This is a genomic window from Sporosarcina sp. E16_3, from assembly GCF_017347125.1.
Lineage (GTDB): Bacteria > Bacillota > Bacilli > Bacillales_A > Planococcaceae > Sporosarcina.
The window spans coordinates 1-57,671 of record NZ_JADPRX010000011.1; the positions used below are offsets into that span (position 1 = coordinate 1).

At 40.8% G+C, this 57,671-nt stretch carries 53 protein-coding genes, 3 riboswitches and 1 other annotated feature (1 of these 57 running past the window's edge); of the genes, 12 read left to right on the forward strand and 41 right to left on the reverse strand.

Annotated elements, in window-relative coordinates; all coding sequences use genetic code 11:
* The 11 genes from I2483_RS08640 to I2483_RS08690 all read right to left on the reverse strand — a co-directional run.
* Positions 1-167, reverse strand: a 167-nt coding sequence (locus I2483_RS08640) for a helix-turn-helix domain-containing protein (RefSeq protein ID WP_255550368.1), incomplete at its 3' end; no start/stop codon positions are given.
* Positions 168-422: 255 nt separating this feature from the next.
* Entirely contained in the window at positions 423-2,138 is a 1,716-nt protein-coding gene (gene ureC / locus I2483_RS08645; protein ID WP_207175338.1) for an urease subunit alpha, read from the reverse strand.
* Positions 2,135-2,503, reverse strand: coding sequence for an urease subunit beta (locus tag I2483_RS08650; protein ID WP_186672025.1), 369 nt, complete (start codon positions 2,501-2,503; stop codon positions 2,135-2,137). The genes ureC and I2483_RS08650 overlap by 4 nt, the downstream gene beginning before the upstream one ends.
* Positions 2,504-2,518: 15 nt before the next feature.
* Complete coding sequence (ureA, locus tag I2483_RS08655; RefSeq protein ID WP_207151922.1) at positions 2,519-2,821, reverse strand: urease subunit gamma; 303 nt, start codon at positions 2,819-2,821, stop codon at positions 2,519-2,521.
* Positions 2,822-3,272: 451 nt separating this feature from the next.
* A complete protein-coding gene (locus I2483_RS08660; protein WP_207175340.1) occupies positions 3,273-4,196 on the reverse strand; it encodes a S66 peptidase family protein in 924 nt (307 codons plus the stop codon).
* 200 nt (positions 4,197-4,396) lie between these two features.
* A complete protein-coding gene (gene opp4A / locus I2483_RS08665; RefSeq protein WP_207175342.1) occupies positions 4,397-6,250 on the reverse strand; it encodes an oligopeptide ABC transporter substrate-binding protein in 1,854 nt (617 codons plus the stop codon).
* An 18-nt stretch (positions 6,251-6,268) separates the two neighbouring features.
* Complete coding sequence (locus I2483_RS08670; protein WP_207175453.1) at positions 6,269-7,171, reverse strand: ABC transporter permease; 903 nt, start codon at positions 7,169-7,171, stop codon at positions 6,269-6,271.
* Between the two features lie 35 nt (positions 7,172-7,206).
* Positions 7,207-8,169, reverse strand: coding sequence for an oligopeptide ABC transporter permease (opp4B, locus tag I2483_RS08675; protein WP_186672012.1), 963 nt, complete (start codon positions 8,167-8,169; stop codon positions 7,207-7,209).
* Positions 8,170-8,174: 5 nt separating this feature from the next.
* The gene (locus I2483_RS08680; RefSeq protein ID WP_186672009.1) at positions 8,175-9,107 is read right to left on the reverse strand and encodes an ABC transporter ATP-binding protein; all 933 of its coding nucleotides are present in this window, start codon (positions 9,105-9,107) and stop codon (positions 8,175-8,177) included.
* Positions 9,094-10,110: an ABC transporter ATP-binding protein gene (locus tag I2483_RS08685; RefSeq protein WP_207175344.1), complete on the reverse strand. Its 1,017-nt coding sequence runs from the start codon at positions 10,108-10,110 to the stop codon at positions 9,094-9,096. Before I2483_RS08685 ends, I2483_RS08680 begins: the two co-directional genes overlap by 14 nt.
* A gap of 447 nt (positions 10,111-10,557) precedes the next feature.
* A complete protein-coding gene (locus I2483_RS08690; RefSeq protein ID WP_186672005.1) occupies positions 10,558-11,532 on the reverse strand; it encodes a DUF4003 family protein in 975 nt (324 codons plus the stop codon).
* Positions 11,533-11,649: 117 nt separating this feature from the next.
* Here I2483_RS08690 and I2483_RS08695 point away from each other — a divergent pair, with 117 nt between their 5' ends.
* Positions 11,650-12,480 (forward strand): AAC(3) family N-acetyltransferase, encoded by an 831-nt coding sequence (locus I2483_RS08695; RefSeq protein ID WP_207175346.1) that lies wholly within the window; start codon positions 11,650-11,652, stop codon positions 12,478-12,480.
* An 838-nt stretch (positions 12,481-13,318) separates the two neighbouring features.
* Here I2483_RS08695 and trpA read toward each other — a convergent pair.
* From trpA to I2483_RS08725, 6 genes are read right to left on the reverse strand one after another with little or no spacing between them, the layout of a single operon-like run.
* Positions 13,319-14,107, reverse strand: coding sequence for a tryptophan synthase subunit alpha (gene trpA, locus I2483_RS08700; RefSeq protein WP_207175347.1), 789 nt, complete (start codon positions 14,105-14,107; stop codon positions 13,319-13,321).
* A complete protein-coding gene (gene trpB / locus I2483_RS08705; protein ID WP_207175349.1) occupies positions 14,100-15,314 on the reverse strand; it encodes a tryptophan synthase subunit beta in 1,215 nt (404 codons plus the stop codon). The genes trpA and trpB overlap by 8 nt, the downstream gene beginning before the upstream one ends.
* Positions 15,315-15,317: 3 nt before the next feature.
* Positions 15,318-15,932, reverse strand: coding sequence for a phosphoribosylanthranilate isomerase (locus tag I2483_RS08710; RefSeq protein ID WP_207175350.1), 615 nt, complete (start codon positions 15,930-15,932; stop codon positions 15,318-15,320).
* Positions 15,929-16,717 (reverse strand): indole-3-glycerol phosphate synthase TrpC, encoded by a 789-nt coding sequence (trpC, locus tag I2483_RS08715; RefSeq protein ID WP_207175352.1) that lies wholly within the window; start codon positions 16,715-16,717, stop codon positions 15,929-15,931. Before trpC ends, I2483_RS08710 begins: the two co-directional genes overlap by 4 nt.
* Positions 16,714-17,745 carry an anthranilate phosphoribosyltransferase gene (gene trpD, locus I2483_RS08720; protein WP_207175354.1) on the reverse strand — a complete coding sequence of 344 codons (1,032 nt, stop codon included), beginning with the start codon at positions 17,743-17,745 and terminating at the stop codon, positions 16,714-16,716. The genes trpC and trpD overlap by 4 nt, the downstream gene beginning before the upstream one ends.
* A 55-nt stretch (positions 17,746-17,800) precedes the next feature.
* The gene (locus I2483_RS08725; protein WP_207175356.1) at positions 17,801-19,174 is read right to left on the reverse strand and encodes an anthranilate synthase component I family protein; all 1,374 of its coding nucleotides are present in this window, start codon (positions 19,172-19,174) and stop codon (positions 17,801-17,803) included.
* A 68-nt stretch (positions 19,175-19,242) separates the two neighbouring features.
* Positions 19,243-19,469: a binding site (T-box leader), on the reverse strand.
* Between the two features lie 326 nt (positions 19,470-19,795).
* Between I2483_RS08725 and rluF the strand changes: the two genes are divergently transcribed.
* Complete coding sequence (rluF, locus tag I2483_RS08730; RefSeq protein ID WP_207175357.1) at positions 19,796-20,500, forward strand: 23S rRNA pseudouridine(2604) synthase RluF; 705 nt, start codon at positions 19,796-19,798, stop codon at positions 20,498-20,500.
* A 227-nt stretch (positions 20,501-20,727) separates the two neighbouring features.
* On the opposite strand, the gene dacB is transcribed toward rluF, so the two are convergent.
* The 7 genes from dacB to I2483_RS08765 all read right to left on the reverse strand — a co-directional run bounded on the left by dacB (position 20,728) and on the right by I2483_RS08765 (position 29,360).
* The gene (gene dacB / locus I2483_RS08735) at positions 20,728-22,275 is read right to left on the reverse strand and encodes a D-alanyl-D-alanine carboxypeptidase/D-alanyl-D-alanine endopeptidase (protein ID WP_207175360.1); all 1,548 of its coding nucleotides are present in this window, start codon (positions 22,273-22,275) and stop codon (positions 20,728-20,730) included.
* Between the two features lie 283 nt (positions 22,276-22,558).
* Positions 22,559-23,686: a DHHW family protein gene (locus I2483_RS08740; RefSeq protein ID WP_207175363.1), complete on the reverse strand. Its 1,128-nt coding sequence runs from the start codon at positions 23,684-23,686 to the stop codon at positions 22,559-22,561.
* A gap of 11 nt (positions 23,687-23,697) precedes the next feature.
* On the reverse strand, positions 23,698-25,107 hold the full coding sequence (locus I2483_RS08745) for an MBOAT family protein (RefSeq protein ID WP_207175365.1): 1,410 nt from the start codon (positions 25,105-25,107) through the stop codon (positions 23,698-23,700).
* A gap of 56 nt (positions 25,108-25,163) precedes the next feature.
* Positions 25,164-25,733, reverse strand: a complete 570-nt coding sequence (locus I2483_RS08750; protein WP_207175367.1) for a DUF4358 domain-containing protein — start codon at positions 25,731-25,733, stop codon at positions 25,164-25,166.
* A gap of 466 nt (positions 25,734-26,199) precedes the next feature.
* The gene (locus I2483_RS08755; protein ID WP_207175369.1) at positions 26,200-26,817 is read right to left on the reverse strand and encodes an NAD(P)-dependent oxidoreductase; all 618 of its coding nucleotides are present in this window, start codon (positions 26,815-26,817) and stop codon (positions 26,200-26,202) included.
* Positions 26,818-27,072: 255 nt separating this feature from the next.
* Positions 27,073-28,590: an acetyl-CoA hydrolase/transferase family protein gene (locus I2483_RS08760; protein WP_207175370.1), complete on the reverse strand. Its 1,518-nt coding sequence runs from the start codon at positions 28,588-28,590 to the stop codon at positions 27,073-27,075.
* A 125-nt stretch (positions 28,591-28,715) separates the two neighbouring features.
* On the reverse strand, positions 28,716-29,360 hold the full coding sequence (locus tag I2483_RS08765; protein WP_207175372.1) for a LytTR family DNA-binding domain-containing protein: 645 nt from the start codon (positions 29,358-29,360) through the stop codon (positions 28,716-28,718).
* 234 nt (positions 29,361-29,594) lie between these two features.
* Here I2483_RS08765 and I2483_RS08770 point away from each other — a divergent pair, with 234 nt between their 5' ends.
* Entirely contained in the window at positions 29,595-30,227 is a 633-nt protein-coding gene (locus I2483_RS08770; protein ID WP_207175374.1) for a CBS domain-containing protein, read from the forward strand.
* A gap of 108 nt (positions 30,228-30,335) precedes the next feature.
* On the opposite strand, the gene I2483_RS08775 is transcribed toward I2483_RS08770, so the two are convergent.
* A complete protein-coding gene (locus tag I2483_RS08775) occupies positions 30,336-31,598 on the reverse strand; it encodes an MFS transporter (RefSeq protein WP_207175376.1) in 1,263 nt (420 codons plus the stop codon).
* Positions 31,599-31,659: 61 nt separating this feature from the next.
* Complete coding sequence (locus I2483_RS08780) at positions 31,660-32,550, reverse strand: class I SAM-dependent methyltransferase (RefSeq protein ID WP_346267715.1); 891 nt, start codon at positions 32,548-32,550, stop codon at positions 31,660-31,662.
* Between the two features lie 231 nt (positions 32,551-32,781).
* Positions 32,782-32,973: riboswitch (cobalamin riboswitch) on the forward strand.
* Positions 32,974-33,238: 265 nt separating this feature from the next.
* Here I2483_RS08780 and I2483_RS08785 point away from each other — a divergent pair.
* Positions 33,239-33,466, forward strand: coding sequence for a hypothetical protein (locus tag I2483_RS08785; protein ID WP_207175379.1), 228 nt, complete (start codon positions 33,239-33,241; stop codon positions 33,464-33,466).
* A gap of 63 nt (positions 33,467-33,529) precedes the next feature.
* Here I2483_RS08785 and I2483_RS08790 read toward each other — a convergent pair whose 3' ends face one another.
* Positions 33,530-33,706, reverse strand: coding sequence for a hypothetical protein (locus I2483_RS08790; RefSeq protein WP_186671960.1), 177 nt, complete (start codon positions 33,704-33,706; stop codon positions 33,530-33,532).
* Between the two features lie 120 nt (positions 33,707-33,826).
* Between I2483_RS08790 and I2483_RS08795 the strand changes: the two genes are divergently transcribed.
* From I2483_RS08795 to I2483_RS08820, 6 genes are all read left to right on the forward strand, one after another.
* A complete protein-coding gene (locus I2483_RS08795; protein WP_207175382.1) occupies positions 33,827-35,767 on the forward strand; it encodes a GTP-binding protein in 1,941 nt (646 codons plus the stop codon).
* A 132-nt stretch (positions 35,768-35,899) separates the two neighbouring features.
* Positions 35,900-36,019, forward strand: a riboswitch (SAM riboswitch).
* A gap of 101 nt (positions 36,020-36,120) precedes the next feature.
* Complete coding sequence (locus tag I2483_RS08800; protein ID WP_207175454.1) at positions 36,121-37,221, forward strand: iron-containing alcohol dehydrogenase; 1,101 nt, start codon at positions 36,121-36,123, stop codon at positions 37,219-37,221.
* Positions 37,222-37,258: 37 nt separating this feature from the next.
* The gene (locus I2483_RS08805; protein WP_207175384.1) at positions 37,259-38,077 is read left to right on the forward strand and encodes a MetQ/NlpA family ABC transporter substrate-binding protein; all 819 of its coding nucleotides are present in this window, start codon (positions 37,259-37,261) and stop codon (positions 38,075-38,077) included.
* Between the two features lie 120 nt (positions 38,078-38,197).
* Positions 38,198-39,217, forward strand: coding sequence for a methionine ABC transporter ATP-binding protein (locus I2483_RS08810; protein WP_207175386.1), 1,020 nt, complete (start codon positions 38,198-38,200; stop codon positions 39,215-39,217).
* Positions 39,214-39,876, forward strand: a complete 663-nt coding sequence (locus I2483_RS08815; protein WP_481886330.1) for a methionine ABC transporter permease — start codon at positions 39,214-39,216, stop codon at positions 39,874-39,876. The genes I2483_RS08810 and I2483_RS08815 overlap by 4 nt, the downstream gene beginning before the upstream one ends.
* Before the next feature lie 65 nt (positions 39,877-39,941).
* Positions 39,942-41,084, forward strand: a complete 1,143-nt coding sequence (locus I2483_RS08820; protein WP_481886331.1) for an alpha-hydroxy-acid oxidizing protein — start codon at positions 39,942-39,944, stop codon at positions 41,082-41,084.
* Between the two features lie 95 nt (positions 41,085-41,179).
* Here the strand turns inward: I2483_RS08820 and I2483_RS08825 are convergent, their stop codons facing one another.
* Positions 41,180-41,788: a class I SAM-dependent methyltransferase gene (locus I2483_RS08825; protein WP_207175390.1), complete on the reverse strand. Its 609-nt coding sequence runs from the start codon at positions 41,786-41,788 to the stop codon at positions 41,180-41,182.
* A gap of 250 nt (positions 41,789-42,038) precedes the next feature.
* Here I2483_RS08825 and I2483_RS08830 point away from each other — a divergent pair, with 250 nt between their 5' ends.
* Positions 42,039-43,343, forward strand: a complete 1,305-nt coding sequence (locus tag I2483_RS08830) for a uracil/xanthine transporter (RefSeq protein ID WP_255550366.1) — start codon at positions 42,039-42,041, stop codon at positions 43,341-43,343.
* Between the two features lie 101 nt (positions 43,344-43,444).
* Here I2483_RS08830 and I2483_RS08835 read toward each other — a convergent pair whose 3' ends face one another.
* The 4 genes from I2483_RS08835 to I2483_RS08850 all read right to left on the reverse strand — a co-directional run bounded on the left by I2483_RS08835 (position 43,445) and on the right by I2483_RS08850 (position 47,193).
* Entirely contained in the window at positions 43,445-44,179 is a 735-nt protein-coding gene (locus I2483_RS08835) for an amino acid ABC transporter ATP-binding protein (RefSeq protein WP_207175391.1), read from the reverse strand.
* An 18-nt stretch (positions 44,180-44,197) separates the two neighbouring features.
* Positions 44,198-44,950, reverse strand: coding sequence for an amino acid ABC transporter permease (locus I2483_RS08840; protein WP_186671941.1), 753 nt, complete (start codon positions 44,948-44,950; stop codon positions 44,198-44,200).
* A 64-nt stretch (positions 44,951-45,014) separates the two neighbouring features.
* Positions 45,015-45,854, reverse strand: coding sequence for a transporter substrate-binding domain-containing protein (locus tag I2483_RS08845; protein ID WP_207175393.1), 840 nt, complete (start codon positions 45,852-45,854; stop codon positions 45,015-45,017).
* A 131-nt stretch (positions 45,855-45,985) separates the two neighbouring features.
* A riboswitch (Lysine riboswitch) is annotated at positions 45,986-46,168 on the reverse strand.
* Positions 46,169-46,302: 134 nt separating this feature from the next.
* Positions 46,303-47,193 carry a LysR family transcriptional regulator gene (locus I2483_RS08850; RefSeq protein ID WP_207175394.1) on the reverse strand — a complete coding sequence of 297 codons (891 nt, stop codon included), beginning with the start codon at positions 47,191-47,193 and terminating at the stop codon, positions 46,303-46,305.
* 123 nt (positions 47,194-47,316) lie between these two features.
* On the opposite strand from I2483_RS08850, the gene I2483_RS08855 reads away from it, so the two are divergent.
* Positions 47,317-48,507: a coenzyme F420-0:L-glutamate ligase gene (locus I2483_RS08855; RefSeq protein ID WP_207175396.1), complete on the forward strand. Its 1,191-nt coding sequence runs from the start codon at positions 47,317-47,319 to the stop codon at positions 48,505-48,507.
* A 60-nt stretch (positions 48,508-48,567) separates the two neighbouring features.
* On the opposite strand, the gene I2483_RS08860 is transcribed toward I2483_RS08855, so the two are convergent.
* The 9 genes from I2483_RS08860 to I2483_RS08900 form a co-directional block, all read right to left on the reverse strand.
* Positions 48,568-48,909: a zinc ribbon domain-containing protein YjdM gene (locus I2483_RS08860; RefSeq protein WP_207175398.1), complete on the reverse strand. Its 342-nt coding sequence runs from the start codon at positions 48,907-48,909 to the stop codon at positions 48,568-48,570.
* Between the two features lie 893 nt (positions 48,910-49,802).
* Positions 49,803-50,183, reverse strand: coding sequence for a VOC family protein (locus I2483_RS08865; RefSeq protein ID WP_207175399.1), 381 nt, complete (start codon positions 50,181-50,183; stop codon positions 49,803-49,805).
* Between the two features lie 154 nt (positions 50,184-50,337).
* Positions 50,338-51,840, reverse strand: coding sequence for a malate:quinone oxidoreductase (locus I2483_RS08870; protein WP_207175400.1), 1,503 nt, complete (start codon positions 51,838-51,840; stop codon positions 50,338-50,340).
* A 339-nt stretch (positions 51,841-52,179) separates the two neighbouring features.
* Complete coding sequence (locus I2483_RS08875) at positions 52,180-54,240, reverse strand: GAF domain-containing sensor histidine kinase (RefSeq protein ID WP_207175405.1); 2,061 nt, start codon at positions 54,238-54,240, stop codon at positions 52,180-52,182.
* Positions 54,241-54,346: 106 nt separating this feature from the next.
* Positions 54,347-54,826: a 23S rRNA (pseudouridine(1915)-N(3))-methyltransferase RlmH gene (gene rlmH / locus I2483_RS08880; protein ID WP_207175407.1), complete on the reverse strand. Its 480-nt coding sequence runs from the start codon at positions 54,824-54,826 to the stop codon at positions 54,347-54,349.
* A 79-nt stretch (positions 54,827-54,905) separates the two neighbouring features.
* A complete protein-coding gene (locus tag I2483_RS08885; protein ID WP_207175409.1) occupies positions 54,906-55,070 on the reverse strand; it encodes a CxxH/CxxC protein in 165 nt (54 codons plus the stop codon).
* 167 nt (positions 55,071-55,237) lie between these two features.
* Positions 55,238-56,485 carry a S1C family serine protease gene (locus I2483_RS08890; RefSeq protein ID WP_207175411.1) on the reverse strand — a complete coding sequence of 416 codons (1,248 nt, stop codon included), beginning with the start codon at positions 56,483-56,485 and terminating at the stop codon, positions 55,238-55,240.
* 306 nt (positions 56,486-56,791) lie between these two features.
* On the reverse strand, positions 56,792-57,580 hold the full coding sequence (locus I2483_RS08895; RefSeq protein WP_207175413.1) for an MBL fold metallo-hydrolase: 789 nt from the start codon (positions 57,578-57,580) through the stop codon (positions 56,792-56,794).
* Positions 57,581-57,592: 12 nt separating this feature from the next.
* Positions 57,593-57,671, reverse strand: the 3' end of a protein-coding gene (locus I2483_RS08900; RefSeq protein ID WP_207175415.1) for a two-component system regulatory protein YycI. The gene runs 734 nt beyond the window's last position; the window shows 79 of its 813 coding nt (coding positions 735-813); the start codon falls outside the window, past its right edge; its stop codon occupies positions 57,593-57,595.

Here is a 57,671-nt window from a genome sequence, read left to right on the forward strand (position 1 = left end):
AAGTCAAAGCCGGACAAATGCTTGTTTGTTTCTTTATAGTGGTTTTGTGCGGTCTCAAGATAAAGATTGTAGACATACCGGCAAACGCCGATTGTTTGATTGGCTTTTTGTTGTTGGGAAGTGGTGAGAAGAACTTCAGTTTTATATGCCTTTTTCAAAACAAGCATCCCCTTTTATGTTCTTTCAATGACAGTTCCAACTCCATCAACAATCTTTACCCTATTTAACACACAGTTAACCGTTGAAAAACTTCTGAGCTAATAGATCTTTGAATATACTTTTATACAATTTTCAGTACTCTTGATAACAGTAGTCAGCTCCTTTATCAGCATGTTCAAATAGGATGGGGTCGAAATCGCCGTAAATTTTCTTTTCAGCAATTTCGACCTTCCCTCTTGATCACATTCGGTAATTTTCAGTAATTAAAATAAGAAATAACGTTGTGCCATCGGGAGAACGCTAACCGGTTCACACGTAGCAAGTACGCCGTCAATTTTCACCTCATATGTTTCAGGATTGACGTCAATTTCTGGTGTCTCACTGTTATGTTTCATATCTGCTTTGCCAATGTTACGACAATTTTTAACAGTACCAATCATTTTCTTAAGGCCCAGTTTTTCAGGAAGGCCTTCTTCTACTGCAATTTTCGGAAGGAATGTCATTGCCGCGTGTTGAGGTGCTTGACCGTGAAAACCGTACATACGGCGTCCCATCATCGGTTGCGGCGTCGGGATAGACGCGTTTGGATCGCCAGTCATTGCGTAGACAGCAATTCCACCTTTAATAACGACTTCAGCTTTCACGCCGAAAAATGCAGGTTCCCAAAGGATAATATCCGCTAGTTTCCCTTCTTCAAGTGAACCAACTTCATGGCTGATTCCGTGTGCAATCGCCGGGTTAATATTTAATTTTGAAATGTAACGTTTTACACGGAAGTTATCGTTGTCTTTTCCTTCATCTTGGGGAAGTGGGCCGCGTTGCATCTTCATTTTATTTGCCGTTTGGAACGTACGCATTGTCACTTCACCAACACGCCCCATCGCTTGTGAATCGGATGACATTATACTTAGAATTCCTAGATCCTGCATAATATCTTCGGCCGCAATTGTTTCAGGACGGATACGTGAATCTGCGAACGCCACGTCTTCAGGTACATCGTGTTTCAAATGGTGACATACCATAAGCATGTCCAAATGTTCGTCAATTGTATTTGTTGTAAATGGTTTTGTCGGATTCGTCGATGCAGGCAAGATATTTGGATATGCAGCCAATTTCAGTTGGTCTGGCGCATGTCCGCCGCCCGCTCCTTCTGTATGGAAAATATGGATGACACGACCATCAATCGCCTCAATTGTATTTTCAACAAAACCTGCTTCATTGAGCGTATCGGAGTGAAGTGCGACTTGGATATCGAATTCATCTGCAACGATAAGACTCTGATTCAGAGCATCTGGAGTAGCACCCCAGTCTTCGTGTATTTTCATACCGATTGCACCCGCACGGACTTGTTCAATAATTGGTTCCGTCGTAGATGCGCTCCCTTTTCCAAGTAACCCAACGTTGATTGGTAAGTCTTCAACCGCTTGTAACATACGGTGAAGATGCCACTCGCCAGCCGTCAAACTCGTCGCTTTTGAACCCGCGGCCGGACCTGTTCCACCACCGATGAATGTAGTCGTACCAGCGTTAAGTGCAGTTTCAACTTGCTGTGGACTAATGAAGTGAATATGCGTGTCGACAGCACCTGCTGTTGCGATGAGTCCTTCACCTGCATAGACTTCCGTTCCTACACCGATAATCATATCCTGATCTACACCATCCATGGTAAGCGGATTTCCTGCTTTTCCGACTCCTATAATACGGCCATCTTTAATACCAATATCTGCTTTTACAATACCTGTATGGTCAATAATCATAACGTTTGTGATAACCGTATCGAGAACACCTTCTTCACGAATGTTTTTACCGTTTTGGCCCATCGACACACGAAGCGATTTTCCTCCGCCGAAAACACCTTCATCACCATATGATGTATAGTCTTTTTCAATTTCAATCCAAAGATCGGTATCAGCAAGACGTACTTTATCGCCTACTGTCGGACCAAACATTTTCGCATATTGTTCATGTGTTACTTTCATTTATCCTCAGCTCCTTTAAAACCGGCTTCAGCTGCTTTATCCATAATTTCGTCCTTATGGTGCGTCGAACCTTCCGTCAAATTATTCAGCCCGAACACATGACGTTTTCCACCGAATTCAACCAATTCGACTTCCTTCTCTTCGCCTGGTTCAAAGCGTACAGCCGTGCCAGATGGGATATTCAAATGCATGCCAACTGCCTGTTCACGGTCGAATTCAAGATATTTATTAACTTCGATAAAATGGAAATGAGATCCAACTTGTATCGGACGGTCACCAGTATTTGCAACACGTACTGTTTTCACCGGGCGTCCAGCATTTATTTCAATCATGCCTTCAGCTGTTCTAATTTCTCCTGGAATCATTGTTAAAGCCTCCTATTATTGAATTGGACGGTGGACCGTCACAAGTTTTGTTCCATCTGGGAATGTACATTCTATCTGCACGTCACTGATCATATCGCCGACGCCTTCCATTACATCCTCAACCGTAAGCACTTGTTTTCCTTCGCTCATCAGTTGCGCAACAGTCTTGCCATCACGCGCCCCTTCCATAATATAGTGACAAATTAGTGCAATAGATTCCGGATAATTTAACTTAACTCCGCGTTCTTTACGTTTAATTGCTAGTTCTCCTGCAACGTGCAATAGCAACTTTTCCTGTTCAACCGGTGATAATTTCAATACAAAGCACCTCTTTTTTTAGTTAATAAAAAAACCAAACCTCGTACGATTCAGAAAATTAATTGAATTAGCGTTCTCATTACTTTTTTTGACTTAGTTTGCATGAATATGCCATTTCGGACTACTGTCCAGTGGATTGGTGCCCGACTAGATCGAGCTTTTGCGGAATGTGTCGAAGAATGTCGATGACTAAACAATTATAATGCGTTATGGATTATTTTACAACTTAACGACTTAAAATAGGCATAGGTAAATGGAATTACTTTTTCACAACTCTAACATAAGTTTTACTTTTAACTATCAAAAAAACACTTGTATCTTCAATTTCATCGTTTTCTGCGCTCTCATATATGTTACCCAAAAGTATTGTCGCTCAAACACAAAATGCCGCCTAGATTCAGCGGCATATCTCCAAATGATTAGTTTGCGTAAATCGCTTTCATACCTCGTTTCACTCCACGCCAGGTAATATCGTTAGTGTCTTGTTATCCGCATCGAGCTTTGCGCCGACGCCAAGTGGTATAGCAAAGTGTGGCTGACAATGACCAATTTGGAATCCTTTCACCACTGGCACCCCAAGATTACCCATGTAGTGGTCGAATACTTCGTCTATCGTGAGTGTTTCTTTTCGTTTTTTCGGTTCCGCATCCGAGTAGTTACCGATAACAATTCCTGCTGCCTCTTTCAGCTTACCAGCCATGCGCAATTGATTGAGAAGACCATCGACTCTGTATGGTTCTTCACCTACATCTTCTATAAAGAGAAGCTTCCCCTTCGTGTCCACTTCGAACTTGGTACCAATTCCACTAGCAAGTAGCGACAGATTCCCACCAACAAGTTCACCTTGCGCAACACCAGCTGTGATCGTTTCAAGTGGTGAAATGGCTTCTGTGTAATGAAGTTCCATTGGCTCAAATAACTGTTGGAACATTTTAGCGGACAATTCATGGAATGTGTCTTTCCCAACACATGATGCTAGCATCGGGCCATGGAACGTGACAAGATTGGAATACAGGCCCATCGCCGTATGCAGGTACGTGATATCACTGAAACCCCAAAAGACCTTCGGATTCTCTTTCATAAGCTGCAAATCGATTTTATCCGTAAAACGAGCCGAACCGTATCCTCCGCCTGCGCAGATGATTCCTTTAATCGTAGGATCTGCAAACATATCATGTAAGTCTTGAAGTCGTTCATCGTCCGTTCCCGCGAGATAACCATGGACGTTCTTAACATGCTTTCCAAACTTCCATTTCAATCCTAGCTGTTCAAGAAACGCAAGTGAGCGCTCTAAGTTCTCTTGATTCGGCGGGCTTGAAGGTGCGATGATACCAATTGTGTCCCCTTGTTGGAGGCGTTGTGGCCTTATTTTCATATAAATAACTTCCTTTCATTAAGAAGCTGATACGCCTATTTTTAATATTCTTAATAAGTTTATCATATTCCGCTATTCAATCATGCTTTCTCGTTCATAGATGTATTTATAGGATTCTTACGGCACTTCTTAACAATTAAAAAAGCTTGCAGAAGAAAAATGACTCTTTTCCTCTACAAGCTTCTACTATAAATCTTAACTTACTTTTTCGCAGACATAGGCTTATCTTGTGTTACTGCGATATCACTTAAATAAACACCTGTTCCATCACCAATTGCATAGTTTTGTACACGGTTGTTAACTGGTACCAATACCGAACGATACAATGTTGGGAATACAGGAACTTCATCTGTCATCAGTTGTTGCCACTCGTTGTATATTTCTTTACGCTTCTCAACGTCGAATGCTTCTTCAGAGATACCTTCAGCTAACAGGCGCTCATTGTCTGCATTTTCCCAACGAGCGAAGTTGTATAATACGTTTTTAGCGTATAATCCACTAGGATCAACGTCGATACCTACACCCCAAGCAGCTGCATAAATATCAATGTCGGGATTGTCATTTCCTTTTTGTCCAACGCCTTCATAAAAAGTATTAAACTCTTGTAAGCGACCATCTAATAGTTCTACTTTCAAGCCAACAGCTTCCCATGCTTGAATATAGTATTGTGCCAAAGGTTCAGCGATGTCATCGCCGGACATAGCAGCATAATTGATAACCAATGGTTTTCCTTCTTTGTCTTCACGGATACCATCACCATCAACGTCTTTAAATCCAGCTTCTTCAAGCAACTGTTTTGCTACTTCAGGGTCATAAGGTGTACCAGGATTTGTTGCATCATGATATTCCGGGTGTGATGGTGGAATCAATGTTGTTGCAGACCAACGTAGGCCATGATAGAACTTCTCACCTACCGTATTATTATCAACCGCATGCCACATAGCTTTACGCAAATTGACATCTGCCATCTTCGCATTTGGATTTGGTTTTACTACTTTCTTTTCGCTATCCCAAGTTCCAAGTTTAAAGCCAACATACGAATATGCACGATCTACAGCACCTAAGAATTCAACGTTTGACATATTAGCGTTATCTGGGAACTGATTTACTGGGAAAGCACTTACTGTGTCCACGTCACCTTTTTCAAGTGATTGAACAACGACGTTTGGATTGATTACTTTTAAAGTAACTGTGTCCAGCTTTGGTGCCCCGCGCCAGTAATCTTCGTTTTTAGTGTACGTTACTGACTCACCAGGTACGATTGTGTCAACTTTAAATGGACCAAAACCAATTGGTTTCTGACGTACTTCTGGAGAAGATGAGATATCTTTAACAGGCATATCGCCAAAGATATGCTTAGCAAGTGGGTATGTCCAGATTCCACCTGTGATAAGTGATGGTGTTGCTTCAAGATAAGTGATTTTCAATACTTTATCACTTACTACTTCAATACCAGAAATTGATTTTGATTTACCTGCTTGGAAATCTTCCATACCTACAATGTTAAGAACATCTCCAGCACGCGGACCATCATAGTCAGCATGGCCAAGGACTTCATGTGCAAATAACCAGTCTTCAGCTGTAACTGGCGTACCGTCGTGCCAGTTTACATTGTCACGAATCGTGAACGTGAATGTTCTTCCATCTTCAGATGCTTCATATGTTGCAGCACCGTCATTTGTATAGACAAAACTTGAATCCCATGTCAACAAGCCTTCGTCGAACCAACTAAGAACATCAGCATCAGGCGCGCCTGAATAGAAGTTAAAGTTCAACGTTCCTTCAAAAGCAGTATCTGAAACAAGTCCATATGTGAATGAACCTCCTTCGATTGCTTCACCTTCATTAGTTTTAATATTACTAAAGTCATCGATCGAATAAAGGCCGTCATCTACGACTTCCTCTTCCTTGACCTCTTCTTTCTTGTCCTCTTCTTTCTTAGTTCCAGTATCTGCTGGTTTCGCTTCTTCCGCCTTATTACAAGCCGCTAACGCAAGTACTAGAACAAGCATCAATGCGAATAAAGCTTTACTTACACTTTTCTTTCCTACCATATAAATCTCTCCCCCTTCTTATCCTCTTCTTTGTCTTGCATCAGTCGCACGTTTTAACGCTTGACCGACATTATTTATACTCAACATCAGCACTAGTATTAGTAGTGATGCAGGTAACCAGATCCACCATCGATACTCCAAAGTTTGTGGGTTTCTTGCATAACTGACAAGTGTCCCGAGGCTTGGCGTACTTTCTGGAAAACCAAAGCCTAAAAAGGATAGCCCAGATTCCAAACCAATGTTTGCAGCTAAGCTCAATGTCATCGAAACGATAATGATTGAACTTAAATTCGGTAACACCTGTGTAAACATTATTTTTATATTCGGTGAGCCCAGCGTTTTTGAAGCTTGCACATAATCTAGTTCTCTTTCTTGCAACGCTTTCGATCGGATTAATCGTGCTTTTCCCATCCATAAAAAAGCCGTCATGATTAAGGAGAATGTCAAAATGGTATATTTAGGTGAAACTGATACAAACACAATGACAATCATCAGGAATGGTAAAATCATGAAAAAGTCAACAATCCGCATGACTATATTATCAATCTTTCCGCCATAATAGCCCGAAATCAAGCCAACCGTAATTCCAATGACACCCGTCATTACTGTTACAAGAATCCCAATTGAAAGTGAATTCCGCGTCCCGATAATCAGTTGTCCAAAAACATCTCGTCCACCATAATCTGTACCTAACCAAAATTCTTTAGACGGGGCTTTGTGGATAGAAAACAAGTCCACTGTCACAATTTCTTTCTGATCTAAAAACAGGGAAACACCGTATACAAATACCATAATGAGTGTAAGAAAAACTAATGATATAAAAGCTAGTTTATCTCGAACAAGTTCACGCCAGATAATAATCCAGCCGGATGGACTTCTGTCAGCATCCTGCGTACTGTCGGGTAAATGGACATTTTTCATTTCCAACCTTAACCACCTCAAAGTCTATCGAGTTCTTATTTTATACGAATACGTGGGTCAACAATACTTAATATAATATCTGAAATCAATGCACCTAAGATCGAAGCAATCCCAAATATTAGAACAACTGATGTCACCACACTAAAATCACGTAGTGAAATCGATTCTATAAACAACTGACCCATTCCTGGGTACCCAAAGATGTTTTCAATAAAAATGGTTCCTCCGATTAATCCCGTAATTTCATAACCGAAAAATGCGGCAATCGGCAACAATGAATTCCTTAAAATATGGCGGTTGTAGACCCTTGACTCAGATGCACCTTTCGCCCGTGCTGTCACTACAAATTCCTTCTGTTTTGTATCAATAATCTCACTTCGCAAATACTGAACGGTCGAAACCGTTGCGATAAGGGCCATTGATAATGAAGGGAGCAACAAATGATTTATTTTACTGAGTACATATTCGAACGAACCTGGACTTAGCCCTGGCGTTACACTACCACTGGTAGGGAACCAACCAAAATGAAAACCAAAGATCCAAAGCATAACAAGAGCAAAGATAAATAATGGAGCCGCGAACCCTACGTACGTGTAACCTGTTATTAATCGGTCAGCCCATGAATCGTTATACCGTCCACTTGTAATGCCTAGGGGAATCGCGATTAAATAAGTCAAGATTAACGTAACTAGTGACAGCCAAAACGTATTAACTAGTCGTTGAGAAATTAATTCGGTGACCGGCATCTTAAAGCGGAAGGATTGTCCAAAATCGCCCTGAGCCACCCCTTTAATCCAATCCATGTATTGAATATGCCAAGGATTATCCAAGCCTAGTTTCTTTCTCATTGCCTCTATCGTAGCTGGATCAATACTCGGATCGATCAAACCACTTAACGCATCACCAGGCATCATTTTTGCCATGATAAATATTAAAAGACTTAGTAATGCAATTTGCGGAATCATTATTCCAATTCGACGTACAGTGAATTTCCACATACCATTCACCCTTTCCCAGGCAAAGCCACTAAATGTGTGTCCGATACAGGCTGTAATTTATAGGCCAAGCCCAAGTCATCGAAATAATCGCTGTATGACTGCTCATACTCTACTTTTACTGCTTGCCGGAATTGTACCTGTTGTTCACGTTTTCTAGGGTCAATATCAGGAATTGCAGCAACCAACCGTTTTGAATAAATATGCTGTGGATTTTTAAAGATATCTTCCGGAGTTCCTTCCTCAACATAACGCCCTTTATACATAATCCCAATTCGATCACACATATGCTTGATAATTCCAAGATCATGGCTGATAAAGAGATAAGTAAGACCCAACTCTTTTTGAATCTCCTGCATAAAATTCAAGACCTGTGCTTGAACGGAAACATCAAGTGCTGAAACAGGTTCATCAGCAATAATCAACTTCGGTTTTAAAGCAATTGCCCTAGCAATCCCAATCCGTTGTCGTTGTCCACCTGAAAATTCGTGCGGGTATTTATGTATACTTTCTGGGCTTAAACCGACGAGCTCTAATAGTTCCCCGACCCGCTTCTTTTCTTCGCTCCTTGAAAGGTTTTCGTAATTACGAAGTGGCTCAGATACAATATCAAGCACTCGTTTTTTGGGATTCAACGTGGAATAGGGATCTTGAAAGATCATCTGTATATCCCTGCGTGCACCCATTTTCGAGCGGCGCAAATCTGTAATGTCCTGTCCGTCAAAAATAACTTTTCCTGCAGCTATTTTGTTTAAACCAATAATTGCGCGTCCAGTTGTTGTTTTTCCGGATCCAGATTCACCAACAAGCCCATATGTCTTCCCTTTTTCAATCGAAAACGAGACACCATCCACTGCTCTTACATGGTCAACAGTCCTACCAAATACGCCGCCTTGAATTGGAAAATGGACTTTTAAATCTTCTACTTCAAGAAACGCCATGGTATTGATCCTCCTTGCTTTTTTCAGGGAAGCTAAACTGTTGGTAGCAGGTACAACGTACGAAGTGACCAGGATTTACTTCATGCAATACTGGGTTTTTTTCATGCGCTGACTCATCGATCCAAGGTATTCTTGGACTGAATCGACAGCCTTCACGCAGCAAATTCTGCAAGGACGGTACAATCCCTTCAATAACATGAAGTTCAGATTGCACTTCATTTGAATTCGGAACTGAGTTCAGCAACGACCTCGTATAAGGATGCAAGGGGTTTTCGAATAATGTATAGACATCCGCTATCTCAACAATTTGACCTGCGTACATGACAGCAACACGATCTGCCATTTCAGCAACAACTGCCAGGTCATGGGTAATCAAAATAATCCCCGCGTGAATCTCTTCTTTGAGCTTTTTTATTAAATCGAGTATTTGAGATTGAATGGTCACATCCAGAGCAGTCGTTGGCTCGTCAGCAATCAATAGCTCCGGTTCATTGGCAATCGCCATCGCAATCACTACCCGCTGCCTCATCCCACCTGATAATTCATGGGGAAATTGATCGTGAGTAAATGCTGGATCGACAATTCCAACCTTATTCAGCAAATCAATGACTCTCTCTTTCCGTTCCTTTTTCGGTAACTTACTGTTATGGATATAAATAATCTCATCAATTTGATCGCCAATAGTCATTAATGGATTCAATGCGGAAAGCGAGTCTTGAAAAATCATCCCCATTTTATTCCCACGCAATTCATTTAGCTTAGGTGTAGAGATATTTGCTATATTCTGACCCTTGAAGTAAATATCCCCCTCCACTTTAGCTTGACTATGCAGACCCATTATCGAAAAAGCAAATGCACTCTTCCCGCAACCCGATTCGCCTACTATGGCTAGCAGTTCATTTTTTTCAACAGTCAATGATACATCATCGACTGCGGCATAGTAGTTGTCTTTTATTCGAAACGATGTGCGGAGATTTTTAATTTCCAATACCGGGTTCCCCAAGAAAATTTCCTCCTTACAATACTTAAACTCCCAAACTATTAATAGTAAATTTTCTGATATTGATTCACTTGCACCAATATACTATACAAATTTATGGATGACAACACTATTTTTACAAGATATGAAATACATAAAATACTTTCGATGTGACAATTAGGTTACATTTAGGTTACAAACGTTGATTTGAAAGCATTTCCTTAACCGAAATACTTTTAACTTTTCAAGAATAATATTTTTATATTTTATTTATAAAACGCAAAAAAGATTCCATTTCCGATTTGGAATGAAATCTTTTTAATGTATTTAACAGGGTATTTACATCCTACTCATTTTAAGCGCTATCGGCTCCTTTACAAGATACACGGAGTTAAAATCACGTTTCTGAATCCAACTGTTCCCGTGACGCAAAAGCCTATCTAAACTGAATGGAAATTAAGCGAATCACAATCAATTATTGGATGAATTTGCTGAGGTAGACGCAACCATCGCAGCAATCGTTGCAGCCATCACCGCTTGTTGCGCTTGTATAATTAATTCCACAGACGTTGCAAGACTAACACTTGCTGCTTCTGCACTTTCAGTCAATTTATGCATAATATACCCAATCGCAATAGACAACGCCATTTCACGATTCCATTTAAAAGGTTTGGATTCCTCCAATGAATGCGTCAGTTCGACAATATTCTGCAATTCCGTATCGTCTATTCCAAATACGGTAAGAAATCCGATCATCGGGTAATGCACAGGCCGTACTTTCGTATTACGTTTAAAATGAGTTAGTACTTCGGCAGCCCTGGTTACGAGATTCGGGTCAAACTTGATTTGTATGTAAGTCATTACTTGTGACAGCCATTGTAGTTCATTTCCCGAACGGAATCCCTCAGTCCGGAGTGCGTCGTAATACGCACGCATCGACTTGGCGTGCTCAATTGGATCGGCGCCTCTTTTCCCCAGCAATACTGCATATGCGTAATCATCGTCAGACGTCAGGAAAAAATGCTGCTTCTTAATCGCATCATACAGCTTTTTGGCTTGGCGTGCTTCATTTTCATAGAGCTCTGTATCATTCGTCAGCAGAAGCGCAGCCAAATACGAATGGATTGTATTACGGAAGCCTATCCCCTTGAGGACTTGTTGCTTCGCGAATAAACGATTCACTTCTTTGTCAATATCCGCTCCGGGCTGATCTAAAAATGCAGCCATCATCGGAAGTAGATTGCCGCGTAACGGCGAAAGCCAACTTGATTTACTTTTCAGTGCATCCATTACTCGGCTCAGACTTTGCGCGTCAAATTCTCTTTCAGATGTGACATAATACGATGTAATTGTCAGCACGACGTTTTTATCCACCGTCCAACCTGCCAACGATTTCACTTTTTCATATGTCGTTTCGACTTCCTGTCTAATCACATTCGCATCCATTGAACACATCTCCTTTTATATATGTACGCTTGTCCGCAAGAAAGGTTTCATAAAACTTGGCAAAACCTTTACTGCTTGCTATGCTTTTTGAAATATCTATAGAATCGAGTGATCCACATGACCGAATTTGAAACAATTCTCAATACCCATTCATTCCAATCTAAAAAGACGCTAAAAGAGCAACTTAGCTCACTTGGCGTTAAATCGGGCGATCATCTCATTGTCCATGCATCCCTCAAATCGATGGGGTGGATTGCAGGTGGTGAACAAGCCGTCGTCGAAGCGCTTATGGATTCGGTGACACCAAACGGCACTATCATCATGCCTGCACAGTCCGGTGACAATTCGGAACCGTCTTACTGGATGCTTCCACCTGTTCCAGAAGAGTGGCATGAACCTATACGTCAATCTATTCCCGCTTACGACCCGAACTTAACCCATCTGCGTGGAATGGGGAAAATTGCTGAATGCTTTCACCGCCACCCCGAAACAATTCGAAGTCCTCACCCCGCCCATTCGTTTATGGCATGGGGGCTACACGCAGATGACTGGATGAGAGAACACCCGCTTGAGGATTCATTCGGACCCAATTCCCCACTCGGAAAAATGGTGAATGCGGATGTGAAAATCATTATGATTGGCGTCAGTTATGAGTCGTGCACAGCCCTTCATTTATCCGAATACCTGGCTCCTGAATGTACAGTTTCCCCACAAGGAGCAGCCGTCATGCAAAACGGTGAACGAATTTGGGCAACTTTTGATATGGCTGATGTCGATTCTGATATTTTTCCCGAATTGGGTACCGCATTCGAGGAAATGAACCCCGGCGTTGCTCTCGACGGCAAGTTAGGGCAAGCCCTTTGCAAAATTGTTCCGATGAAACCATTGATCGATTTTGGGACTGTATGGGTAACCGAAAAAAGGATGTCGGAAGTAGTAGCTGAGTAAAAGCAGAAGCTGGACGACCCTATCCTTGAACTATACGACATAACGACCAAACTGTATAAGAAACGCCCCTCCTCGCGCACTATTTCATGCAAGGAAGGGCGTTTTTTTAACAAGTCTGTTGATTAACCATTTATTTGCATAAAATACTTGTGAGTAGGGCATGGAAAGATCCATTTTCACTGGAGTATTTCCGGCTCGCTTTCGGCTAACTATTCATGACAGATTTACTGAGGGGGCCCAGTGTGGCTAGAAGTGACTTCGTCACTTCTAGCCACACTCTTCTCTGTAATCCTGTTGTGAATAGTTGCCTGTCGCGTTCCTACACTATTCAAATGAAAAATGCAGTTGTTTTGGAAGAAAAGAGTAGATGACTTTCTATAGAGATTGTAAGTGCCCGAAGATACAATTTCGGGCACTCTTGCATGCTGTACAATGTGTTCCTTGCTTACTTTTAGCAAAGAATATGCATCTAATCATGTTACGCCTACTAGAAAGTGACACTTCTTTATTAGTAAAAAAAAACCCTATAGAAAGTTTCAGCCGCCAAAATTGCATCTTTGGCGGCTTTTCTCCAGGTAAGAAGCATGCAATTCTTTCGTCCCAAAAAGCTCTATATGCACTTCGTGTACGTATGCATTTGGAGTGCGGCGGATGAAGGACCACCATACGATTACCGAGAAAGATGCGTAGGGATGCGACTTTGTCGCATCCCTACGCATCCAGACATCCCGGTAATCGTATAGAAGTCGTTCAATTCCAAAGCAATCAAAATACAACTATACACGTAGCACCCAATGTGTGATCAAGTTACTTTCTGGTTAATCAACAGACGTGTTTTTTAGCTATATATTTCTTTCTTCGACATTTTTACTAACGCCTCGATCGCTGTTAAATCATTTCTATGAAAAGCAGCAACAATCGCACTGCCTACAATGACCCCGTCTGCAAGCGCACCAATTGATTGGACCTGTTCAGGTGTTGAAATACCAAACCCAGCTAATACAGGGACTGGACTCACCGCTTTCAACTGCTCCAAATGGGCAGCAAGATCATCGCCAAATCCATCACGCACTCCTGTAATACCATTTACCGTTACCGCGTACACAAAACCTTCAGCTGCCGCTGTTATTTTCTTAATCCGTTCTGGTGGGCTCGTTAGCGAAACTAGTGGAATGAGTGCAATCTCGGATTTTTCAAGGGAATTCTGCAATAGCCCACTTTCTTCGTGTGGCAAGTCAGGCACAATAAGTCCGCTGATTCCGCTGTCCTGACAATCCTTCGCAAATTGATCAATGCCATAGCTTAAAATCGGATTCAAATAAGTCATTATTACAAGCGGAGCGGTGACTTCATCCTTAAATAGAGTGAGTTCCTTCAACACCTTACGAAGTGTTACGCCTTTAGCAAGTGCTCGTTCTCCCGCCTCTTCTATCACCGGGCCGTCTGCAACCGGATCTGAAAAAGGAATGCCCAGTTCGATTGCCGTCACGCCTGTTTGTTGGAGAAATAAAATATTTTCCTTTATTGTTTCTAGCCCGCCGTCACCCGCCATTATATAGGGCACAAACGCTTTATCACCCCGGGCTACACAATCCGTAATCGCGTTAGTTAAGTCTTGCTTAGTCATTCAAGCCACCTCCTAAAGCATCGCGGACCGTTTGGACATCTTTATCGCCACGTCCAGAAAGGCAAATAACGAGAATTTCTTCCTCACCCATCGTACCTGCCAGTTCGACTGCATAGTGAACCGCATGTGCACTTTCAAGTGCGGGGATGATTCCTTCTACTCTCGCCAATAACTGCAATCCTTCCAATGCACCTGCATCCGTAACAGATGTGTACGCTACACGTCCAATATCATGTAAATGGCAATGTTCCGGACCGACGGCGGGATAATCAAGACCCGCTGAAATGGAGTGCGCTTCCTGGATAAATCCATCATCATCTTGTAACACATACATATACGCCCCGTGCAGAACACCTTCTTTGCCATCCGTAATTGCAGCCGCATGAAGTCCTGTTTCAATACCGCTACCCGCCGCCTCAACGCCATACAATGCAACGTCTTCATCTTCAATAAATGGGTGGAACATACCGATTGCATTGCTCCCTCCTCCGATGCACGCAACAATTGCATCTGGCAGACGCCCTTCTTTCTCCACAATTTGTCGTCTCGTTTCCACACCGATAACACGTTGGAAATCACGGACAATTCTCGGGAACGGATGCGGACCAAGGGCTGAACCTAATATGTAATGCGTGTCTTCCACATTCGCGACCCAGTAGCGAAGCGCCTCATTGACGGCATCCTTCAGTGTGCCTGATCCTTTATCAACCGAAACGACTTTTGCTCCGAGTAACTCCATGCGGAAAACATTTAATTCTTGCCTACGAATATCTTCTTTCCCCATGTAAATAACGCATTCAAGATTAAATAAGGCGCATACCGTTGCCGTTGCTACTCCATGCTGACCCGCTCCGGTTTCCGCAACAATTTTCTTTTTACCCATTCGCATCGCTAGAAGTGCCTGCCCAACCGTATTATTGATTTTATGTGCGCCCGTATGGTTTAAATCTTCCCGTTTGAGATAAATCTTCGCACCGCCCGCTTCTTTTGTCAGTCTTTCCGCAAAGTACAGCGGCGTCTCGCGTCCGACAAAATCCTTTAAGTAATAACTTACTTTGTCTGTGAAAGCCGGATCGGCAATCGCGTCATCATAAGCAGCCTCTAGTTCGATAAGTGCTGTCATTAATGTTTCAGGGACAAACTGTCCACCAAACCTTCCATATCGCCCTGCCTGTGTAGTTTGAGTTGCATCCAATTCTTGTACCATCGCTTACCTCTCCTCATCTTTGACTGCTTTTATGAAAGCGCGAATCAAATTCTCATCTTTTCTTCCCATACTTTCTACTCCGCTTGAAACGTCAACCATATATGGATGTACCGTCCTGATTGCTTGTGCAACATTATCCGCGTTCAGTCCGCCCGCCAGAATGATTTTTTCCGATTGTACACCAACGTCTTTCATTAGTTGCCAATCGAAGGTCATTCCGCTACCACCTTTAAAGTCCGTTCCAGGTGTATCGAACAAAAAGTAGTCTGTTTCATAGTGTGCGGATCGCTTTGCATCTTCATCACTGTAAACTGATAACACTTTAATGGAAGGAAGTCCGACTTTTTTGATGAAATCTGAACTTTCATCACCATGAAATTGAACAAAGTCTAGCGGTACTTCACGGTAAGTTTGCTCAATTTCATCTCGTGATGCATCTACAAATACTCCGATTTTCAGCACGCCAGGTGGAATTTCCTTTGCTAACTCTTGTGCTTCGGTAATTGTCACTTGCCGCCTGCTAGGAGCAAAGACAAAGCCGATTGCATCCACTCCAGCATCGACTGCTGTTTTCACGTGTTGTGGTTCCTTTAATCCACAAATTTTCACCTTCGTCATCGGATTACTCTAGCTAACGAGACTTGAAGTGAATGGATGGCTGCAGAAACTGCACCGCTTCGCATCAATGATTCGCCCACAAGAACTGCACTCGCACCAGCACCCGCTACGAATAACGCATCTTCCGATTCCCAGATACCACTTTCGCTGATGAGGACACGTTCTTGATCAAACGGAAACAGGGCTGCAATCTCTTCGGTTCTCTTTAAATCCACTTTAAATGTGCGGAGATCACGATTATTTACACCTATCAGTTTTGCATCGATAGCAATCGCACGTTTCAGCTCCAATCCGTCATGTACTTCCACAAGCACTTCCATTCCAGATGCCAATGCATAGGCATGGAGATTGCTTAGTTCGTCATCAGTAAGAGCGGCAACAATCAGTAGAATGACAGATGCACCAGCAATTTTTGCACGGTCAATTTGTACAGGATGGATGATAAAGTCCTTGCACAGCAACGGAATCGGAACATTATCTGCGACAGCCGCTAAGTCTTCGAAAGAGCCCTTGAAAAAATGACTATCCGTCAATACTGAAATGCACGCTGCGCCTGCGTTGTAGTAAGAAATCGCTTGTGCGACAGGATCAGCACCTTCGGCGATAAGTCCTTTCGAGGGAGATGCACGCTTCATTTCTGCAATGACTTGCAAGTGTTCTGTTTTATATAACTTGTTGAATAAAGACGGACGCGACGGACGAACTTCTTGTAACACATCCTGCTCTGCCAACATGCCCAGCACTTCACGCCGTTTCTTGTGTAATATCTCGTCTAGAATCGTCATCTTGCCACCGCCTTTACACCGATTTTCGCACTGAATGCTACGACTGCATCTAGCTTTTGCATCGCCTTGCCAGATAATATACTGTCTGTCGCCCGTTTGACGCCTTCTTGGATCGTCCCTGCTTGCCCATTCGCAAATAATCCAATGCCTGCGTTAAAAACGACTGTATCGAAATGAGGACCGCGTCGTCCATTGAAAATCGCTCGAATGGTTGCTGCATTTTCCTTCGCGTCGCCTCCACGTATAGCAGAAATCGGTGCAGAGGTAAGTCCCACGTCATCCGCTGTCAGTGAAAACGGGATCAAATCGCCTTTATCAAGAAGCACAAATGCATTTTGTCCCGCAAGTGACGCTTCATCCATTCCCCCCGCTCCCGATACGACAATTGCCCGTTCTCTGCCAAGCATGCGCAAGACGGATGCATATTCCATCGTGAAGTCCGGCCTGTTAATGCCTGTGAACTGTGTTTTCAAAGGTATTGGATTTGTCAGAGGTCCCACGAGATTGAAGATGGTTGGCTTGCCAATTTGCTGTCGGATAGCACCAATTCGCTTCATTTTCGGATGAACGTTTGGTGCATATAAGAAGGTGATCCCTTCCTGCTTAAGAAGTTCAATTGTTTCATCTAAGCTGAAATCCGTATGAATGCCGAGTTCTTCCAATACATCGGAGCTTCCCGCGGCACTCGAAATTTTTCGATTGCCATGCTTAGCGATAGAAGCGCCAGCGCCCGCCAAAACGAATGCGGATGCCGTACTAATGTTGAACGTATTTGAGCCGTCTCCGCCCGTTCCGCAGTTATCCATAAATGTTTCCCGTGGTACATTTACTCGAAGCGCGAACGATTTCATAACCGAAGCAAGTGCTCCAACCTCGTGTGCCGTTTCCCCTTTTCGTGACAATGCAACAAGAAAGTCGGCTACGTCCTGCGATTCCGTTTGTTCAGTAAACATCAGCTTAGAAGCTTCCACCATTTCTTCATACATCAAATGCTCGCCCATCTCTACTCTTCTGACAAAACTTCTCATCTCAATCTCTCCTCTGCTCTGCTAGGCTCTTTCTCACAATCAATTCATTATCCATTTAGTTCACGACTTCCAATAAGGACTTGGCTTTATTGGCTGTTTCCATAAATTCCGCTGTTGGATCTGACGCTTGCACAATTCCTGCTCCTGCCTGCACATACGCTTTACCGCCTTTCACAACCATCGTGCGAATTGTCAACGCAAAATCCATATTGCCGTTGAAACCGATATAACCAATTGCCCCGCCGTAAATACCTCGGTCCATTTTCTCCAATTCATCAATCAATTCCATTGCACGTTTTTTCGGTGTACCTGTTACCGTACCCGCTGGAAGGCATGCCGTTAACGCGTCCAATGAATGTAGTACTGGCGACAATGTTCCCTCTGCTTCCGATACAATATGCATCACATGCTGGTAACGGACGACCTCCATATAACTTGTGACATGCACCGAACCTGGAAGGCATACTTTCTGCAGATCATTCCGTCCAAGCTCAACTAACATATCGTGTTCCGCAAGTTCTTTTGGGTCCGCCAGCAACTCTTTTTCAAGTGCCAGATCTTCTGCTTTATCTACACCACGTCTGCGTGTTCCTGCAATTGGGTTCGTCATTACTTTGCCATTCGATACACTTACGATACTTTCTGGAGACGTCCCTAAAACGACGTGATCATCGAATTCCATATAATACATATAAGGTGAAGGATTACGCTTTCTTAGCTTTCGGTATAATGAAAATGGATCGCCGTTAAAGTCCGCCACCAAACGTCTAGACAGTACGACTTGCTCAACTTCCCCTTGCTCGATATACCCTTTTGCAACGCGTACCAACTCTTCAAATTGTTGTTGTGTGACAGAACTGCTATAATCCGAAAGTGCAAAGGCTGCCTCTTCTTTTTCCGGTCCCGATAACATACTTTCCGCTAGTGCATCCAAGTCAGGAGCACTTTGTTCCGGATTAATTTCCGTATGCAGCAACGTCACTTCATTCAACACATGGTCAAAAACAATAATGGTTTCGTAAATATTGAAATTAACATCCGGGAATCCCATATCGTCATGGCAACGCGTCACACTGTCAGAACCTGCCCCATATCCCACGTAGCCGACTGCTCCACCCGTGAATGGAAAATCGATATCATCCGTAATTCGTGGCATCAATCGTTTCAACAGCACAAACAAATTGCCCTCATGTACATATTTCTTGCCCGTGGCATAAACATGTTCTTCAAGCTTTCCATCGCGTCCGCTGTACGATTTCAATGGATCCATCCCAAGGAAAGAGTAGCGCCCAGATCCCTCGCGCTTCGAAGAACTTTCTAGTAAAAACTTTCTTTTTCCCTGCATTTTTCTGAAAATCAATATTGGCGTTAATGAATCTCCATTTAACTTCTTCATTGTCGTCCGTAAACTCGTCTGTTCTTTACTCATCTATGCTCAGCTCTCCTCTTTTTTGGGTATAAAAAAAGTCCCCTGCAAAAGGACATAAAAGTCCAATTGCAGAGGACGGAATTTTCCGCGTTGCCACCTCTAATTGAAGCATTGCTGCTTCCACTTAGCGTGCCCATAGGACACATCCCGTAACGTGGGATCTCACGTCCTACTTGAAAAACGATTCAAGTAGACTCTCATAAGTCCATTCACACCGGTCGCGAATCAGTTTTCACCACCCACTGACTCTCTACAATCGCGCTCCTGTGCTACTATTCTTATTCATCAATTTCTCAGCTATGCTCTTCTCAACTCGTCTGTCGTGGGCGACACCGCTCTCGGTATCTTCTGCCCGTCTCTTAAAAAATGTTATTCCCATCGTATTACAAGGTAAGCTAGTTGTCAATCTTTTCTGTTTCATTCATACCAGACTTGAAATGGAGGCCGTCTTCTTTTGCTTGATTGCAATTTTCGGGTTTTAATTGCGACTCGACGTTTTTAATGTCATCTTCGCACTTCTAATACCAACTCCATCGTTCTAATGTCAACTCCATGTTTTTGAACATTTTCCACAGACGCGCTACAATAGAAGAAAGAACTTTCTTAGATAGGATGACATACATGAGAATCAATAAATATTTAAGTGAAGCGGGGATTGTTTCCCGGCGCGGTGCGGATAAATGGATAGAAGATGGACGCATTACAATTAACGGGCAACTTGCCGAACTCGGCAGTAAAGTTAAAGATGGAGACGAAGTCCATGCTGACGGAAAATTAGTGAAGACAGAAGAGCAACTCGTCTATCTTATGCTCAACAAACCCGTTGGTATTACAAGCACGACAGAACGCCATATTAAAGGAAATGTCGTCGACTTCGTAAACCATCCTCTACGTGTTTTCCATATCGGCCGGCTCGACAAAGATTCAGATGGGCTTCTTCTTCTGACAAATGACGGCGATATCGTCAATGAAATCTTGCGTGAAGAAAATGGCCACGAAAAAGAATATATCGTCACTGTCGATCAACCAATCACGAAGGAATTTATCAGACAAATGGAGTCCGGCGTACCGATTTTAGATACGGTGACGAAACCATGCAAAGTAAAACAAATTGGACCACGTACATTCAACATGACATTGACGCAGGGATTGAACCGCCAAATTCGTCGCATGTGTTCCGCGCTTGGTTACAACGTTCGTAAGTTGCAGCGGACGCGCATTATGAACATCCATCTCGGTAATTTGCCTAACGGACAATGGCGTGACTTAACTGAAGAAGAACTGTCGGAAATGTTCAAGATGCTGAATTATGAGCCGAAACGTTAATGAACAAAAGCGAAAGCGACTGTTCAGCCCCGACAAGCGCTGAAAGGCCTGTATGAAAAGGCGTCCCTTGCCTTTTCATACAGGACAGAAGCGACTCAAGGGGCTAGGAGCTGGAGTCTAAACGTAAAATCTCTAAGTTACAACTAATCCGTAGTACGAGATTTTATAATTTCCTAGACAAGTAAAAAAGCTGTTCCTTACCCGGACTTCACGGTAGGGAACAGCTTTTATTTTTGATAATTTGCTAACGTGATAGCAATTGTGTCCAGTACTTCAACAGTTTTGTCGCTTAAGTAATTGTTAACCATGATAGAAAATATTAGCAACTCGCCATCTTTCGTTGTGACATATCCCGACAACGCAGTAACCCCGTTCAATGCTCCTGTCTTTGCTTGGACATTACCCGCTGCCGCAGTTCCTTTCATGCGATAGCGCAATGTACCCCCAATTAATCGATCTTCATTCCCTGCTACGGGAAGCGCATTAAGAAATGTAGGATACCAAGACTTTGTTTGTGCTACGTAAAGCAATTTTGTCACTTCATTCGCTGTGACGAGGTTTTTATGCGACATACCAGATCCGTCTCGAAGTAACATATTTTTTGTATCCATTTCCATATCTGCAAGCGCACTTTCCATGACGGCCAGTCCTTTATCCCAGCTGCCTTCGCCGCCAATCGCACGCCCCATCTCTTTGACAAGCACTTCAGCATGTCCGTTATTGCTTAGTTTCATAAAGGGGATGAATAGCTCTTTTAACGGCATCGATTGTTTTGATGTTACTAAAGTGGCTCCTTTAGGAACTTTTTTGCTTCCAACTTTCGGTGTTGTAGAAAATGCAACGCCTTGTTGTTCAACGGCTTTCTTAAATATACTTGCCGTGTAGTTCGTAGGTTCCCAAACAGAGACCCACGTGCGTGTCTTTTTTGCGCCAGTTGGTATCGTCCCGGTAACAATAATGGTATTCGAACCGTGCTGTCGTTCAGCAGCAATACTTTTCTTACCTTTATTAGAAACAGTTTGCGTCTTGTTGACGATTGTCATAAACGTATTTGCTGGCGCCATTTCAACTTTCCCTGCTTGTCCTGATTTAGTAGCTGGAGTCACCTCGACAATCACCGTTCCCGCATCATAGTCATCATTCGGAGACAGGGTTAGTGCCGATATTTGGGAACCAGTATAGTAAAGTTCATCAGACCAATTCAAGTCTTGAGAAAGCCTAATGTTGTCATACCAAGTGTCATCGCCGTATATATTTCCAGCGACAAATTTGACTCCCATCCCTTTTAATTCGGAGGCAAATGCTTGTAAATCATTTTTTGTCAGCGTCGGATCGCCTCTGCCTCTTAAATAGAGATTGCCATGAAGCACGCCGTTTTCAATCCGCCCATCCATGAACATTTCTGTTTTGAATGTATAGTCTTCTCCTAGTGTTTCAAGTGCTGCTGCGCCTGTGAGCATTTTCATTACGGATGCAGGGTGAACCCGCGTATCGCCAAGGTTGGAATAAACCATTTCACCGGTCGATGCGTTCCGAATGCTAATTCCAGTCGTCGCACCTTTTAGCCTTGGATCATTCAAGACTTTGTCGATTTCAGGCAGTGAATTAGAGTCAATAAGACGTGTTTCAGGTTCATCAATCTTAGTGACAGGCACTATGACCTCGTCCGGCGTGACCTCGTTGCTATCTTTTTGTTTCATTCCAATCGACAGGATCACGATTGTTATTATCACTGTAAGCGCAATTAGTAACTTTTTAAGACGCCTCTTTTTCAACCCACTATCTCCTCCCCGCCGTTTATTTCACAATCGTTTCTACTCTTTTTCGCAATTACGGTAGTGTTCACCTGTTATATAGACTTGTCCTTCAGGCTTGCGATATTAAATGGCGCAACCGTATTTTTGGTAATCCATTTGCAAACATCACTACTATCTTACCGCCGCCAGCCAAAATATATTCGTACTCTTTTTACGATAATGAAGATAATGAACTTTGATCATTGAGTTCACGTATATCAAAAAGGAGTTTCTTCACTCATAGTGAGTAAAGTAACTCCTTTCATTTACTTTGTGAAAGCCAAATTACATTTGGGTCCTTTGCAAAATTAGCAACGTTGTATAAAAACAATACTTCAGAGATGTTTTGTTCATTCAAATACATGAGGACGTCGGAATGATAATACCTTAGATCTAGTACATGTATTTCCTCAAAGTGGTTCGTTAAAAAGGGGATAAATGCATGCGCATAGGAATCTTTGACAACCGCCAGCTTACGGCCATTTCTGACTCCTGTTTCAATTTTCACAAGCGCATGATTGCCATCCAAAAACAACGAATACTTGTCCTTCTTATTAAGATAATCCCATTCATATAATGACTCAGATTTTCGCCCATCTTCATAGGTCACTGTATGAGATGTCTCAAACTTAGGTAAATAAACGTCAATCTTGTCCGGTTCAACACCAATCGTATTCGTTTTAGAATGAAGTGTTCCATAAAAGTTTTCCGCTACCGTTTCAATATTAAAGTCATCTTCTTTATACGGTTTTATTCCCAATATTTCCGCTGACTCTTTGTAAGCTAGATATGCACCCCGCATCGTCCAATGGTGATCTGTTTTAAAATAGATGTGTTCATTACTTTGCGATTTGAGCGCATCATATACATCAATTACTTCCATTTCAGAAGCCAATACTTCTTTCGCAGTTTCAAACGCATCTCTTTCGCTGGATGTTTGAGCGAAAAGGGGCAGTTTATCCTCATAAAGTGCAATCGAAGTTGGGGCAAGTAATACATACGACTGAATACCGTTTGCATTTGCCGCAAACCTTTTCATATATTCCATGTTTTTATCAAACTGAACGCCGGGTTTTTCAAATGGTTCAATAAGGAATCCATCTTTTCCGAAGAACACTCCGTTATTTTCTTGTTTCAATGAAGCCCATTCTGACATTGCCTTCAGCTTCACCCAACCATCTTTCCACACAAACTGATCAGACATATAAGTATCAAAACGCGCCGTTAACTTTCCAGAATAAAAATTAGACAGTGTCCATTCAGGCATTTGAGCTAAAGGACGGTTTTCCCTTTCAGAAAAAGCACGATCGCTAGCCAACACATTGAACAACCCTATCCCATAAATGAATAACAAAAATGCACCTACAAAAAACTTTTTATGAATAGACAATGTGTGACCTCCTAGAAGCGAAAATAAAGAAATGGGTTATATGAATCATCGGCTAAGTAAGCGGTCGACAAGACAAGAATAAGTAAACAACATACAGGAATTAAAATTTCGTCAATCACTTTGTGCCTCCGTGTCATTTTATTCCTCAATACTTTCCAAATTGGAACCGAACCAAGAAATGCTAACAAAAAGAGGATAGCATTTGTATACGCATCGTACATAAACCGTTCGTTCACCAATACTTGCCCTGAAAATCCAAACATGATTTTCAAGTAGGTCAAGCTCATAGAAAGGTCTTCAAAAACGAATAGTACCCAACTAATCATGACAATTACAAACGCATAGATATGTTGAAAAATCGGATGCATTTTTTCAAGAAACACTAGTAACCCTGCTTTTTCAATTGCAATCAATACACCGAAGTAAAGTCCCCAAGCCACGAAGTTCCAAGCAGCACCATGCCATAATCCCGTCAGACCCCAAACGATGAATAAGTTGAGATAGAGCCTGTATTTACCCTTTCTACTCCCGCCTAGTGGGATATACACATAGTCTCGGAACCAAGCGCCTAGTGTCATATGCCATCTTCGCCAAAACTCCGAAACATTGCGGGAAACAAACGGATAATTGAAGTTTTGCGGAAAATTAAAGCCAAACATTTTCCCAAGTCCAATTGCCATGTCGGAATATCCGCTAAAATCGAAATAGAGTTGTAACCCGAACGCCGCAATCCCCATCCATGCCGACAGAACAGATAATTCGGCAGGACTTTGTTGCTGAATTTCACTCCATAAAAATCCGATGTTATTGGCAAGCAACACCTTCTTACCAAGGCCGATAAGAAAGATTTTCACACCTTCTGAGAATTGGTTGAGTGTGACACGCCTGTTTTTTAGTTCATGTTCAATAATTTCGTATCGTACGATGGGTCCCGCAATGAGCTGTGGAAATAAACAAACATATAGCGCAAGCGTCAGCGGATTTCGTTGTGCTTTCACGTGTCCACGATACACATCAATTGCATACGACATCGTTTGAAATGTGTAAAATGATAAGCCAATCGGTAACGGGAGGTCCAATGCATTTATATTCATGTCAAATAGATTATTGACGTTTTCAATAAGGAAATCTGCATACTTGAAAAAAGACAACAAACTTAAATTAGTAATAATAGATGAAAGCAACCCAATTTTCGCTTTTAGCGGCGCAGTTAACCTGTACTTTTGAATAAATAACCCATGAAAATAATCTGTAATAGCCGAAAAGATCATTAGAAATATATAAATAGGTTCTCCCCACGCATAAAAAATGAGACTAACGATAAGGAGTATGCCATTTTTCATCTGTCTTGAACCGCAAAAATAAAGAAGTAACGCAGTTGGTAAAAAGAAAAACAGAAATAATAAGCTACTGAATACCACGCGATCACCCCTTCATTTTTACTATGTAGAAAGGCGCTTATTCAGCGCCCTTTAAATCACTTTATTTTTTCATCAAAAATCTTTTCTATTGCATCTACATTTTCATACGTAGCATATAGAACATAATTCCCCTTCGTTTTTAATACATTGTTTTTCACTTTTTCATATTGATCAGGAAGATACCTTTCCCATGTTTGTATTTGTGCATCTAATTCTTTTTGTAAGAAAGCTTTCAATGATTCTGTGTCCTTCTCATTCTTCGCTTTCAAGACAATTATTTCATCCGAATTGGTATTAAACATAGCGCCGAACATCAAACCTTCTGCTAGTAACTCTGTATCAAGATCTGTTCTCTCCAAAAACATTTGCGTCATAGGATCGTCGGTTTTAGCATTTACTAAATTCGTCTCCATATAACTTTGAAGAATTGTCTCATCAGACTGTCCCTCGTCGAATCCAGCATCTTTTATATCTTGTACAACTTGTCCCTTAATACTGTCCATTATGTCTTTAACGGAAATTTCAGCCGTAGCCACTTCATCCTTTTTACCGTCATTCGATCCTGAACAGCCCACCATTGTAAAGATAGCCATTGCACATATAAAAATTCCAAGCACTTTTTTCATAAAGAATTCCTCCCAAACTTTTCAACTAGCCGTTACTTTGGCTGCTAACTAAGTTGACGGATGATCTCCCGTTTCGTTACATCCATTTTTAGGAACTTAATTATAAAGTTAAAAGTTCAATTAGAAGAGAATTCCGCCCATTACTATGGAGTTAACAAAGAATTGTTCCACATGAAACATTGTCACTGCTCTGGCCAGTAGTTCAAGGACGACAAAAAAGACTGATATTTTAAATTTAGCGTTTTCAATAGTAAAGGGCTTACCCATTATTTCGCCTTATATTTTACAGTTCAATAAGTTCCTACAAACAGCTAAGTAACGTTTTTTTCCAAATAAAAAGCATCACTCCATAAAAGAATGATGCTTTCCAAAGCAAATAGGCGAGCTTTATGGAATTTAATTTGTTCTTGTAAATTTACAGCTAGATGGACCAATGAAACTGCCAACAACAGCACTACTCTGTGCACTAATAGGAAATTCCAACACGAAATCCTATGTTGTCGCCTTGCAATAGTTCACCATAAGCAAAAGAAGCTGTGTCACCAACGGCTATTTGTTTGCCGTCCTCTGGTAACAAGTTGCGCTCGGTTCTATAGTTACCCACTGCAACACCGTCCGGCAAATAAGTAGGACATACAATTGTCCAATCAAGCCCTGATTGACGAAGCATGTCATACACTTTATGGTGCTCCTCTGCCGCAAAAGTCAGCCGGCGATTTGTATCTCCTGCTTCATAACGTAACTTTTGAGGATCAATCTTACTTTGCAAGATGCCAGCGGTTCCAATCGTGACTATGCGATTAATCCCTTCATCTTTCATTGCTTTTATCATATGTGGAACCGCTTCAGTCAATGTTGTCGTCTTGTCAGTACCGAGTGCACTGAACACAACATCCATCCCAGCAATGGCAAGCGTAACCGTATCAGCATCACGGACATCCCCTTGGATAACAGTTAACCTGCCACGTGGTGCCAACTTCTCTATTGACCGGACGAGCACCGTCACTTCATGCCCTTCTGCTAGCGCTCGTTTAAGGACTTCCCCGCCCACGCGGCCAGTTGCTCCAAACAGTGCAATTTTCATTGTAACCAACTCCATTCTTTCATCTTCTTTTACTGTAACACTTTTCTATCCTGCATTAACAGGCAGTAAGGCCCCCACTTCAAGTCCTTAAAGACACGAAAAAAATAAGTGGGGGATAAAGCCCCCCTCTGATTGAAGATTAACTTTTTTAGTCGCCCCTCGTTTGTGATCGGTCTCCTTGATTTATAACCAGCCCATCACTTCGTCCCAATAAAAAAAGGGCTGCTCCTGTGAGACAACCCTTCCTGCTAGTCATTAATAAATCAACTCTTCAACATGCTCGCGCATCGTGCCGTTCTTCGCTAAATTCGTATGCCAAGAGAATGCTTTTTCCAAAACATGTGGCGTTTGCCCGCCTCTTTCAAGCGCCTCTTCGTAATATGCACGAAGTTGCTCGCGGTACATCGGGTGTGCGCAACGTTCAATAATGAGTTCAACACGTTCCCTTGGAGCAAGTCCGCGTAAATCTGCATAGCCTTGCTCTGTCACAATGATGTCAACATCATGCTCTGTATGGTCAACATGCGAAACGAACGGGACGATACTTGAAATATTGCCGCCTTTTGCCACTGACTTCGTAACGAAAATAGCAAGACGTGCATTGCGGGCAAAGTCGCCTGAGCCACCGATGCCGTTCATCATTTTCGTACCAGAAACATGCGTCGAATTGACGTTGCCGTAGATATCGAGTTCAAGCGAGGTATTGATGGATATCAGGCCGAGACGACGGATAATTTCCGGATGATTCGAAATCTCCTGCGGACGCATGATAAGCTTATCTCGATACTTTTCAAAGTTATTAAAGACGTGATCCATCTTCTCTTCAGATAATGTAATTGAAGCACAAGAAGCAAAACGAACCTTTCCAGCATCGATCAAATCGAACACAGAGTCCTGTAGTACTTCAGAATATATTTCTAAATCCTTAAACTCTGAATTGATCATTCCGTGAAGAACTGCATTCGCTACCGATCCAATCCCTGACTGTAGCGGTGCTAAATTTTTAGTTAACCGACCCGCTTGAATCTCAGTACGAAGGAACGTTAATAAATGCTCTGCCATAATTTCCGTTTCTTGATCCGGCGCTACAATCGTAGATGGAGAATCCAGTTGATTCGTGAAAACGATTCCTTTCACCTTTGTCATGTCAATTGGAATGCCAATCGTGCCAATCCGGTCATCTACTTTCATTAACTGGATTGGCGACCTTTCACCCTGTTTGCCTGGATCGTATAAATCATGCAGCCCTTCCAATTGCATAGACTGCGCCATATTAATTTCAATAATGATTGCTTTTGCATGCTGTGCGAACGTCAATGAGTTGCCGACAGAGGTCGTTGGAATCATCATTCCGTCCTCCGTGATTGAAACCGCTTCCAAAATCGCGAAGTCAATTGGCTCGACGACTTCCGCACGAATAAGTTCTGCTGTATGCGACAAATGGTGATCCACAAATAAAAGTTCACCGTCATTAATCATTTTCCGCATTGTCGGATCGGCTTGGAATGGTAATCTTTTATTTATAATATTAGCTTCAGCAAACAGGCGATCGATATCAGACCCTAACGATGCGCCCGTAAATACATTCACTTTGAACGTTTCCGTTTCCGCGCGTTTCACCAATGCTAGCGGAACGGCCTTCGCGTCACCCGCACGTGTAAATCCACTTAACCCTAGTGTCATACCGTCTTCAATCCAAGACGCCGCCTCTTCTGGTGAGACAACGACGTCTCTCAATTGAACGTTTTTAATCCGATCCATATGACTTCCCATCCCTAAACGCCCCAATTCATAACTTTTAGTTAATTTTAACTTAAGCACTTACATGAATGAGAAATTAGGTGCTGGACAAGGAATTAATGGGTAAAGCACGCATATACTCGGTTGAAGCAGCATAATTAAAAACCTAAGAGTTTACGAAAGTAACTTGAATACGATTGGCTGACTGGAATTCTTGTTCCATTGTCCATTTCCAAAACAAAAGTCGAGTGCGTATCAGGATAAATCCCCTTGACGTGATGAACATTGACAATATAAGAACGATGGCATCTTACAAACGACTCGCGCGGCAACAAATATTCAAATTCCTGTAACGTGTTTTTATGAGTCCCAGAAAACCCTTCTGCCACTACATACGTTTTTCGATCTTTCACTTCGACATATTTTACGCCCGTGAACGGGACAGGAATCCATCCATCATGCGTCTTAACGGTAACGACAGATTTTCCGTCTGTATATGCTGGATAAATTGCAGTTACACAGCCCTCCAATACATCACCATCATAAAATGGAACAGCCATCCCATGATAAGCGACACCGAACACATCACGGTTGATGAACTCCGACATTTTTTGTTTCTGGGAAATTGCCTTCTGCGCAATAGTCCCTTCCTTCACGGGGTCGCCCGGTCTAATTTTTAAATCAACCCGCTTGCTGGGACGATAATAAAGGTACTCTTCTGTATTTGACACAGCTATAGAAATTTCATCCGAAAATACTTCACCAATAACATCCAATAGTGCACCGAGACTTAAGTTCTCCATTTTTTGACCCCTTTTGCTCATTTCACAATTTAATCCTATGTTGTACATTCTATTATACTAGATACTGACTTTATACAAAAAAAATGATAACCGCCTTTGAAGCCAATGTACATCGAGTTTAACGCGATTTGTTGTATAATTAATTGTACAACTTCCTACATCTTGATTATACTAAATACTATCATAGACTAAAAATTGTGATAATAGTGACCTAAATAATGAGGGGGAAAAAGCATGCATGTTAGAGACCTACTTTTAGAGCGACTTGATGTTGCTACAGTAAATACCAATCAAACCGTGAGAGAAGTGCTGGATCAAATCAAAATGAGTGGATATAGATGTATTCCCGTTGTTGACAATGAAGACTTCTATAAAGGGATGATTTATAAAGTTCATTTGATTGAATATCTGTACGAAGACAATGGAGATGAGAATTCTAAAATCGACCATTTGCTGAAGCATCAAGATACATTCATAACAGAACGTTCATCTTTTTTAAGTGCACTCATCGAAATCAAGTCACTACCTTTTTTAAGCGTTGTAGAAAGCGGGAAACTCGTTGGGATATTAACGCATAATAAAGTTGAAAGTGTGTTGGAAGATGCCTTCGGATTAAAAACAGGGGGAATCAATCTTACAATTTCTTCAACTGAAGCTAAAGGTATGATTGAAAAACTGACGAAAACGTTACGCGGTGAAAACATTGAAGGTATGTTCACGCTCGATAATGGTTCCGTTCTCGCTCGAAGAGTAGTCATTACACTTGAAAGCGGCAAGACGGATGCAGAAATCGAAAAACTAACCGAAAAACTTGAAAAAGGCGGTTTCAGGATTCTGCAAGTAGATAAAATCGAAAAAGCTGATTGAGAGATAAAGTTAATCTTCAATCAGTGGGGGTTCTACTGCCCGTTAATGTGGGATAAACCGAAAAGCGTTGCACACATTGTAGAATGTGTGCAACGCTTTTCGGTTTTATCATGTCATCGTTGTTTTCACATCAGGTTCAGGCACCCGCGAGAGAATAATGATCCCGATAATGAACAGAATAACCAGGCTGAATACCCCGTACGCGGAGCTTCCTGTCAGTTGTGCAGTCACCCCTACTAGTAAAGGTCCCATGACCGAGGCAAATTTACCAAAAATATTATAGAAGCCGAAAAACTCATTCGACTTTTCTTTTGGTACAAGCCTCGCAAAATACGAACGGCTTAGCGCTTGAATACCGCCTTGCGACGTCGCAACAAGCATCGCCAATACCCAGAAGTCCATCGTTGTTTTCATAAAAAACGCATAAATACAAACAATGATATAGACGCAAATTCCTACGTATAACATCTTTTTCCCCGTAAACTTCTGCGCCAATTTACCATAAAGAATCGCGAAAGGTGCCGCCACAACCTGTGTGACAAACAAAATAATAAGAAGGTTTGTTGCACTAATTCCTAAATCCGATCCGTAAGCCGTGGACATTGAAATAATTGTTCCAACTCCGTCTATATAAAAGAAATAAGCCAATAAAAATAAAAACACTGTCCTGTATTTACGGATTTCTTTAAATGTACCGCCAAGACGTCTAAAACTGCTTACTAGCATATTTGGTTCACGCTTAATGCCATGGATCTGGTGAACATTTTTGACCATCGGAATTGTGAACATGAACCACCAAATTGCTGTAATTACGAAGGCTATCCTACTAGCAGTAGACGTTGTGAGCGGAATAACTCCTCTATCAGCCAACAAAATGATAGCAATGCTGATGATGAACGGAATCGTGCTCCCGATATACCCAAGTCCAAAGCCCCGTGCAGATATCTTGTTCATCCGCTCTTCCGGCGTAACATCCACTAAGAATGCATCGTAAAATATATTCGCCCCATGAAAACCGACGGCGGTGATGGTGTAAATGATTAATAACCATAACCAGTTCCCGTTTGGCACGAATGCCAATGAAAGCGTCGCGGCTGTCCCCATAAGGAAAAAGAATTGAAAGAACTTCTTCTTTAATCCTTCATAGTCGGCAATCGTTCCTAAAAGAGGTCCAATCATCGCCAGTATGAATGTCGCAATAGCAACCGTATACCCCAGATAGGCAGTCGAATTCGACATACTCACGCCTGCATCCGTCGCAACCGCCTTGTAGTAAAGCGGGAATACCGCTGTCGTAATAATAATCGAATACGCAGAGTTCGCCCAATCATAGAAAATCCAGCTGTTCTCCTCTTTACTGTACTTCTTCACACCCTCATTCCCCCTTTCACTACATACGTACGGTATATTATAAGGAAAAATTAAAACCTAATTATTCTGCGATAAATACGTATGTGGACAACGGTTTAATCGCATGATTCTTTTGCGCTTCTTCCAACAACATCACTTCAGATTGGATAAGTGACTTAAGTTTTCCAGGCAAATCAACAAGATTATTAATCTCCTCTTTGTAATCAGCTAACGTCATAGCAATTTCCCATTTCGCATCTTGCAGTTGGGTCGAATGAATAGATTGTTCATTTGTAATTGTCCAGCCCACGTTTTCTACGGCACGTTTAACATCCGCTGGCGTAAACAGTGTACGCACATTCGAAAGACTACTTTCTTTGAAACACTCATACTGGGATTGAATAAGCACAGCCAGAAAATGTGGGTATTGCTCAATCATTTGAATTCTTGAATCCCACTCAGCAAAACATAATGTCTTGCCCCATTTTCTAACCTTCTTTACTATCCCCTCTAGTTCCTCAAATGATTTTAAGTACCAGGAACAATGTGAGAAAACAATATAGTCAAAACTATTTTCGGGAAAATCTATTTCCACTGCTAAAACGTCAACATTAAACTCCATTTCAAGCTGTTTTCCTAACTTCGACTGCTTTAAATAACGGGCGGAATCACCAACTGTTATCGGGGCACCGTAATCTGGAGACGCAATATCTATCCCGTGAACAAAGCCTTTTTCTCCGACGATATACGCTAACGCAGCCGTCGTATCGCCTTGACCACAACCGATTTCTAAAACATTACCTCCTTCTTTGATTCCCCAAAACTCAACAAGCTTAAGACGATGCTCCGTTTGAATTTGCTGAATGATGCCCATATCAACATTGGACGCCATACACTCTACAATAGTTGTAATCGCGTGGTCTTTCATATATGCACCTCGTTTTATGTGAACACTTAGGTGAACGACCTCCACCCAAATGTCTTTCTAAAGTTCTTTTCGCCAAAGTCTCCTAGTTCCCCTTTTTTACGCAAGCATCAGGTACCCAATTCTCTCCTCTTCTTACTATCTATACCATTTATTCGTCTATACTTTTTTTGTTTTTAATCTTGGAACCCTTCTTTTCTTAGCGTTTTAATTGATTCCCGCAAGATTTACAAACTCATTCACGGCACCTATATCTATGCTATAGTAAAAGAACAACTGAATAACGTGTAGAAATTAGGTTCTTTTTTACATTCGTATAAAAGCTTAAAAGGGAAGTTCGGTGGAAAACCGACGCTGTCCCGCAACTGTAAATGGGAGTGCTCTTTTCAAATCCACTGTTCGTTACGAATGGGAAGGGAAAAGAACGTGAAGATCATGAGCCAGGAGACCTGCCTATTTCAGTACACACCAATACCCTACGCGGATAGGAGGTGTTAAGTGCGGCTATGATCGAGCAATTACTTGTAAAAGCCGCCGTACGAAAGAACGTAATCAGAAAGAACCATAAGAGGACTCAATACCTCTTCTTTCACTATGCACTCAATAGTGTTCTTCTGTTTACGAACCATTCGTTACGGCAACAAGCGACCATACAAATTTACGCATACTAGCATCTTCCTAACGTTTTACTAGGAAGATGCTTTTTTATTTTCATAAAAGAAAGGGATTTTAGCCAATGAAACTTGGAACAAAAGAATATTATCTGGACGCATTCAAACACGTCTTAATGACAAACCTCATCATAAGCGAATCACAATCACTGTCTTCAACCCAGTCCTATTATGAAGAACAAATCGGAAAAACAACGACTATAAATGAAGAGGAAAAAAGCCTTTATTCACGTAATCTCCAAAAAGCATTCGATGAAATCAAACACGAAGTAATCGGTTCATCAGAAGATTAATCTAAAAGTAAACATCAAAAAAAGCGTGGCAGTCATGATAGACTTCCCACGCTTTTAATGTATTTACAGTTCCTGATAATTTCTTTGATGGTTTCCACCATCTTTTACATCCGCATGATACAAAGCTTTTAACGCGAAACTTTTCTCCAGGTCAAGCTCGCCCATTATCTGTTTCAGACGTTTTGAAAGCTCTGGATCGTTCTTCACAAGCTTCTCCATTTTCGTTCTTGAATATTTCATAATCTGATTCCTCCTTCACACTAAGTTTGTCTATACAGTATACCATCAATTTAGTGTCATTCGCCCAATTCAGATTTGCTATACTAAAGATAGTAGCAAGAAATGGACTGGAGCGACGACATGTATAAAACAATTGGCATACTTGCGCACGTAGATGCAGGAAAAACAACTTTTTCTGAACAACTGCTTTATCACACAAAAAGTATTAAACAAAGAGGCCGCGTGGACCATAAAGACACCTTTCTCGATAGCCATACAATCGAGAAAGAAAGAGGAATTACGGTTTTTGCAGACCAGGCATCCATTTCTTATAACGGATCCACCTACTACATTATCGACACACCTGGGCACGTCGACTTTTCTCCTGAGATGGAACGCGCCATTCAAGTGATGGACTATGCCATTATTATAATTAGCGCAAGCGACGGCGTGGAAGGTCACACAGAAACCGTCTGGCAGCTGCTCCGTAAACATCAAGTGCCTACGTTCTTTTTTATCAATAAAACAGATCGTGAAGGAACAGACATTGAAAGCGTACTCCATGAAATTCGCACCAATCTATCGGAAGATATCTGTGACCTTACATCCTCATTCAATGAAGGTATCATGCAAGAGGAACTCATTGAATTTATCGCAGAACGTGATGAAGAACTGCTGGAAACCTATATGGAATCAGGTTATGACAAGGACTTATGGCTTGCAACATTAAAGGAAATGATTAGCGACAATAAAGTCTTCCCCCTATCCAGTGGTTCTGCACTTAAGGATATCGGTGTCATGGCATTTTTCGAGAAACTCGATGTATTGACAGCAACTTCTTACGAGGATGACAGTGATTTTGCTGCACAGGTCTATAAAATCCGCCATGATGACAGTGGTAACAGGGTCACTTTCCTTAAATCATTAAACGGTACGCTAAGTGTCAGAGACGAAGTAAACTATGGTGATTATAAGGAGAAAGTGACACAGATACGCGTCTATAACGGTAATAAGTTCAAAGCAATCGACCATGTTCAGGCTGGTGAACTGTTCGCCGTTACTGGATTAACCCAAGCATCCATTGGTGACGGTGTTGGAGCACTAAAAGAAAAGGCCGCCTTTGACATGATTCCTACCCTTAAGTCGAAAGTGATTTTCGACGCTTCCATCCATGTCAAAGAAGTGCTTCGATGCTTTAACCTGCTCGATGCGGAAGATCCTTCTTTGCGCGTCTTCTGGGATGAACACTTTCAAGAAATTCATGTCCATGTTATGGGCGTCATCCAGCTTGAAGTACTCCAACAAATTGTTAACGAGCGTTTTTCGATTCAAGTTTCTTTCGGCGAACCTAAAATACTGTATAAGGAAACCATTGAAACGACCGTAACGGGTTATGGTCATTTTGAGCCCTTAAGGCATTACGCGGAAGTCCATCTTTTAATCGAACCAGCTGAAAGAAGTAGTGGCATACAGTTTAACAACGTTTGCCATGCAAACGATTTACTTATCGGTCATCAAAACGTAGTACGCAGCCATTTATTCGAACGCGAGCATCATGGTTTATTAACCGGCTCAGCCCTCACAGATGTCAAAGTAACGTTACTGACGGGACGAAGCCATAACGAGTACACGTCTGGCGGTGACTTTAGAGAGGCCACTTTCCGGGCATTACGACAAGGTCTAGAACAAGCCTCCAATACGTTGCTCGAACCCTATTACGATTTCAAAGTAAAAGTGGATTTGGATAATATGGGACGAGTGCTGTCAGACATTCAACAAGCACACGGCAGCTTTGAGCCACCAGAAACGATTGGTGAAAAAGTAATTGTAAAAGGGCGTGTTCCAGTCGCTACCTTTATGAATTACAGCGCCACCTTTGCTTCGTTCACACACGGCAAAGGGACGCTTAGCTTGTTATTTGGGGGCTATGACCGCTGTCACAACCAGGAGCAAGTCATTGAGGAAATTGGTTATAACAAAGAAGCGGACCCCGAATACTCGTCCACTTCTATTTTCTTGGCCAAAGGAAAAGGCTATTCAGTCCCCTGGAATGAAGCCTATAAGGCCATGCATTGTTTATAAGGGAAGACTACTTGTTGTTTTAGTCATACAATATATTACTTTCGGCATCTTTCGACAATTTTTAATAGAATGTGATTGACAATCCTTTCAAATGAATATACTATTACTAGTATTCTTAATTTAATAAAAAGCCTCTTATTAAGAGCGGCAGAGGGACTGGCCCTACGATGCCCGGCAACCATTCGCGTTTAATTTCTAAACACGAAAGGTGCCAAATCCAGCAAGGTACTTTTGTACTTTGAAAAATGAGAGAAACACTTGCAGCGTAAGTGTATTCAATCCTCTCTTTGATGAGAGGATTTTTTTATTCTCATTTGGTTGATACGTAAACAACATAGAAGGGAGAGAGTGATATTACACAGTCAGTCGTTAAAGGAGCACCTGGCCATTACAGAATCGGCGAAAAGGTACTAATGGATCTAGAAATTCTTTTATCGGAACTAGGCATTCAGAAGTTCCACATTGTAGCCGGGAAAAAGGCTTGGAGCGCTGTACATCCCTACTTGCCTGATGAGATTGTAAAAAGAGCAAGTGCTAATTTTACATTTATAGAAGGACATTGTACTTTACATACAGTTGAAGATATTGCTAGTCAATTATCTTTAAACGCAGCAGATGCCGTAATTGGTATCGGCGGTGGAACAGCTTTAGATATCGCTAAGGCTTCAGCTGTAAAAGCTGGAATTAAGTCAATCTTAATCCCAAGCATTGCTTCCACTTGTGCAGCATGGACTCCGCTTAGTGTGTTTTACGATGACAAGGGAACTTTTACACATTATACAGAATTCCCTTTAGCTAATACACTTGTGCTCATTGAACCTTCGATCATTGCCAAATCCCCTATTCACTATTTAAAAGCTGGTATTGGAGATACTTTGGCAAAATTTTACGAGGCAGATGCGTTAATCGAGTCATTTTATAAAAATGAGGAATTTCCAGTTTGGCTTAAAGTTTCACAATTCTCGGCAGCCATATGTAGGGATGTCCTACTAAAAGATAGTAAGGCTGCCCTAGAATCTGCTTCTACAGGCAATGTTTCCGATGAATTAGTCGGCGTTATTGAAGCTATCATCATGACTGGCGGAATGGTTGGAGGATTTGGTGGGAAAGCGGGACGAGTAGCAGGCGCCCACTCCATACATAACGGACTTACCGAAGCGAAGGAAGCAAAAAGCTTTCTACACGGGGAGCTCGTTGCATACGGGATACTAGTCCAATTGGCTTTAGAAGAAAAGGAAGATGAACTACTAAAACTAATGGGTTATTATCTTGAATGGGGATTGCCTATAAGTTTAACAAACTTAGCAATTGATCCAGAAGATCATGTTCTTCTAAAAAGAATTAGTAAAAAGGCTTTGCTGCCACAAGAGTCTATTCACTTTATGAATAAAAGAATTACTGAAGAAGGCTTGCTAACTGCAATGCAGAAAATTGAAAAGCTACATTATTCATAAGCACCAACAAAAAACAGAGATGGATAGGAGAATCGATATGAAAAAGTGGTTGTTAGCTAGTTTATTGGTTTTAGTAGTAGGGGCCCTTGCAGCTTGTGGCGGCAAGGATAAGTCAGAAGGTTTAGATTTACTAAGCGATGGTAAATTAGTTGTCGGCGTAACGGCAGGTCCTCACGAACAGATTGTTGAGAAAGTAAAAGAACTGGCAGAAAAAGATGGATTGACTATTGAACTAAAAGTATTCACTGATTATGTAATGCCAAACGTAGCTTTAGCTGAAAAAGAAATTGATATAAACAGTTTTCAAACTGAACCTTTCTTTGATCATATGGTAAAAGACCGTAATTTGGATCTTGTAAAAGTAGCAGACACAGTTACCTTCCCTATGGGTGTTTACTCATCTAAAGTAAAGGCTATCAGCGAACTAAAAAACGGTGCTAAAATCGGATTACCTAGTGATCCAACAAACAGTGGACGTGCACTTATGCTTTTTGAAAGCGCCGGTCTTATTACAATTAAAGACGGTGTTGGTCTAAATGCAACCGTAAATGATATTGATGAAAACAAGAATAATTATGCGTTTATTGAACTTGATTCCGCACAAATTGCTCGCCAACTAGATGAACTTGATGCTGCAGCTATTAATACTAACTTCGCAATAGAATCCGGTCTTTCTCCAACAAAAGATTCGATTTTTATCGAGCCAAAGGATTCTCCATTCGCGAACCTTATTGCCGTAAGAACTGAATCTAAGGATGAAGAAGTTGTTCAGCAGTTTATAGATTTATATCGTTCAGAAGAAGTAAAGAAATTCATCGAGGAAACATTTGATGGAGCCATTATTCCTTCCTGGTAACTATTTTTGCTAGCTAAACCGGATTCTTTATTTCAAAGTAAATAGCGACAAAGTAAGGAGAGGACGCTTGCATTTTTTATAATGCCTTTGCGCCTCTCTTTCTCGAAAGGAGCGAAAAATATGATTATATTAGAAAATGTTTCGAAAGTGTTTACGGTAAAATGCAAAGAGGTTAAAGCCGTCAACGATGCCAATATTCATGTGAAAAAAGGTGAGATTCATGGGGTCATCGGTTACAGTGGTGCTGGTAAAAGCACCTTAATCCGATGTGTGAACCTACTTGAACGGCCAACGAGCGGAAAGATAGTCATAAACGGTGAAGAAATAACCGCGCTCTCCCCTAATAAGTTAGGTGCTACACGCCAAAAAATAGGAATGATTTTTCAAGGCTTCAATTTGTTGAAAACAGCAACCGTTTACGACAACATTGCCATTCCGTTAAAACTTCTAGGGGTCAATAAAGAAGAAGTGAAAGTACGTGCGAATAAGTATTTAGCGATTGTTGGTTTACAAGATAAGCATCATCATTATCCTTCTCAATTGTCTGGTGGGCAAAAGCAGCGTGTCGCAATTGCAAGAGCGTTGGCGCAGGAGCCGGAAATATTGCTAAGCGATGAGGCGACAAGTGCACTTGATCCCGAGACAACGGATTCTATCCTTGACTTACTATTAAAAATAAATGAAGAGTTTGGCATCACAATTTTACTTATCACACATGAAATGAACGTGATACAAAAAATTTGTGATTACGTCTACGTACTCGAAGGTGGAAGTATCGTGGAACAAGGCACAACGATTGGGCTATTCACAAATCCATCTCACCAAACGACGAAAAAGTTTTTAAACACCATTTCCCAACGTAACTTGTCTGCAACTTTGATTTCGCAATTGAATTTGTCCGGTTCGGTTATCAGGCTAACCTTTACTGGTTTGGTTACAGGAAAACCGTTACTTGCAGAGGTAAGTCAAAAGTTTAATGTGAAGCCAAATATATTGGCTGCGAATATCATCGAACTAAAAAATGGCGTAATTGGAAATTTGGTCGTTCATATTATCGGTGAAAAAAGCGATGTCGAAAGTACTTTGTGTTTCTTACAAGAACAAGGTGTCGGCACAGAAGAATTGAGGGATGAAAATTGAGCGAGTTTATCGAGAAGTGGTTGCCCCAATTCCAACAAGCGACTGTTGAAACCTTTCAAATGGTCGGAATATCACTTTTGTTTTCTATCATTATCGGAATTCCTTTAGGGATTTTATTGGTGCTTTCGAGACCCGGACAAGCACTGGATAATAAATGGTTAAACCATCTATTAAATTTAGTCGTTAACATTGTCAGATCCGTTCCATTTATTATTTTATTATTTTTCATCTTGCCTTTCACGAAACTAATTGTAGGCACGACAATTGGGGTAAAAGGCGTCATCGTCCCCCTCGTAATCTATACTTCTCCATACATTGCCCGTCTAATGGAAACGGCATTATTGGAAGTCGAAAATGGGGTAGTAGAAGCTTATACGGCGATGGGCATTAAAACAAGACACATCATTTGGAATGTAATGCTAAGAGAAGCCCGCCCTTCCATCATTTTGGGGTTAACAATTGCTACTGTTAGCTTAGTCGGTGCAACCGCAATGGCAGGTCTCGTCGGCGCCGGAGGTCTTGGTGATTTAGCTTATCGTTATGGCCATTTGAGATACGAAGTTGACGTAATGTACATAACCATCTTTATTCTTATCATTCTTGTTCAAAGTATCCAGTCGATTGGAAACAGGCTCGCTACACGTCTGAAAAAGGATTAATTCAAAGATTCAAGTGTTTTTTTATAAAAAGAAAACCAAATTCCTTACGAAGGGTATGAATGATCTTGACATCAACTAGAAATAACGACTTACTATTACAAAACATCAACCCTACCGAGTCTTTTCCGGTGTCATTCGAAGAACTGGAAGCAGCAGCAAAAGAAAAAATGTCTGCTGGCGCATTCGGCTATATCCAATCTGGGGCAAGTGGCGAAGAGACGCTTCGAAAAAACGTCTCCGCTTTTTCAAAGTTTTCCCTTGTCCCTCGATTTCTAAATGATGTTTCTACATTGGACACATCTGTAAATCTATTCGGTCGTACATACCCTTTTCCTTTGCTAATCGCTCCTGTCGGCATGCAATTAATCGCACATGAAGATGGCGACATCGCTACTGCAAAAGCAGCCGCAGAAATTGGGGTCCCCTTCATTCAAAGTACAGTATCTGGTTTTTCAATTGAAGAAATCGCAGAAGCTACTGGCGACAGTCCAAAATGGTTTCAGCTTTACTGGTCAAGCACTAACGATGAAATTGGTTACAACATGGTCAAAAGAGCTGAGGAAGCTGGTTTTGAGGCTATTGTTTTAACCGTTGACACAGTGATGCTTGGATGGCGAGAAGAAGACGTACGTAATCATTATTCTCCGTTAAAGCAAGGTTTTGGTAAAGCGAACTATGAAACTGATCCAGTATTTTTAGCCTCTATTCCAACTAACGATTTTGACGCCGTCATTCAAGGAATACTGGATAACGTTTACCACCCTACACTAAGTTGGGCGCAAGTCGCGGAGTTAAAGAAAAGAACGTCCTTGCCAATCCTCTTAAAAGGGATTTTACATCCGGAAGATGCAAAACTAGCTATCGAAAACGGTATTGATGGAATTATCGTTTCTAACCATGGGGGGCGTCAACTTGATGGGGTAATCGCTAGTATAGAGGCTCTACCGGCAATCGTAAAGGCGGTAGGTGGCAAAGTTCCTGTACTATTAGATAGTGGAGTCCGACGGGGCACAGATGTTGTCAAAGCACTTGCACTAGGTGCTGATGCAGTTTTAATCGGTAGACCTTTCGTCTACGGTCTAGCGGTAGGCGGACAAAAAGGCGTTGAAAAGGTATTGGAGAATATCCTTCAAGAAATGAAAGTTTCCATTTCACTATCGGGTGTTACTAATTTAAAAGACCTTCGCACTATAATTACTACTGATTAAGGTTTTTAGATAACAAAATACTACCCAATACTTCATCTATATGAGAATAGGTAAGCCACGTTCTGCCTGGAACGTGGCTTACCTTTTTTGTCAGATTAAGCTCCAAATCGGAATACCAAAAAAAGTTCGTTAGGATCTTTTTCATGCATACTAGATACTTTCACTCCGTTTATCAGTTCAAAGGGGGTACTCGTTTCGAGGTACTCGATATATTCACTCGTTGGATAGTAAAGGATAATATCTACAGGCCGCTTGTGCTGTTCAACTGACCGTAAAATGTTAGCAATAACCGTCATGAAAATCTGGATTGAAAACGGATTGAAGAAATAAAACCGGTTATCCTCCGTCTCCACTTCATATTCCTCTGCCAGACAACGTTCAAAACGGATGAACGCACTCGACCGTCTGACTTTTTGCATATAGCTTGCTTGGTTTTCAAGTGCCTCCTGATATAACTGCCCACTCATCTCAATCCCAGTAACTGAAACATTACAACGATTATGCACATAAAATGGAAGCCTGCCTTTGCCACATCCAAAATCGACTAATCTGTCGGTATTCTTTAATTCATATACCTGAAAAAATTCATCTAGTGCCTTATAAGGTGTCGCTTCATAGCGGTTATAATGAGAGGACTGATGCAGCCATTCCCGCATTCCAACGGTATTAATGCGTAGTAGTCGATCGCATTCTTTATCGTACATAGCCATACCTCCCCACTTGTTTATACCTATTGTATCTTAATAGCAGAATAAGACCCGAACATTTTAAAAACCGAGTCAAGTTTTTTCGAGTATGCATCTGGGAGACTTTATTTAGTCACTAATTTCACCGACATATCGTATCAATACAAATAGTTTCAATTTTCCACCTATTGTAGGATACTAGTATGGTATAATCCTCCGTATATCTAGTTTCCGTAAAATAAACTTAGAGTAGAAAGGGACGGATTGATTGGAAACAAAATCATTACAAACGTCTGTGACATTACTAGCCGGATTTCAGTGGCTATTCTTTATGTTTGCCAATACGGTGGTCATTCCCATTTCAATTGGCAGTGCTTTTCAGTTGGAATCAATTGAAATTGTATCTGCAATTCAACGCTCCTTCATATTCACGGGGATAGCCTGTCTGTCGCAAGGGCTTATCGGGCATCGTTTGGCATTAATGGAAGGTCAATCCGGACTATGGTGGGGCGTCATTTTAAGTTTAGCTGCTACTGCCAGTACGATGAATCTTGAACTGACTACGATTGGCGGTAGCATTGCAGTTGGGATAATAATTTCGGGCATTCTTGTCTCAGTTTTCGGCATTTTGGGTATGGGGGAAGTATTAAAGAAGTGGTTTACACCTGTCGTGATGTTTGTCTTTCTTCTATTACTGGCTAATCAGCTAATCACTATTTTTCTAAAAGGAATGATTGGCCTCAATGTAGATAATTCTATAGATGTAAAAGTCGCCTGTTTTTCATTTATTCTCGCCGCACTGACAATCCTTATCCATGTAAAAGGGAAAGGGATAATTAGCAGCTTGAATTTACTCATCGGAATGACCGTCGGGTGGATTGCCGCCACGCTACTGTTTCCCGTGGAAGTAACAGAGACAATTAAAGCGCCCCCTTTCATTACCTGGTTTCCTTGGGGGCAACCCGCCTTTGAGTGGGGCATTGTCATTACTGTCGTCATTACCGGATTATTAAACACCACCAATACAATTGCCACATTAAAAGGGGCAGAAGATATTTTTGAAAAGGAGACAACTCCTAAGCAGTACCGTGCTTCCTTCGCACTGACAGGACTGTTTTCGACATTTTCAGGTGTGCTTGGACTCGTACCTTATGCACCGTACGCTTCCTCATTAGGCTTATTACAGTCAACAGGTATTCGAGAAAGAGCTCCATTTTTCGTGGGATCCGCGCTATTCATCCTCTTGGGGATGATTCCACAATTAAGCGCCTTTTTCTCAACAATTCCACACAGCGTCGGCAATACAGTGCTATTCGTTGCCTACATACAGTTGTTCCGTACAGCAATTCGGAACATCGAAGGGTTAACTTTTGAGCCCAAAACCGTCTATCGTATCGCATTACCAGCTCTTCTTGGACTCGCAATAATGTCACTGCCAGCAACTGCTTTTACTACGATTCCACAACTTGTACGTCCAATTCTTTCGAATGGTATGCTCATGGGAATCCTGGTTGCACTCTTTATGGAGTTTTTGTATTATCTTGGATCTAGATTTCATCAAATAAACACATGACTTCTGTTTGATAGACAACTGGAAAAGGGATATCCTCCAATGGGATATCCTTTCTTTTTTATTCTTATATAGTTGAAGGATCTTTCGGGTATGTACAACTACTACTTTAAGGTACGTTTTAGGAATTCCCTGGTACGTTCTTGCGTTGGATTATTAAAGATTTGCTCAGGGCTTCCTTCTTCTGCAATTACCCCTTTGTCCATGAATACCACACGGTCCGAAACTTCCTTTGCAAATTCCATTTCATGTGTAACAACCAACATCGTCAGCCCCGTTCCAGCAAGTTCCTTCATTACCTTCAGAACCTCACCTACCATCTCAGGATCTAGTGCCGATGTAGGTTCATCAAATAACATGACATCAGGTTCCATAGAAAGCGCTCTAGCAATTGCCACACGTTGTTTTTGACCGCCTGATAATTGTCTTGATTTTGCGTTAACAAATTGGCCCATACCAACGACTTTCAAATACTTCATCGCTATTTTTTCAGCTTCTTCTTTTGAGCGCTTTAATACTTTCACTTGCCCAACAACGCAATTATTCAATACATCATGATTATTAAATAAGTTAAATTGCTGGAATACCATTCCTAACTTTGTTCGATACGCGTGGATATCATGTTTATTATCCAATATATTTTTCCCTTGATAGATAATTTGACCGCCACTTGGTTTTTCTAACAGATTAATACAACGTAGTAGAGTAGATTTTCCAGATCCAGAAGATCCAATAATGCAGACAACTTCTCCTTTAGATACTGAAAAGTCTATGTCCTTTAAGACTTCATGGTTTCCAAAGGATTTACTTAGATGTTGAATATCAATTACGTTTCCCATGTATGCTCCCCCTTCCTTTTAATGCTCTTTTGTATTTGCTCCAATCACTTGTGCTGGTTGACCTATCATACTGTAATTTTCTGGACCCTCTAATCTTCTTTCGAAATATCGTAGAATTAGTGTCACGGCATATGTCATGATGAAATACAAAATACACGCGATGAAAAATGGCTCAAAATATTTGAAGCTGATTCCTGCCACGGTTTTTGTTTGAAAGTATAGTTCTGTTACACCAATTACATTCAATACGGATGTATCTTTAATATTAATGATAAATTGATTTCCAGTTGCCGGTAAAATGTTACGAATCACTTGTGGTAATACAACGTTTAGCATCGTTTGGACATGATTCATACCAACCGCTTGTGCTGCTTCAAATTGTCCTTTTTCAACAGAAAGTACACCGCCTCGAACAATTTCAGCCATATAAGCCCCTGTGTTAATTGATACGATAAATATAGCTGCAGCTGTTCGGTCGATATCTATGCCAAAAGCTAAAGCAGAACCATAATAAATGACCATAGCTTGTACAATCATTGGCGTTCCACGGAAAAATTCTATGTACATAGTTAGAATTACGTTAACTATTTTTAAAAAGATCCTTTTTACCCGTCGTTCTGGCGCGGGTATCGTACGAATAACCCCTGCTACTAAACCAATAACTCCACCTAATATAGTACCAATTATGGAAATTAAGAGTGTCATTCCTGCTCCACGAAGGAACATCGGCCAGTTATTAATAATTAATGATAACATCCACTCAAAGCTCATACTTTTCCCCCTAGTTCATACATAAAACCGACTGCAAATAAATGCAGCCGGTACCACTTCACCCTTATTTAGCCGCTGGCTGATTTTTAATAGCGGCATCCATAATACTTTGACGTTCTTCCTCTGAAATATCTGCTAAGATATCATTAATCTTGTCTGTTAATTCACTGCCTTTTTTCAGTCCGGCTGCCACTGCCGTTTCTTCTTCATCCGCTTCAAACCCATCTGTAAACTCGACCATTGCAAACTTATCATTTGCTGAAGTAGCACTAATTCCTTCTGGACGTTCAGATACATATCCATCAATCACGCCTGATTCCAGGGCAACACGCATTGCAGGAAAGTTATCTGATGCGGGTTGTTTTTTCACGTCTTTAATTTGATCGATTACCCCATAGTGAGATGTATTTAACTGACCAGTTATTTTTGCTCCAGAGAAGTCTTGGATGGAAGTAGCCCCTTCATACGATCCACCTTTTTTGACAATCATTACAAAGTTTGACGTGTAATAGTTATTAGAGAAGTCAATGGTCTGTTTGCGCTCTTTTGTCGGTGACATCCCTGCAAAAATCGCATCGATTTTACCAGATACTAATGCGGGTACAAGACCATCCCACTCCGTTTTCACAACCACTAATTCCATCCCTAAGCCATCCGCAATCTTTTTCGCAATTTCAACATCGTAGCCACCTGCATATTCTGCATTGCCATCGATTTTCACACCACCATTGGCATCACCCATTTGCGTCCAATTAAATGGGGGATACCCAGCTTCCAAACCTACTGTAAGCGTTTCTTTTTCTTCCGATGAACCTTTGCTCCCGGAACTACTTGCCCCGCATCCCGCTAATAGCATAATTGCTGAAAAAGACAGTGCTAGTAGTAATGATAACTTTTTCTTCATGAACAAAATCCCCCTTTTTGTTTAGATTTCCAAGTATCTTTATATACTAAAAAGGCCAACCTGTACAAAAAAAGACCTGATATAATCTCAGATCACAATATGTATAGTTGCCCTAAATCCTCTTCCTTCCATAATGAGATAGCACACCTCAATAAACCGGAACGTTTATTGAGACAGTCCTACAGTTCTTAACTGCAGACCCAGTAAGTAATACAGAGAAATAGTACAAACTTCGGCGATATTTCCTTCTCCCTAGAATCGTAGCTTCTCAAGCTCCTCTAAGGACTGTTAAATAACGCGCCTCTACCTCACCTATAAAAAGTGAGGTTGTATTCAATTATGATACATACTCTACAAGAATATATTCTATCTGTCAACCGGTCTAACAAGTGGCTGACTTTGTTATATAACAGCCTAGTAATTTATTAATTGGCAATAAACAGAAGAACTAATTATTTTTGTTTTCTACGATTTCTACAAACTTTGTTGAAGCTCGTGATAGTGGTACACTTTTTAAAAAGCATACGCCTATACTTCTCTTAGGTATTTCTTCAATCAGTTGTACTTCATGCAATAATCCTTTAGTTAAGTACTCTTTGGAAAATTCTCTAGTCACACATGCTATCCCTAAATTTATTTTAGCAAACTCCAATAATAAATCATGTGAACCTAATTCAAATTCCGGTGAAATCTTTATACCTTTAGATATCATAAAATCCTCCACATACCTTCTGGAATTTGATTTTGATTCTAGAAAAATTAATGGCAGTTTTACTAATTCATGAAGGCTTAACGGTTTAGCTAAGATTTTCTTAAATCTCTCCCCGTAAACAAACGTATCCTGGATATCAATACACGGCCTTAGTTCTAATGTAGGATCATCAATCGGGAAGTTACAAACAGCAATATCCACCCCTCCTGATTTTAAAATCGTACAAAGTTCCAATGTTGTACCATTAACGATATTAAATTTGATATTCGGGTATCTATTATGAAAAGCTTCTAAATAGGGAAGTAAAAAGTACCTAGAAATGGTATCCCCTACGCCTATCTTTAATTCACCTGTCGTTAAATTCTTAAACTCTAAAATCTTTTCTTCTCCGACATGAATTAAATTAATGGCCGAATTAGCATACTCAAATAAAAGACTGCCTTCATTTGTTAAAGAAACTCCTTTAGGTGTTCTAATAAAAAGACGGGTATCTAATTCCCTTTCCAATTGCATGATTGCCTGACTAACGGCTGGTTGTGTCATATAAAGATCTTTTGCTGCCTTGGAAAAACTTTCACTTTTTCCTACCTTACAAAAAATTTTATATAAATCTAATTTACTCACCATATAACCACTCCTTATACCTACCATTCGTTATATTAATTTTACTTATACCACTAATACGTTGTATAGTACAGGTAGACAGTTAGATAATGTAAATATACTTTGTAATACTAAGGAGCGATTCCATTGGAAAGAATAGTTGGAACAGTTGCAAGGGGTCTCCGTTGCCCAATAATAAATCGTGGAGATAATATTGAGGATATTGTCGTAGAAAGTGTGTTAAAAGCTTCCGAAATTGAAGGCTTTGCATTTAATGATAAAGATATTGTTTCTATAACAGAATCCATTGTTGCTCGAGCTCAAGGTAATTATGCAACGATTGATCATATTGCTAAAGACGTTAGCTCAAAGTTTGGAGAAGAAACTGTTGGGGTAATATTCCCTATTTTAAGTCGTAATCGTTTTGCAATCTGCCTTCGCGGTATTGCAAAAGGCGTTAAAAAAGTGGTTTTAATGCTTAGCTATCCATCCGATGAAGTTGGAAATCACCTAGTGGATCTGGACATGCTTGACGAAAAAGGTATTAATCCTTGGACAGATGTTTTAACAGAAGAACAATTCCGCGGCCACTTTGGCTATAATAAACATACTTTTACTGGCGTTGACTATATTGATTACTACAAATCATTAGTTGAAGAATACGGCGTTGAATGTGAAGTTATATTCTCAAATAGTCCAAAAACCATTTTAGATTATACAAAACATGTTCTTACTTGTGATATACACACGAGATTTAGAACTAAAAAAATATTAAAAGAAAATGGTGGCATTAACATTTATAGCCTTGATGACATATTAGCTGAGTCTATTGATGGCAGTGGTTATAATGAAGATTATGGTTTGCTTGGATCAAACAAATCAACTGAAGACGATGTTAAACTTTTCCCACGTAATTGCCAACCTGTCGTGGATAACATACAGCATATGCTTAAAGAAAAGACTGGAAAAGATATCGAAGTCATGATTTACGGAGATGGAGCATTTAAAGACCCTGTCGGGAAGATATGGGAGCTAGCAGATCCGGTCGTATCACCAGCTTACACACCGGGACTTGACGGTACACCTAATGAAATAAAGTTAAAATATCTTGCTGATAATAACTTTGCTGATTTAAGAGGCGATGAACTTAAACAAGCTATTTCACAATTCATTACCGATAAAGACGACGATCTTGTAGGGGCGATGGAAGCACAAGGTACTACACCTAGAAAACTTACCGACCTTATCGGCTCTCTTTCTGATTTAACATCAGGTAGCGGAGATAAAGGTACGCCTATCGTCTTTATACAAGGCTATTTCGATAACTTTACAAAGTAACAAACACTAAAAAAAGCTAGGCGCTGAGCCTAGCTTTTTTTCACATGTAAAACGTGGTGTTTATAGCTTTTTAACAAATTCCGTTTTTAACTTCATAGCCCCAATACCATCAATTTTACAATCAATGTCATGGTCTTCATCAATTAAACGTATCCCTTTTACTTTTGTTCCTTTTTTAACAACTAATGAACTTCCTTTTACTTTAAGATCTTTGATAACTGTTACAGAATCGCCATCGTTTAAAACATTTCCATTTGAATCTTTGTAAATCTTTTGCTCTTCAACATTCCCAGTTTCTGCTCCTAAAGACCACTCATGGGCACATTCCGGGCAAACGAAAAGGTCTCCATCTTCATATGTATATTCAGAACTACATTTCGGGCAGTTTGGTAAATTCGGCATAATTCATTTCCTCCATTCGTTATATGCTTATATCCTCTCATAGTCTTCTCGTATTGACAAACCTTCCTGAAGTCCTCTGCCAAACATTTTCTACATAAGTTGGAATAAAGATTCCCTTCAAGGCCGCTACGGCGCTAGGGGATGCCTCCGCTCAGTTTATATAGGTATTCATTTGTTCAATATCACGTATGTTGATTAACCAAAAGTAACTAGTGAATAACATGATCACCTACTGGGCGCTACGTGTATAGTTGTTTTGGAATCGCTTCGGATTGAATGACTTCTATAAGATTACCGAGATGTCTGGGCGTGTAGTGATGCGTCTTTGTCGCATCACTACGCAGTCTTTTCGGTAATCGTATGGTGGTCCTTCATCCGTCGCTCTTCTAAAACACAGATAAACGAAGTGCTGAAGCTTTTTGGGACGAAAGAATACCGGCTCCTTAGCTGGAGAAAAGCCGCCAAAGATGCAATTTTGGCGGCTGAAACTTTCTATATAGTTTTTTCTTTATTTATTAAAAAAGAATGACTTTCAAGTAGACATCACATAATTAGATGACTACTCTATGTTAAAAGTAAGCAAGAAACACATTGTACAACGTGCAAGAGTGCCCGAAATTGCATCTTCGGGCACTTACAATCCCTATAGAAAGTCATCTATTCCATTCTTTCAAACATAACTGCATTTTGCACTTGAACATTGTAGGTGCGCGACAGGCAACTATTCACAACAGGATGACTGAAAATATTGTGGTTAGAAGTGACGGAGTCACTTCTAACCACAACAATAGAACCCCTCAGTAAATCTGTCATGAATAGTTAGCCGTAAGCGGACCGATTATGCAAATAAATAATTAATAAACAGACATGGTTCAATATATATAATTAGAAATTCACTTCTTTTCCAAAACCGCGAAGTAATTTCCTTCATTATCCGCAAAGTTAAACACTCTGCCGGAAGGCATTGTTACCAGTTCTCCAACTGTAATCTGTTTTTCCTTAAAGTCTTTGTATAATTCATCAAGCTTATCTGAGAAAAGCAGTAACGATGGTGTTTGAAGATTTAATTCCGGCTGCATTTTTGCAATAAGTTCCTTATTGTGAAGGATGAAAGCTGTTTCCGCGTCCTTTGACGGCGCAATTTCAATCCATTTCATTCCTTGCCCATTATCTTCTTCTGAAATGACGCTAAATCCTACTTTTTCTGTCCAAAATGTTACTGCCTCATCTTGGTTATTGACATACAGCATAATTTGGCCGATTTTAGTAATCATAGTGTTCTCTCCCTATCTGTAGTTTGTTTTGTGTACTTACGACACGGTTCTCCGTGTCCGTCTAACTATAGGTCTTGAAAAAAAACCCTTAATCCAAAGACAGATCAAAGGTTCTATAGTATAGTTTATCACCATTGTTTCTACATCCAAAAAATCAGCTTTGGTCCGGCAAGTTTTCGCTTAGACCAAGCGTCTGCGCTGTTGAAGCATGCATTTCGTGCAAAAGCTCTGGGTTTTCCATTAGTGACATGCCATACGAGGGAACCATTTCTTTAAGCTTTGGTTCCCACTCTTCGATATGTTGTGGGAAGCATTTTTTGATTACCTCAAACATAACATGCACCGCAGTAGAAGCACCTGGAGAAGCACCGAGCAATGCTGCAATCGAGCCATCTGCTGAAGTAATCACTTCCGTACCAAATTGAAGTGTTCCTTTACCGCCCGCCTCAGTATCTTTGATGACTTGTACACGTTGGCCCGCTACTACAAAATCCCACTCTTCAATTTTTGCGTTCGGAATAAACTCTTGTAACTCTTTCATTCGCTGTTCTTTGGATAACATAAGTTGTTGGATAAGATACTTTGTTAATGACATTTCTTTTGCACCCGCCGCTAACATCGTCAAGACATTATTAGGCTTTACAGAGGTTACCAAATCCAACATTGAACCCGTTTTTAAGAACTTTGGCGAAAATCCGGCAAATGGTCCAAATAGCAACGATTTTTTATTGTCGATAAATCTTGTGTCAAGATGCGGAACAGACATTGGCGGAGCACCAACCTGCGCTTTTCCATATACTTTTGCGTGATGCTGCGCTATAACATCTGGATTATTACACACCATGAAGATTCCGCTTACAGGGAATCCACCAATATGTTTTCCTTCAGGTATGCCGGTTTTTTGCAATAAATGCAAACTTCCGCCACCGCCACCGATGAAAACGAATTTTGCAGTATGGCGTTCGATGCTACCGCTATCGACATTTTTCACTTTCAATTCCCATGCGCCGTCGTTCGTACGTTTAATAGCATCAACACTACGTTTGTAATTAATATCAACATCTTTAGTCTGTAAGTGGTCAAATAACATGCGCGTTAAAGCACCGAAGTTGACGTCCGTTCCAGTGTCGATTTTTGTCGCTGCTATCGCTTCATTCGATGGACGACCTTGCATAATAAGCGGAATCCATTCCATCAGTTTTTCCGGGGCGTCGGAAAACTCCATTCCTTTGAACAATGGGTTATTTGACATTGCTTCAAAACGTTTCTTTAAAAACGCTACATTTTGTTCCCCTTGTACCATGCTCATATGAGGTAACGGCATGATAAAGTCCTCTGGGTTATTGATCAGTCCATTTTTTACAAGATAAGTCCAAAACTGCATTGAAAGCTGAAACTGTTCATTAATTTTTATGGCTTTGCTTATATCTACAGATCCGTCTGGCTTTTCACTGGTGTAGTTCAGTTCACATAGTGCTGCATGCCCTGTTCCCGCATTATTCCATTCGTTAGAGCTTTCCTCCCCGGCATTTGCGAGCTTCTCAAAGACTTTAATATTCCATTCTGGTACTAATTCTTTTAGCATTGTCCCCAAAGTCGCACTCATAACTCCGGCACCAATTAAGATAACGTCTGTTTTAGTTTCTTGGTTGCTCATTTTTACCATCCTTATACCTCATATTCGCAGAAAGGATGTATGCGCTCCTGCTTGGACTTGATGGCAAGCTAAAGAGTGACCCAGTCACATACCTTTTCTGTCTCAATTATAACAATCCTATAGTGTATTACAATTACTTATGGGTCGGAATAACTTCTATTATATAGTAGTTATAGTTTATTTAAAAGTTGGTAAGAAACAAGTGGTCCCCAGGAATACTTAAAACCCATGGCCTTAACCCAGCTTCTTACAATGATAAAGGCTTTGATTTGCCGTTACTAGTGAGTCGTACCCCTCTAATTTTCGCCTTCACTTATGGTACGGTCCTCCGCGACTAATCTAAAGCAGACCTTTATTCATCTTTTTATAATTAAATTTAACCAAAAAGGTAGTCCCTTCCAATCCCGTTTGAATCTCTATCTTCGCATTATGGCGTGCAGCAATAGCATAACAAATGCCTAATCCCAAGCCAGTACCATTATCTTTGGTCGTGTAGAATGGAGTACCCAATTTCTCTACTATTTCAGGCCTGATGCCTTCTCCTTGATCCCGCACTGCAAGAACCACATAATTTTCATTTTCCTTGTAGGTGCTGATGGATAGAACTTTGCCCGTGCCCATCGCTTCTAAGCCATTACGGTATAGATTTATTATTAATTGCCGTATCTCATTGCGATTTAAAAGTAATTCTGGAATGTCTTTAGTATCAACTTGAATAAACTTATTTTGATTAAGTGTATCAATCTTTATTAAGGGAATAATACCATGAATAATTAAATTCAAATCTAACATCTCTAAATCGGATGTCTTTGTATTACCCATTGACAGAAATTCAGTAATAATAGAATTGGCACGGTCAAGTTCTTCAATCATTAAATTAAAGTAACCATTATATTTATCCAATTCATCCTCTTCTTTTAATAACTGCAAGAACCCCCGTGCCGTTGTCATTGGATTTCTTATCTCATGGCTAATACCTGCTGCCATTTGCCCTATTAAATCTAAGCTGGATAACCTTTTCAATTCCTCTTCATATTTCTTTTTTTCAGTAATGTTTTTTAAGAGACAACAGATTCCCTCATCATATGGGTAAGCGACTACTTCGAACCAATAATTATTATAGGCCGAGAGGAATTCAAATTGTACTGTTACTCGATCTGACATTGCACGATGAAGTTTTTTATACATGACTGTATCTAGGTTCTTCGGGAAGACATCCCAAATATTCTTACCTAATACATCTTCTGCTGTTTTGTTTTGTGGTAAATATTGATGTTTATTTAAATATATAAATTCCCATTCTTTATTCAAAGCATAGAATCCATCCGTAATACTTTCAATTACACTCGTAACTTTTTCATTAGCAGCAGCTAATTCGCTTGTTCGCTCTTCCACCATGTTTTCAAGTTGGTCCATATATAACAAGTTAGAAAATATAGGAGCTGTAGCATCAACTATGGATTGTGCCAGTTGAATTTGGGACTTATGATAATTGTCAGCTTTCCCCTCTACATTAACAACTGCTATTATTCCTAATACTTCTCCCATTGAAACTAACGGAATCATAAGTAAATCCTTACTATCTACATTCGGGATGGAACTTATATGTTTTGTTTTAATAACCTCTTGTATCATGGTTTCATAGTTTTGATCAATTCCTATGCTTTTAAGGTTCGCAACCCAACCTGCTTGTGTCCACTCATAGTCTTTACTAAAAATTGTTGTTTTTTCTAAGGGATCTAGTAGGTGGGCAGCAATACTCTTACTATCTAAAACTTTTCCTAAGTAAAAAAAGCATATATCAAGACTTTCCACTATAGAGACACACATCGACAAATCACGTGTCACATTAAGTAATAACTGCTTTTCGGAAATAAGATCTTCTTTTTGTGTTAAATTATTGGCATTTTGAATTGCCACTGCTGCCATATTCACATAAGCTTGAACACTTTGAATTTCTGACTCTGTTAAGTTCATTGGCGTCCCATAATCGAATAAAAAAACTAGACCAAATAACTCATGCCCAAATGCGATAGGCAGAACTAATAAGGATTTTATTTTGAAAGCTTTGACTGGTCTCGGGTCCGGCCTATTATCCTTTGAGGTATCAGGGATGTAGATGGTTTTTTGGGTTTCAATCACTTCTCTGGCCAGTAAGTCTATTTCAAGATCAATTACCTGCGTATCAAGTGTTATACCATTTATGACTTCTGGTTTTCCTGCAAACCCCCTGAATGTTCCATCCTTTTGGGGTAAATAAATACCAACAGAGTCACATTGAACAATCTCTTCGGATATCGCCTTTGTTACACGCTGTAATACTTCACGAAGTTCTAACTTTGTATTTATTATTTTAGTTATGTTCGCAAGCCTAGAATATCTCGTCTGTTCACTTAACATCCATACGGTCCCCAATCATAGGCATTTTAAATTTCAGCTGAAGTTCTTGAGGTTCAAACATCACAATCATTAAAAAGAATTAAAATTTCTATTACAAAAACCTCATTTACTTATGGTACGGTTCATTCTTCATTATCCTGAAAGCCCTATATACCTGCTCCAGTAATATCAGCTTCATCATCTGATGTGGAAATGTCATTTTCGAAAAGGACAGTAATTCATCTGCCCGTTTTATTACGCTGTCATGCAATCCTAGCGATCCACCGATAACAAACGCTATCTTACTACGTCCGTAGGTCATCAACGACTCTAAGTCCGCAGCTAGCTCTTCTGACGTCTTCATCTTTCCTTCAATCGCAAGCGCAATCACATACGTATCCGACCCTATTTTAGCCAAAATTCGTTCCGCTTCTTTTTTCTTCACAATTTCCATATCAGCATTGCTTAATGATTCAGGTGCTTTCTCATCTACTACTTCGACTACGTTAACTTTTGCATACGCGCCTAATCGTTTAGAGAATTCCTCAATGCCCATTTTTAAATACTTCTCTTTTAATTTACCTACTGTCACAATTGTAATATTCACAAGTTGTCCACCCTTTTTAATTTATTACAAACAAAACTTATACACATATCCACACCTGTTATCTACATCTTGTGTCTTGCTATTCTTTCACCACAACATATATCGCAAGCTCTTCGCAGTAGCTGCACTTTGTGGATAACTTTTCTTCTTTCGGTACAACTTCCATAATTGGAAACTTTCCTTGCTCCGCTACAAAAACGTCTAGAGCATGGTTTATATGAGTTTCGCAGCTATTAATATTCATTTCTATCCCAACTTTCAGCTTTTTATATTGCACAAAGTTATTCACAAATTTTTAGATTTATCCACAAACAGCGAATATAATAAAAAAACGGGCGTAATAGCTAGCTGTTAGCTATTATACCCGTTGTGGATAAGTTTTTCATAGGAATCTGTGTATAATTTTTATTATCAGAACGAGTTACCGTCCTTTAACACCATTTCAATTTCGAGCAATCGACCATCGCGATACACTTTCATTTGCATCGTGTCGCCTACTTCCTTCGAAGTATACAGGTGTTTACGCAAGCTGACCATATCTTCAATTTTTTCGCCGTCCATCTCAACGATAACATCATACTGCTTCACGCCAGCAAGTTCAGCAGGCGAATTGATCATAACCTCATTGATAATAACCCCATCCGTTACATTCGCCGGTAATTTTAGCATTTCCCTTTGTTGCTGCGCAGGTATGCTTCGAAGATCGAGTAATGTTACGCCCATTGTTGGACGGTTTACTTTTCCTTGCATTTCAAGTTGATCGATAATCGGTGTTGCAAGATTGACGGGAATGGCCAGTCCGATTCCTTCAACTGTTGCTTCCGATATTTTCATGGAATTGATGCCAATAAGTTGGCCCGCAAGGTTAATCAATGCGCCTCCCGAGTTACCTGGGTTGATAGCGGCGTCGGTTTGTAGGACGTCTGCAAACCAATCTACTGTGCCATTTTCATCGAAATCAATTGGAATCGAACGATCTTTTCCAGATACAACACCGACGGTTACCGAACCCGAAAAACCTAGACCAAGCGGGTTTCCAATCGCAATGACCGTTTCACCGCGTTTCAAAGCATCTGAATCCCCAAACTCAATAACTGTTTTAACAAGTTTAGCGTCAATTTCAATGACGGCTAAGTCAGTCCACATATCGCTGCCTATGATTTTTCCTGCTGTCTTTGAACCATCATCGAAAGTAATTTCAAGTTCTTGCGCACCTTCCACAACGTGGTGATTCGTGACGACGTAGGCTTTGTCATCTTGCTTCTTATAAATGACACCGGAACCAGAACCCGTTTCCCTAGTCGTTTCTATGGGCGACCAAGGATCACTAACCGTTTTTAAGTTCGTTACGCCGACAACTGAATCTACCACTTTTTCAACGATGTCTGTTACATCGCTAGTCACATCGAGGGATACACTATTTGTTGGCATAATGTCGGCCTTTTGCTCTGCGCTATTCGTCTGCAGTTGTTCCTTTGTAGTACTTTCACCTTGCATGATGAACCAAACGAGAAGTGCACCAATTCCAACACCAATAAACCCTGATAAGAAACCACCTCTTCTTTTCGGAGACTTTTGACTATTGCGCGATGTACTTTCAAGTACTGGAGCAGAAGGCTGTGGTCCTCCATTCACTTGATTGTTATTGTGTTCGTCCATACACCTCTCCCTTTCTACTGATGATGTCATTGTAGTTAACATTACCCTATTTCAGCCATTTCAAAAATTAAAAGCGCAAGCGCCTGTTACAAATGAATGTAGCCTAAGTCCTGTAGGCCAGCGGCAATGTCTGCAGACCCACGTCCTATGAGCCTCCGAGCCTCTAGGCGCTGGAGTTTGGACAAGAAATCTCCCTGTAGCAGCTTATCCACAGTACGTGATTTTATAATTTCCTAGACAAATAAAAAACCTTACACTAGTAAGGTTTTTATACAATCCCTTGAAGGTAAGGCAAGAGACATTACTCTATACTGTGACAAGTTCGGTCGGCTGATCTGCATCCGTATCATAAAGATGAACAAATTCACCTGTCCTGATACCACATGTCTCAAGCGTCTGTGTAACACTCATCCTTGCAAGGTCTTTCATATTATTATCTTTACTTAAATGTGATAAATAGATTCTCGTATCTTTTTGATCAACAACTTCGCTCATGGCAACCGCAGCATCTTCATTGGATACATGTCCTACATCACTAAGAATTCGTCGTTTCACGGACCAAGGATAGCGCCCTACCTGCAACATACTGACGTCATGATTGCTTTCAAAGACAAAAGCATCTGCACCGCGGATGAACCCTTTCATCCTATCACTCACATAACCCGTATCTGTAATGACCGCAAGTTTCCGGCCATTCTCATGGAATACATAAAACATCGGATCGACTGAATCATGTGAAACTGCAAATGACTGAACATCGAGTGAGCCAAATGATTTTACCGTTTCCATATCAAATTGAAAGCGCTGATCGAGGGGAATATTGCCGACAAGACCATCCATTGCCTGCCATGTTTTTTCATTCGCGTAAATTGGCGTACCGTATTTCCGTGCAACAACGCCAATCCCTTTTATATGGTCACTATGTTCGTGTGTTACAAAAATACCGTCAACCTTTTTCATAGAACGATCAATGCCAGCCATTAAGCTGTCCATCTTCTTCGCACTAAATCCCGCATCCACGAGAAAAGTATATTCATCGTTCTCTATAAATACCGCATTGCCGCTACTGCCGCTTGCGAGTACACTAAAACGCATTACAAAAACCCCTTATTCATTATCTTCTTCTGGCGACTCATGCTGGAATTCTATAATCATACCTTCAATTGCATTGATGAAGTAATCTTCT

Bases quoted from the DNA above. Each gene is read 5' to 3' on its own strand.
- I2483_RS08890 (WP_207175411.1), bottom strand. From the start codon at position 56,485: ATGGACGAACACAATAACAATCAAGTGAATGGAGGACCACAGCCTTCT.
- I2483_RS08670 (WP_207175453.1), bottom strand. From the start codon at position 7,171: ATGAAAAATGTCCATTTACCCGACAGTACGCAGGATGCTGACAGAAGT.
- I2483_RS08840 (WP_186671941.1), bottom strand. From the start codon at position 44,950: ATGAGCTTTGAGTGGATGTTATCATTAATTATTAATAACTGGCCGATG.
- I2483_RS08805 (WP_207175384.1), top strand. From the start codon at position 37,259: ATGAAAAAGTGGTTGTTAGCTAGTTTATTGGTTTTAGTAGTAGGGGCC.
- I2483_RS08725 (WP_207175356.1), bottom strand. From the start codon at position 19,174: ATGAGTAAAGAACAGACGAGTTTACGGACGACAATGAAGAAGTTAAAT.
- I2483_RS08870 (WP_207175400.1), bottom strand. From the start codon at position 51,840: ATGAGCAACCAAGAAACTAAAACAGACGTTATCTTAATTGGTGCCGGA.
- I2483_RS08825 (WP_207175390.1), bottom strand. From the start codon at position 41,788: ATGTACGATAAAGAATGCGATCGACTACTACGCATTAATACCGTTGGA.
- I2483_RS08660 (WP_207175340.1), bottom strand. From the start codon at position 4,196: ATGAAAATAAGGCCACAACGCCTCCAACAAGGGGACACAATTGGTATC.
- I2483_RS08835 (WP_207175391.1), bottom strand. From the start codon at position 44,179: ATGGGAAACGTAATTGATATTCAACATCTAAGTAAATCCTTTGGAAAC.
- I2483_RS08680 (WP_186672009.1), bottom strand. From the start codon at position 9,107: ATGGCGTTTCTTGAAGTAGAAGATTTAAAAGTCCATTTTCCAATTCAA.
- I2483_RS08760 (WP_207175370.1), bottom strand. From the start codon at position 28,590: ATGGGAAGTCATATGGATCGGATTAAAAACGTTCAATTGAGAGACGTC.
- trpA (WP_207175347.1), bottom strand. From the start codon at position 14,107: ATGACTAAGCAAGACTTAACTAACGCGATTACGGATTGTGTAGCCCGG.
- I2483_RS08790 (WP_186671960.1), bottom strand. From the start codon at position 33,706: ATGAAATATTCAAGAACGAAAATGGAGAAGCTTGTGAAGAACGATCCA.
- rluF (WP_207175357.1), top strand. From the start codon at position 19,796: ATGAGAATCAATAAATATTTAAGTGAAGCGGGGATTGTTTCCCGGCGC.
- I2483_RS08795 (WP_207175382.1), top strand. From the start codon at position 33,827: ATGTATAAAACAATTGGCATACTTGCGCACGTAGATGCAGGAAAAACA.
- I2483_RS08845 (WP_207175393.1), bottom strand. From the start codon at position 45,854: ATGAAGAAAAAGTTATCATTACTACTAGCACTGTCTTTTTCAGCAATT.
- I2483_RS08885 (WP_207175409.1), bottom strand. From the start codon at position 55,070: ATGAATATTAATAGCTGCGAAACTCATATAAACCATGCTCTAGACGTT.
- I2483_RS08810 (WP_207175386.1), top strand. From the start codon at position 38,198: ATGATTATATTAGAAAATGTTTCGAAAGTGTTTACGGTAAAATGCAAA.
- I2483_RS08770 (WP_207175374.1), top strand. From the start codon at position 29,595: ATGCATGTTAGAGACCTACTTTTAGAGCGACTTGATGTTGCTACAGTA.
- I2483_RS08710 (WP_207175350.1), bottom strand. From the start codon at position 15,932: ATGACGAAGGTGAAAATTTGTGGATTAAAGGAACCACAACACGTGAAA.
- I2483_RS08875 (WP_207175405.1), bottom strand. From the start codon at position 54,240: ATGTTAAGTGAACAGACGAGATATTCTAGGCTTGCGAACATAACTAAA.
- ureC (WP_207175338.1), bottom strand. From the start codon at position 2,138: ATGAAAGTAACACATGAACAATATGCGAAAATGTTTGGTCCGACAGTA.
- I2483_RS08750 (WP_207175367.1), bottom strand. From the start codon at position 25,733: ATGAAAAAAGTGCTTGGAATTTTTATATGTGCAATGGCTATCTTTACA.
- I2483_RS08850 (WP_207175394.1), bottom strand. From the start codon at position 47,193: ATGGTGAGTAAATTAGATTTATATAAAATTTTTTGTAAGGTAGGAAAA.
- I2483_RS08860 (WP_207175398.1), bottom strand. From the start codon at position 48,909: ATGCCGAATTTACCAAACTGCCCGAAATGTAGTTCTGAATATACATAT.
- I2483_RS08755 (WP_207175369.1), bottom strand. From the start codon at position 26,817: ATGAAAATTGCACTGTTTGGAGCAACTGGCCGCGTGGGCGGGGAAGTC.
- I2483_RS08865 (WP_207175399.1), bottom strand. From the start codon at position 50,183: ATGATTACTAAAATCGGCCAAATTATGCTGTATGTCAATAACCAAGAT.
- I2483_RS08765 (WP_207175372.1), bottom strand. From the start codon at position 29,360: ATGGAGAACTTAAGTCTCGGTGCACTATTGGATGTTATTGGTGAAGTA.
- I2483_RS08785 (WP_207175379.1), top strand. From the start codon at position 33,239: ATGAAACTTGGAACAAAAGAATATTATCTGGACGCATTCAAACACGTC.
- I2483_RS08690 (WP_186672005.1), bottom strand. From the start codon at position 11,532: ATGGATGCGAATGTGATTAGACAGGAAGTCGAAACGACATATGAAAAA.
- I2483_RS08650 (WP_186672025.1), bottom strand. From the start codon at position 2,503: ATGATTCCAGGAGAAATTAGAACAGCTGAAGGCATGATTGAAATAAAT.
- trpB (WP_207175349.1), bottom strand. From the start codon at position 15,314: ATGGTACAAGAATTGGATGCAACTCAAACTACACAGGCAGGGCGATAT.
- opp4A (WP_207175342.1), bottom strand. From the start codon at position 6,250: ATGGTAGGAAAGAAAAGTGTAAGTAAAGCTTTATTCGCATTGATGCTT.
- I2483_RS08895 (WP_207175413.1), bottom strand. From the start codon at position 57,580: ATGCGTTTTAGTGTACTCGCAAGCGGCAGTAGCGGCAATGCGGTATTT.
- trpC (WP_207175352.1), bottom strand. From the start codon at position 16,717: ATGACGATTCTAGACGAGATATTACACAAGAAACGGCGTGAAGTGCTG.
- trpD (WP_207175354.1), bottom strand. From the start codon at position 17,745: ATGAGAAGTTTTGTCAGAAGAGTAGAGATGGGCGAGCATTTGATGTAT.
- I2483_RS08695 (WP_207175346.1), top strand. From the start codon at position 11,650: ATGACCGAATTTGAAACAATTCTCAATACCCATTCATTCCAATCTAAA.
- opp4B (WP_186672012.1), bottom strand. From the start codon at position 8,169: ATGTGGAAATTCACTGTACGTCGAATTGGAATAATGATTCCGCAAATT.